The organism is Brevundimonas sp. SL130 (assembly GCF_026625805.1).
GTDB lineage: Bacteria > Pseudomonadota > Alphaproteobacteria > Caulobacterales > Caulobacteraceae > Brevundimonas.
On record NZ_CP113064.1, the window covers coordinates 2,189,014 to 2,246,684 of the forward strand.

The 57,671-nt window shown below is 64.8% G+C and carries 46 protein-coding genes and 3 tRNA genes (2 of these 49 only partly in view); 19 read left to right on the forward strand and 30 right to left on the reverse strand.

All coding sequences use genetic code 11. The features are described from left to right. A protein-coding gene (pobA, locus tag OU998_RS10730; protein WP_267513453.1) for a 4-hydroxybenzoate 3-monooxygenase crosses the window boundary here: on the forward strand, positions 1-587 show its 3' portion. Its footprint begins 598 nt before the window's first position; 587 of the gene's 1,185 nt are visible here — the last part of the coding sequence; its start codon lies beyond the left edge, outside the window; it ends in the stop codon at positions 585-587. Further along, complete coding sequence (locus tag OU998_RS10735) at positions 587-1,063, forward strand: hypothetical protein (protein WP_267513454.1); 477 nt, start codon at positions 587-589, stop codon at positions 1,061-1,063. The genes pobA and OU998_RS10735 overlap by 1 nt, the downstream gene beginning before the upstream one ends. 3 nt (positions 1,064-1,066) lie before the next feature. Here the strand turns inward: OU998_RS10735 and OU998_RS10740 are convergent, their stop codons facing one another. The 9 genes from OU998_RS10740 to OU998_RS10780 form a co-directional block, all read right to left on the reverse strand. Continuing rightward, on the reverse strand, positions 1,067-2,023 hold the full coding sequence (locus OU998_RS10740) for a rhodanese-related sulfurtransferase (protein ID WP_267513456.1): 957 nt from the start codon (positions 2,021-2,023) through the stop codon (positions 1,067-1,069). A 30-nt stretch (positions 2,024-2,053) separates the two neighbouring features. Continuing rightward, positions 2,054-2,130: transfer RNA gene (locus tag OU998_RS10745), tRNA-Arg, on the reverse strand. An 18-nt stretch (positions 2,131-2,148) separates the two neighbouring features. Further along, a complete protein-coding gene (locus OU998_RS10750) occupies positions 2,149-2,454 on the reverse strand; it encodes an ETC complex I subunit (RefSeq protein ID WP_267513458.1) in 306 nt (101 codons plus the stop codon). A 78-nt stretch (positions 2,455-2,532) separates the two neighbouring features. Then, positions 2,533-2,609: transfer RNA gene (locus OU998_RS10755), tRNA-Pro, on the reverse strand. A gap of 45 nt (positions 2,610-2,654) precedes the next feature. After that, the gene (locus OU998_RS10760; RefSeq protein WP_267513460.1) at positions 2,655-3,134 is read right to left on the reverse strand and encodes a DUF192 domain-containing protein; all 480 of its coding nucleotides are present in this window, start codon (positions 3,132-3,134) and stop codon (positions 2,655-2,657) included. A 23-nt stretch (positions 3,135-3,157) separates the two neighbouring features. Then, positions 3,158-3,682, reverse strand: coding sequence for a cold-shock protein (locus tag OU998_RS10765; protein WP_267516774.1), 525 nt, complete (start codon positions 3,680-3,682; stop codon positions 3,158-3,160). A gap of 257 nt (positions 3,683-3,939) precedes the next feature. Further along, positions 3,940-4,014 (reverse strand) — tRNA-Glu (locus OU998_RS10770). A gap of 96 nt (positions 4,015-4,110) precedes the next feature. Further along, positions 4,111-5,922: a single-stranded-DNA-specific exonuclease RecJ gene (recJ, locus tag OU998_RS10775; protein ID WP_267513462.1), complete on the reverse strand. Its 1,812-nt coding sequence runs from the start codon at positions 5,920-5,922 to the stop codon at positions 4,111-4,113. Between the two features lie 40 nt (positions 5,923-5,962). Further along, positions 5,963-6,424 (reverse strand): hypothetical protein, encoded by a 462-nt coding sequence (locus tag OU998_RS10780; RefSeq protein WP_267513463.1) that lies wholly within the window; start codon positions 6,422-6,424, stop codon positions 5,963-5,965. A gap of 428 nt (positions 6,425-6,852) precedes the next feature. Here OU998_RS10780 and phaC point away from each other — a divergent pair, with 428 nt between their 5' ends. Both phaC and OU998_RS10790 read left to right on the forward strand, forming a co-directional pair. Further along, positions 6,853-8,583, forward strand: coding sequence for a class I poly(R)-hydroxyalkanoic acid synthase (gene phaC / locus OU998_RS10785; RefSeq protein ID WP_267513465.1), 1,731 nt, complete (start codon positions 6,853-6,855; stop codon positions 8,581-8,583). Further along, positions 8,580-8,957: a hypothetical protein gene (locus OU998_RS10790; RefSeq protein ID WP_267513466.1), complete on the forward strand. Its 378-nt coding sequence runs from the start codon at positions 8,580-8,582 to the stop codon at positions 8,955-8,957. The genes phaC and OU998_RS10790 overlap by 4 nt, the downstream gene beginning before the upstream one ends. Here the strand turns inward: OU998_RS10790 and msrB are convergent. The 5 genes from msrB to rplM form a co-directional block, all read right to left on the reverse strand. Continuing rightward, entirely contained in the window at positions 8,954-9,457 is a 504-nt protein-coding gene (msrB, locus tag OU998_RS10795) for a peptide-methionine (R)-S-oxide reductase MsrB (protein ID WP_267513468.1), read from the reverse strand. The genes OU998_RS10790 and msrB overlap by 4 nt on opposite strands. A gap of 49 nt (positions 9,458-9,506) precedes the next feature. Beyond that, entirely contained in the window at positions 9,507-10,442 is a 936-nt protein-coding gene (gene argC, locus OU998_RS10800) for an N-acetyl-gamma-glutamyl-phosphate reductase (protein WP_267513470.1), read from the reverse strand. Positions 10,443-10,446: 4 nt separating this feature from the next. Continuing rightward, positions 10,447-10,650, reverse strand: a complete 204-nt coding sequence (locus OU998_RS10805) for a hypothetical protein (RefSeq protein ID WP_267513472.1) — start codon at positions 10,648-10,650, stop codon at positions 10,447-10,449. Between the two features lie 280 nt (positions 10,651-10,930). After that, positions 10,931-11,425: a 30S ribosomal protein S9 gene (gene rpsI / locus OU998_RS10810; protein WP_183195297.1), complete on the reverse strand. Its 495-nt coding sequence runs from the start codon at positions 11,423-11,425 to the stop codon at positions 10,931-10,933. 2 nt (positions 11,426-11,427) lie between these two features. Next, positions 11,428-11,901 (reverse strand): 50S ribosomal protein L13, encoded by a 474-nt coding sequence (rplM, locus tag OU998_RS10815; protein WP_183196355.1) that lies wholly within the window; start codon positions 11,899-11,901, stop codon positions 11,428-11,430. 265 nt (positions 11,902-12,166) lie between these two features. On the opposite strand from rplM, the gene OU998_RS10820 reads away from it, so the two are divergent. After that, positions 12,167-13,567, forward strand: a complete 1,401-nt coding sequence (locus OU998_RS10820) for an alkaline phosphatase PhoX (RefSeq protein WP_267513476.1) — start codon at positions 12,167-12,169, stop codon at positions 13,565-13,567. Here the strand turns inward: OU998_RS10820 and OU998_RS10825 are convergent. Further along, positions 13,536-14,636 carry a COX15/CtaA family protein gene (locus tag OU998_RS10825; RefSeq protein WP_267513478.1) on the reverse strand — a complete coding sequence of 367 codons (1,101 nt, stop codon included), beginning with the start codon at positions 14,634-14,636 and terminating at the stop codon, positions 13,536-13,538. The genes OU998_RS10820 and OU998_RS10825 overlap by 32 nt on opposite strands. A 136-nt stretch (positions 14,637-14,772) precedes the next feature. On the opposite strand from OU998_RS10825, the gene OU998_RS10830 reads away from it, so the two are divergent. Then, a complete protein-coding gene (locus OU998_RS10830; RefSeq protein ID WP_267513480.1) occupies positions 14,773-15,024 on the forward strand; it encodes a transglycosylase in 252 nt (83 codons plus the stop codon). Next, on the forward strand, positions 15,024-15,224 hold the full coding sequence (locus OU998_RS10835; protein WP_267513482.1) for a DUF2842 domain-containing protein: 201 nt from the start codon (positions 15,024-15,026) through the stop codon (positions 15,222-15,224). Before OU998_RS10830 ends, OU998_RS10835 begins: the two co-directional genes overlap by 1 nt. Before the next feature lie 12 nt (positions 15,225-15,236). Here the strand turns inward: OU998_RS10835 and OU998_RS10840 are convergent, their stop codons facing one another. The 7 genes from OU998_RS10840 to cyoA all read right to left on the reverse strand — a co-directional run bounded on the left by OU998_RS10840 (position 15,237) and on the right by cyoA (position 22,149). Next, positions 15,237-15,773 (reverse strand): response regulator transcription factor, encoded by a 537-nt coding sequence (locus OU998_RS10840; protein ID WP_267513483.1) that lies wholly within the window; start codon positions 15,771-15,773, stop codon positions 15,237-15,239. Then, positions 15,763-17,097 carry an ATP-binding protein gene (locus tag OU998_RS10845; protein ID WP_267513484.1) on the reverse strand — a complete coding sequence of 445 codons (1,335 nt, stop codon included), beginning with the start codon at positions 17,095-17,097 and terminating at the stop codon, positions 15,763-15,765. The genes OU998_RS10840 and OU998_RS10845 overlap by 11 nt, the downstream gene beginning before the upstream one ends. Next, positions 17,094-17,771 (reverse strand): SURF1 family protein, encoded by a 678-nt coding sequence (locus OU998_RS10850; protein ID WP_267513485.1) that lies wholly within the window; start codon positions 17,769-17,771, stop codon positions 17,094-17,096. The genes OU998_RS10845 and OU998_RS10850 overlap by 4 nt, the downstream gene beginning before the upstream one ends. A 94-nt stretch (positions 17,772-17,865) precedes the next feature. Then, entirely contained in the window at positions 17,866-18,261 is a 396-nt protein-coding gene (gene cyoD, locus OU998_RS10855; RefSeq protein ID WP_267513486.1) for a cytochrome o ubiquinol oxidase subunit IV, read from the reverse strand. Next, positions 18,258-18,887 (reverse strand): cytochrome o ubiquinol oxidase subunit III, encoded by a 630-nt coding sequence (cyoC, locus tag OU998_RS10860; RefSeq protein WP_267513487.1) that lies wholly within the window; start codon positions 18,885-18,887, stop codon positions 18,258-18,260. Before cyoC ends, cyoD begins: the two co-directional genes overlap by 4 nt. Positions 18,888-18,890: 3 nt before the next feature. Next, complete coding sequence (gene cyoB, locus OU998_RS10865) at positions 18,891-20,894, reverse strand: cytochrome o ubiquinol oxidase subunit I (protein WP_267513488.1); 2,004 nt, start codon at positions 20,892-20,894, stop codon at positions 18,891-18,893. A 13-nt stretch (positions 20,895-20,907) separates the two neighbouring features. Beyond that, positions 20,908-22,149, reverse strand: a complete 1,242-nt coding sequence (cyoA, locus tag OU998_RS10870; RefSeq protein ID WP_267513489.1) for a ubiquinol oxidase subunit II — start codon at positions 22,147-22,149, stop codon at positions 20,908-20,910. 183 nt (positions 22,150-22,332) lie between these two features. Here cyoA and OU998_RS10875 point away from each other — a divergent pair, with 183 nt between their 5' ends. Beyond that, a complete protein-coding gene (locus OU998_RS10875; RefSeq protein ID WP_267513490.1) occupies positions 22,333-23,685 on the forward strand; it encodes an MFS transporter in 1,353 nt (450 codons plus the stop codon). A gap of 146 nt (positions 23,686-23,831) precedes the next feature. Here the strand turns inward: OU998_RS10875 and OU998_RS10880 are convergent, their stop codons facing one another. Further along, positions 23,832-26,378 (reverse strand): glycoside hydrolase family 3 protein, encoded by a 2,547-nt coding sequence (locus tag OU998_RS10880; RefSeq protein ID WP_267513491.1) that lies wholly within the window; start codon positions 26,376-26,378, stop codon positions 23,832-23,834. 281 nt (positions 26,379-26,659) lie between these two features. On the opposite strand from OU998_RS10880, the gene OU998_RS10885 reads away from it, so the two are divergent. The 3 genes from OU998_RS10885 to OU998_RS10895 are packed head-to-tail and all read left to right on the forward strand — an operon-like array spanning position 26,660 to position 31,190. Then, complete coding sequence (locus OU998_RS10885) at positions 26,660-28,933, forward strand: WD40/YVTN/BNR-like repeat-containing protein (protein ID WP_267513492.1); 2,274 nt, start codon at positions 26,660-26,662, stop codon at positions 28,931-28,933. Continuing rightward, complete coding sequence (locus OU998_RS10890) at positions 28,930-30,549, forward strand: alpha-L-fucosidase (RefSeq protein ID WP_267513493.1); 1,620 nt, start codon at positions 28,930-28,932, stop codon at positions 30,547-30,549. Before OU998_RS10885 ends, OU998_RS10890 begins: the two co-directional genes overlap by 4 nt. A 35-nt stretch (positions 30,550-30,584) precedes the next feature. After that, on the forward strand, positions 30,585-31,190 hold the full coding sequence (locus OU998_RS10895; RefSeq protein ID WP_267513495.1) for a hypothetical protein: 606 nt from the start codon (positions 30,585-30,587) through the stop codon (positions 31,188-31,190). A 49-nt stretch (positions 31,191-31,239) separates the two neighbouring features. Here the strand turns inward: OU998_RS10895 and OU998_RS10900 are convergent, their stop codons facing one another. The 4 genes from OU998_RS10900 to OU998_RS10915 form a co-directional block, all read right to left on the reverse strand. Next, positions 31,240-33,201: a sialate O-acetylesterase gene (locus OU998_RS10900; RefSeq protein WP_267513497.1), complete on the reverse strand. Its 1,962-nt coding sequence runs from the start codon at positions 33,199-33,201 to the stop codon at positions 31,240-31,242. Between the two features lie 230 nt (positions 33,202-33,431). Further along, on the reverse strand, positions 33,432-36,362 hold the full coding sequence (locus tag OU998_RS10905; RefSeq protein WP_267513499.1) for a TIM-barrel domain-containing protein: 2,931 nt from the start codon (positions 36,360-36,362) through the stop codon (positions 33,432-33,434). A 29-nt stretch (positions 36,363-36,391) separates the two neighbouring features. Next, a complete protein-coding gene (locus OU998_RS10910) occupies positions 36,392-38,038 on the reverse strand; it encodes a DUF5597 domain-containing protein (protein WP_267513501.1) in 1,647 nt (548 codons plus the stop codon). A 74-nt stretch (positions 38,039-38,112) separates the two neighbouring features. After that, complete coding sequence (locus tag OU998_RS10915; protein WP_267513502.1) at positions 38,113-41,022, reverse strand: TonB-dependent receptor; 2,910 nt, start codon at positions 41,020-41,022, stop codon at positions 38,113-38,115. Between the two features lie 236 nt (positions 41,023-41,258). Here OU998_RS10915 and OU998_RS10920 point away from each other — a divergent pair, with 236 nt between their 5' ends. Genes OU998_RS10920 through OU998_RS10930 form a run of 3 tightly spaced genes read left to right on the forward strand, consistent with a single transcriptional unit; the run spans position 41,259 to position 46,287 of the window. Next, positions 41,259-42,773, forward strand: a complete 1,515-nt coding sequence (locus OU998_RS10920; RefSeq protein WP_267513503.1) for a tryptophan halogenase family protein — start codon at positions 41,259-41,261, stop codon at positions 42,771-42,773. After that, positions 42,770-44,308, forward strand: a complete 1,539-nt coding sequence (locus OU998_RS10925) for a tryptophan halogenase family protein (RefSeq protein WP_267513504.1) — start codon at positions 42,770-42,772, stop codon at positions 44,306-44,308. Before OU998_RS10920 ends, OU998_RS10925 begins: the two co-directional genes overlap by 4 nt. Beyond that, complete coding sequence (locus OU998_RS10930; protein ID WP_267513506.1) at positions 44,305-46,287, forward strand: glycoside hydrolase family 97 protein; 1,983 nt, start codon at positions 44,305-44,307, stop codon at positions 46,285-46,287. Before OU998_RS10925 ends, OU998_RS10930 begins: the two co-directional genes overlap by 4 nt. A 50-nt stretch (positions 46,288-46,337) precedes the next feature. On the opposite strand, the gene OU998_RS10935 is transcribed toward OU998_RS10930, so the two are convergent. The 3 genes from OU998_RS10935 to OU998_RS10945 form a co-directional block, all read right to left on the reverse strand. Then, the gene (locus tag OU998_RS10935) at positions 46,338-48,140 is read right to left on the reverse strand and encodes an IlvD/Edd family dehydratase (protein WP_267513507.1); all 1,803 of its coding nucleotides are present in this window, start codon (positions 48,138-48,140) and stop codon (positions 46,338-46,340) included. Between the two features lies 1 nt (position 48,141). Beyond that, positions 48,142-48,891, reverse strand: coding sequence for an SDR family NAD(P)-dependent oxidoreductase (locus OU998_RS10940; RefSeq protein ID WP_267513508.1), 750 nt, complete (start codon positions 48,889-48,891; stop codon positions 48,142-48,144). A gap of 130 nt (positions 48,892-49,021) precedes the next feature. Beyond that, positions 49,022-49,795 (reverse strand): IclR family transcriptional regulator, encoded by a 774-nt coding sequence (locus tag OU998_RS10945; RefSeq protein ID WP_267513509.1) that lies wholly within the window; start codon positions 49,793-49,795, stop codon positions 49,022-49,024. A gap of 202 nt (positions 49,796-49,997) precedes the next feature. Between OU998_RS10945 and OU998_RS10950 the strand changes: the two genes are divergently transcribed. The 5 genes from OU998_RS10950 to OU998_RS10970 all read left to right on the forward strand — a co-directional run. Next, complete coding sequence (locus tag OU998_RS10950) at positions 49,998-51,572, forward strand: sodium/sugar symporter (protein WP_267513511.1); 1,575 nt, start codon at positions 49,998-50,000, stop codon at positions 51,570-51,572. A 1-nt stretch (position 51,573) separates the two neighbouring features. Continuing rightward, complete coding sequence (locus OU998_RS10955; protein ID WP_267513512.1) at positions 51,574-52,464, forward strand: 2-dehydro-3-deoxygalactonokinase; 891 nt, start codon at positions 51,574-51,576, stop codon at positions 52,462-52,464. Then, entirely contained in the window at positions 52,461-53,099 is a 639-nt protein-coding gene (locus OU998_RS10960; RefSeq protein WP_267513513.1) for a 2-dehydro-3-deoxy-6-phosphogalactonate aldolase, read from the forward strand. The genes OU998_RS10955 and OU998_RS10960 overlap by 4 nt, the downstream gene beginning before the upstream one ends. A 145-nt stretch (positions 53,100-53,244) precedes the next feature. Beyond that, positions 53,245-54,873: a family 43 glycosylhydrolase gene (locus OU998_RS10965; protein ID WP_267513514.1), complete on the forward strand. Its 1,629-nt coding sequence runs from the start codon at positions 53,245-53,247 to the stop codon at positions 54,871-54,873. A gap of 240 nt (positions 54,874-55,113) precedes the next feature. Next, positions 55,114-57,671, forward strand: partial view of a TonB-dependent receptor domain-containing protein gene (locus tag OU998_RS10970; RefSeq protein WP_267513515.1) — the 5' portion only. It continues 847 nt past the right edge of the window; the window shows 2,558 of its 3,405 coding nt (coding positions 1-2,558); its start codon is at positions 55,114-55,116; its stop codon lies beyond the right edge, outside the window.

Consider the following 57,671-nt stretch of genomic DNA (forward strand, 5'->3'; position numbering starts at 1 on the left):
AACTGATCTACGCCAACCATAGGCGCGGCTTCGCCTTGGCCAGCATGCGTTCACCGACCCGCAGCCGCTATTATGTGCAATGCCCGATCGCGGATCGTGTCGAGGATTGGAGCGACGACCGCTTTTACGATGAGCTGGCGATCCGGCTCGGCGACGACTCCCGCAACCTGGTGCGGGGCCCGTCCATCGAGAAATCCATCGCCCCGCTGAGGAGTTTCGTCGCCGAGCCGATGCGCTGGGGACGGCTGTTCCTCGCCGGCGACGCCGCCCACATCGTGCCGCCCACCGGCGCCAAGGGGCTGAACCTGGCTGCTTCCGATGTCGTCATCCTGGCGCGCGGACTGATCGACGCCTGTCTCAGGGACGACACCGTCGCGCTCGACCACTACTCCGACCAGGCGCTCAGGCGTGTGTGGAAGGCGGAGCGCTTCTCGTGGTGGTTCACATCCTTGACCCACCGCTTCCCCGACACCTCGGACCTCGACCGCCGCCTCCAGATCGCGGAGCTCGACTATCTGCGGCAATCAGCCGCCGCTCAAGCCGTCCTGGCCGAGAACTATGTCGGCCTGCCCCTCGAGGCCCGCTGATGATCAACGAGTTCTGCCCCTCCCCCAAGGCTGCGCTGAAAGGCATACGGTTCGACGGGATGACGATCATGTCCGGCGGCTTCGGCGTCCCGGGGCAGACACTCCTCTCCAGCTCCGAAAAGCTAGCATGGGTGTCCACTGAAACGAGGGAGGATCAGACACCGCTTTCGCCGGCGCTGCGATCATGCGAGCCTGTTCGGATGAACAGCTTCTCTAAAGTCGCCCTCGCCCTTACGCTGGTCGCGACGACCGTCGCCTGCACTGACAGCAAACGCGCGCGCAACGACGCGACCTGGGGCGACACGCCGGCGGATATCACCTGCTGGACCTATGGGGTCGAGAACTTCAAGGGGCGGTCCACCGGCAAGGTCGAATATGACGACGGCGGCCGCATCTCTTTCGTGGACGCCGCCAACAACCGCTACACGACCGTCGATGGCGACTGCCGCGTGGTCTATCAGCAGCCGGCCAAATAGGCTTCAGGCCGAATCGTTGCGGCCCAGGTGGGTCTCGCCGCGCCGGCGAGCCAGTTCGATCTGCCTCTGCCGCTCAGCGTAGCGGAGCCGCTGGGCGTCGTCGCGGGTGTCGCGGCAGCGGTCGCAGCAGACGCCCTCGATAAAGTGGGGAGAGGCCCGCCCCTGGGCGTCCAAAGGCATGCGACATCCCCGGCACAGGGTGTGATCGCCCTGAACCAGCCCATGACCGACTGAAACCCGCTCGTCGAAGACGAAACAGTCGCCCTGCCACAGGCTGTCGCCCGGCTCGACTTCTTCCAGATACCGCAGGATCCCCCCCTCGAGGTGATGGACATTCTCCACCCCCTCGGCCTTCAGAAAGGCCGTCGACTTCTCGCAGCGAATGCCGCCGGTGCAGTACATGGCGACGCGTTTGGGCTGTCTCTCGTCCAACAGGGCGCGCCCCTCGGTGCGGAACCAGTGGGGGAAGTCCCGGAAGCTGCGGGTGTTCGGCTGCACCGCGCCTTCAAAGGCGCCGATCTCGCCCTCGTAGTCGTTGCGAGTGTCGATCACCAGGGTGGTCGGATCGGCGATCAGAGCGTTCCAGTCCTGCGGCGCGACATAGACGCCAGCCTGCCTGGCCGGATCCAGATCCGGTTGGCCCATGGTGACGATCTCGCGCTTGATCCGGACCTTCATCCTCAAAAACGGCATCTCGCCGGTCCAGGCGTATTTCACGTCCAGATCGGCGAAGCCGGCCATGGCGCGCACCTCGGCCAAGACGGCTTCAACACCCGCTTCAGGTCCCGCTATGGTGCCGTTCAGCCCTTCAGCTGCAACCAGCAACGTCCCCTTCACCCCACCGCCCTCACAGACAGCCTGCAAACGCGCCTGCGCCACGCCGACGCCTGCGATCAGGGCGAATCGGTAAAGGGCCGCGACGCGGATCTGGCCGACATTCGAGGAAGTGGATTCGGTCATGGCGTAGCCTTCAGCAGCCCCGTCGAATCGTGGCGCGCCCTGCAGGACTCGAACCTGCAACCGTCCGCTTAGAAGGCGGGTGCTCTATCCGGTTGAGCTAAGGGCGCTCGGCAACGAGCCGGGCGTCAGTGCGTCCAGGGCTGTTTGCGATTGGTGGCGAAATTGTCGGCATAGGTCTTGATGATCGTCGGGGCCTCGTTCGGCTCGTGCAGGCGGAACGGGATGCCGTGACGCTCGGCATAGGCGACGGCTTCTTCCTTCGAATCAAAGGCCAGACGGACCTGACCCTTCATGTCCGACGAGCTGGTCCAGCCCATCAGCGGGTCGATCGTTCGGGCCGAGGCCGGCTCGAACTCAAGTCGCCAGTCGCGGCTCTTGCCCTTGCCGGACTGCATCGCGGTCTTGGCGGGGCGGTAGATGCGGGCGAGCATGGCGAAATCCCTAGTGATCGGCAGGTCCAGAGGACCTGCCATAACGCGCGCTGGACACGGAATCCAGCGGCCGTCCATTGGTCGGGGCGAGAGGATTCGAACCTCCGACCCTCTGGTCCCAAACCAGATGCGCTACCAGGCTGCGCTACACCCCGGACCGAACGGAGCGCTCTATTGGCACTTCGCGACGCGATCCGCAATCAAGGCTTGAAATAAGCATGCAAAACCTTGTCGCCGGGCCGGGCTCCGATCTCTTCCGCACGGCCGGCGCGCAGTTCCAGCACGCCGTTGGCGGCCCCGTTCGAGGGAATGGGCGATTCGGAAAAGGGCGTGGCGTGCGATGCGATCGAGACGATTCGCCCCTGCGGGTCGATATAGAGGATGTCGAGCGAACTGGGCGTGTTGCGCATCCAGAAGCTCTGCTCACGCGGCGCCTCGCCCGGCCACTGGAACAACATGCCGCGGTCAGCCTCCAGCGGCGGCCGGAACATAAGGCCGCGCTGACGCTCGGGCTCTTCGTCGGCGATCTCGACCCAGAATGTGTGCTCGCCGGAGGTCGTGACCACGGCGAGCTGCTGCAACGCCTCTCCATTCGGACCTTCCGGTGCCTTGGCCGCGCAGCCGCTAAGCGCCAGCACGGCGAAGCCCGCCACAAGGAAACGTTTCGTCACTTTGATCATGCGCCCATCCTTGGGCGGCCTGATCAGCCGCCCGGTCTGATTTCAGCGACCACCAGGCCTTTCGGACCACTGGCGAACCGCACCTGAACAGCATCGCCCGGCACGAGATCGTCAAGACCGCAACGACGCAGGGTTTCGATATGGACGAAGATATCGCCAGGTTCACGGTCGCGCACGACAAATCCGTAGCCCTTGGTCCGGTTGAACCATTTGACGACGGCGGATTCCAGCGTTCCATCCGCGTCAGGATAAGGCGTATCCGGAGCGACGACGGGCGTCGGACGACGGGCGATCACGCTGGCCTCGCCAGCGCCGAGTTCGTGAATCTCGACCGCCTGCCAGCCCTTGGCGCGCTTCACGCAGGCACAGGTTATCGGCGCGCCTTCATCAGCCGTATCACGGCCGGTATCACGCAGACTGCTAATGTGCAGCAGAACGTCACGCAGTTCGGTCAGCGTCGGATCGTCCGGAACGATGAAGCCATAGCCCTTCGCCGGATCAAACCATTTCACGCGACCGACGACACGAACGGTCTCCGCCGTTTCCATCCCATCGAAATCAGACAAGTTTACACCCCCGTCCGCTCCTCTAACGGACAACAGGTTACGTTTAACACTGTTCCGTGAATCTTTGGAAAGGCCAAAATCCGCAAAGGGGTGTAGAAAGTTGCACCTCTCAGCAGAAACGTTGCAGTTGTGTCGCGCGAACGCCACCACCATCGCCTAGCGGGGCCCTGCAACATAAGAAGAAGAGAGGTATTTGGCGATACAGGCGGCCTTTCGGCTCGGCCTGTCATCATCCCGCGTGGCAGTCCCTAGGGGAGTCGAACCCCTCTTTTCAGGTTGAAAACCTGACGTCCTAACCGATAGACGAAGGGACCGCTGCGCGGGAGAGCCGGCGATATAGCCGCGCCCTTGGACGGGTGCAAGCGCGGATTTCGAGTTTTTTGCGACGCCTCCATTGGTCGCAACGCCGTTCAAACCCGGCGGGGATCGGCGACGTCTTCGATCTCGAACTGCACGCCCCGTCGGCCATTCCAGTCATCCGCCTTCAGACGACCCACGACATTCAAGCCCCCCTGCCCGCTCAACAGGGCTTGTCCGGTCGATAGATCCGCACAGCGCCAGGCGATGGCCCGCACAGATGCGCCGTCTGGTCCGACCAGACGACAGCGGACATGGCCGCCGTTCATCTGCACCGGCTCTCGCGCCTGCACGCCGTTCAGGGCGAACACCGGCTCCGGATTGGCCGGACCAAAGGGCGCCAGTTGCTCGAACGACTCGAACAAGGCGCGGGTCGCTGCGCCCGGGTCGATCAGGGCATCGACGTCCAGGGCGTCCATCGCCACCGCCTCGACCCTTTCGTCGGCCAAGCTCGTGTTCAGGAATTCGGTCAGCTCAGCCAGTCGCGCGCCGTCCATCGTCAGGCCAGCCGCCATGGCGTGGCCTCCGCCGGCCAGCAGAATTCCCGCCTCCCACGCCGCCTGAATGGCGCGCCCCAGGTTCATGCCCGGCTGCGACCGGCCGGAGCCCTTGCCCAGCCCGGTCACCGGGTCGATCCCGACAACGATCACCGGCTTGCGCCAACGTTCGCGCAAACGGCCGGCCACGATGCCGACCACGCCTGGGTGCCAATCCTCGCCCGCCACCACGACCAAGGCCGAATCGTCAGCGTGGGCGCCGGTCGCCTCGACCCGACGGACAGCCGCCTCTGTCACAGCGCGCTCGACCTCGCGACGCGACAGATTCAGAGCGTCCAGTTCGAGGGCCAAGGCCTGAGCCTCGACCGGGTCGTCGGTCGACAGCAGGCGCGCGCCAAGATCGGAACGACCGATCCGTCCGCCGGCGTTGATGCGCGGGCCCAGGATGAAGCCAGCGTGATTGCTCTTGGCCGGCCCCTCCTCGGCGCCGGCTGCGGCTAGAAGGGCGCGCAGGCCGGGGTTCTTCCAGTCGCTCATGACTTTCAACCCTAACCCCGTCAGGGCGCGGTTGAACCCGGTTAGAGCCGTCACGTCACAGATGGCCCCTAGCGCCGCCAGATCCAGCCATTGACGAATGTCGGGTTCGGGTCGCTCGGCGAACAGGTTGCGACGCCGCGCCTCACGGTTCAGCGCCGCGAGCAGTACGAAAACCACGCCCGCAGCCGCCAGATTTCCCTGCCCCGAGTTGCAGCCGGGTCGGTTCGGATTGACGACCGCCAATGCCTTGGGCGGTTCGCTGCGCATCAGATGGTGATCGATCACAACGACCTTCAGATCGATGGCCGCCGCATGGGCCAAGGCCTCATTGGCGGCCGCGCCGCAATCGACCGTGACCACCAGATCGGCGCCGGCCGCCTTCAGACTGTCGAAGGCTCTGGCGCTGGGGCCATAGCCCTCGGTCAATCGGTCGGGGACATAGATGGGCAGATCCGCACCCATGGTTCGGAACCAACGCACCAGCAGGGCGGCGCTGGCGGCGCCGTCCACATCATAGTCCGCGAAGACATGGACCCTGGCGCTGGCCTGGAAGGCGTCGAGGATTGCGCCCGCCGCCGCGTCCATGTCCATGAAGCTGGACGGATCGGGGAACAGAGCGCGCAGGGTCGGCGTCAGAAAATCGGCGCCCTGGTCGGCGCGCACCCCGCGCGACGCCAAGGCGCGCGCCAACGGCTCTTCCAGTCCCAGACCCTGCATATGGGCCCGTATGGTCGCCGGCTCGGCCGGTCGCTGACGCCAGGCGCGGCCAGACAGGGACTGGGTCACCCCCAGGAATGCGCTGTCGATCTTGAAACCGCCGTCGTCCGCCATCGGCGCATCATCCGGGGATTCTCGATCCCCGGCGACCGACTCATTCAACCGGACGCCGATCAACGGGTGGCGGCGCCTTGGCGCGGTCGCGCAGGCCTTGGGCGAAGGCGTCAATCTCGGCCTGGGTCCGGGCGGAATCGGGCGACACCGGAACGGCTTCGACCTGGGCGCGGGTCTCGGCCGCCAGGACTTCCGCGTCCCCCAGCGTCCAGTCGATCCGTGAAACTTCGCCTCCCAGGGCTCCGCCCTGGCTCTCCAGCGCCCCCACCTGGGCGGCGACCTGGGTCGCTTCAGGCAGGTCCGCTGGAGCGGCGGGGAAGTTCTCCCAGCTGGGATAATGGCGATTGGCGTCTACCAGCGCCTGGACACGCGGCGCGATGGGCGACGTCGGATCGGTTCTGGGCGCGAACGAAGGCGCGCAAGCCCCCAGCGACGCCGACAGCGTCGCCAGACCGAGCCACGAAGCCTTCAGCCTCGTTCTTTTTCGAAAGTGCGCGTTCATGTCGGGGTCGGTCTTATGCCATCATCGCTCCGTGCGGAAGGGCGAGGCGTCGAACCGGTCCTCCGCATTTAGGAAGGCGAAGGAAATCCATGGCCCAAGCTCCGAAGAAAAAAGCTCCCAAGACGGAAGCCGGTGGAGAGTCTTCCCCCAAAGGCAAGCCCAAGAAGGCCACGCCTGTCGTCTCAGCCAACCGGCCTGAGCCAACGGCGCCGCTAGATCCTGTTGTGGTCAAAACCCCGCGCAGGCCCGGCCGTCCCACTTCCGCAAAGCCGCGACCGCCGCGTCCAAAGACTCCGCCCCACACGCAGGCGCCCGCAACCGAATCGACCACTGCGCGCACCGAGGATCCGGCTGTGGAGAGAGCCGCAGAACCTGCGGGCGCTCCCCTTCCCGGAGCCGAGCAAGCCCAACTGCTCGAAACCCTGTCCATGAACCTGGCCAAGGCCGCCATGATGGCCCAGGGCGCCCTCGCCGAAGCCGCTCTGGCTCAGGCGGACAGCCCCGCGGCCTTATCGCCAGATCCATTTAACGTCGCCCCCGCCATGACTTCGGTCATGAGCAGTTTGGCCTCCCGCCCGGAGAAACTGTTTAAGGCCCAGGCGGACCTGTTCAGCCGATACATGGACCTTTGGACCGGCACAGTCCGTCAGGCGGCCGGCGAACCCCTGCCTGATGCTCCCGCCGATAAGCGGTTCAAGGACCCGGCATGGTCGGACAATCCGATGTTCGACATGATGCGCCGGTCCTATCTGCTGACCTCGGACTGGATGAACGGTCTGATCGCAGGCGTCGAGGACGTCGATCCGGCGGTCAAGCGCAGGGCCCAATTCTTCACCCGTCTGCTGACCGACGCCTTCTCGCCCTCGAATTTTTTGGCCTCCAACCCCGTGGCGCTGAAGGCTCTGGCGGAGACCAGCGGCGAATCATTGGTGAAGGGAATGCAAAACTTCGCCGCCGATCTGGAGCGCGGCCATGGGTCGCTGCGCATCAGTCAGGCCGACTATGGCAAGTTCGTTGTCGGCGAGAACATCGCCACCGCCCCGGGTCAGGTCGTTTGGCGCGACGAACTGTTCGAACTGATCCAGTACGCGCCGACGACCGAGACCCAGCATGAGATCCCGCTGCTGATCTTCCCGCCCTGGATCAACAAGTTTTACATCCTGGACCTTCAGCCGACCAACTCGCTGATCCGCTGGCTGTCGGCTCAGGGCTTCACGGTCTTCGTCTGCTCATGGGTCAATCCGGACCTGGACAAGGCCGGTTTCGGCTTCGACGATTACTTGGAAAAGGGCGTCTATCGCGCCGTTGAAAAGACCCTGGAACAGTCGGGCACGGCTCAGTTGAACGCCGTCGGCTATTGTATCGGCGGCACCCTGCTCGGCGCCGGCCTGGCTCACATGGCGGCCAAAGGCGATCCTCGCGTCGCCGCCGCCACCTTCTTCGCCGCTCAGCACGACTTCGCCGAGGCGGGCGACCTGCTGCTCTTCACCGACGAGCACTGGATCGCCGAGATCGAACGCCAGATGGACGCGGCCGGCGGGGTCCTTCCCGGCGCCGCCATGGCCGAAACCTTCAACGCCCTGCGCTCCAATGACCTGATCTGGTCGTTTTTCATCAGCAACTATCTGCTGGGCAAGGATCCCCCCGCCTTCGACCTGCTGTTCTGGAACGCTGACCAGACCCGCATGCCCAAGACCCTGCACCTGGCCTATCTGCGCCAGATGTACGGCGCCAACGCCCTGGCGCGCGGCGTCTTCGAGATTGGCGGTCTGACGGCGGATCTGTCGAAGGTGAAAATCCCGCTTTATTTCCAGGCCAGCCGCGAAGATCACATCGCGCCGATGAATTCGGTCTATCGCTCGGCAAAGCTGTTCGGCAGCCAGGACGTGACCTTCACCCTGGCGGGATCCGGTCATATCGCCGGGGTCATCAACGCCCCTGCGGCCCAGAAGTACCAGCACTGGACCAACCCGACCTTGCCAGCCAGCTTGGCCGAATGGCAGGCCGGCGCGGCCGAGCATCGGGGCAGTTGGTGGGAACATTGGGCGGACTGGCTGCACACCCGATCCGGCGACAGGATTCCGGCGCGGGACCCTGCTAAGGGTCCGCTCGCTCCCCTGGCGCCGGCGCCGGGTCTCTATGTGAAAGTGAAGTCTTGAACCGTATCGAACCCAATATTCTGCTGGCCGCCAGCACAGGCGTCGCCCTGGTGCTTTTGGTCATGACGGCGGCCATGTTCGGCGAGCCAGGCAATACGGCCAAATACGTGATCAGCGCCGTGGTCTGTACGGTCCTGTTCGTCGCCCTGAACGGCTGGATGGCGCGGGTGATGAACCGGCCGGAGCCGCGGGCGATGATCAGCGCGGCCACGCCATCGACCGCTGTCTGGGCCGGTCTGTTTCCCCTGCTGGTCATCGCCGCAGCGGTCGCTCCGGTCTTCCTGCCCGGCCACGACTACGGCCTGCTGATTATCATCGCGGCGGTCTGGTTCGGCGTCACGTTAGATTCTGCTCTTCGCGCCAACCGGCGCTAGGCGGGCACGAACTTCAAGGCGACGCCATTGTTGCAATAGCGCAGCCCCGTCGGCCTCGGCCCATCATTGAACACATGCCCCTGGTGCCCCAGGCAGCGGGCGCAGTGGTATTCGGTGCGGGGAATGCCGATGGCGAAGTCGCGCTTGCGGCCGATGTTGTCGGCCATGATTTGATAGAAGCTGGGCCAACCGGTGTGGGAATCGAACTTCCAGCTCGAACGGAACAGCGGCAGGTCGCATCCCTTGCAGACGAAGGCGCCGCGTCGGTGTTCGTCGTTCAGCGGGCTGGTGTACGGACGCTCCGTCCCCTCGCGCCGCATGACGCTCCAGGCGGCGTCGCCCAACCTGCGTCGCCACTCCGCCTCTGACATCCGGCGGTAGGGAGACGCGGCGTACTGGCCCTCCCCTGCCTCGACAGGTTCGGGAGAACAGGCGGACAGTGCGAACACGCCGGCACCCGTCAAAAGGCCCCGGCGGTTCAGGATCAGGGACTGGGTCATGACATCCAGTACGACGGCGGGCGCGAAAAGGTTTCTCGCCCGCCCGACATCAGATCAGACCGGCGGCCTCGTCCAGTCCCAGCATGATGTTCAGGTTCTGCACAGCCGCCCCGGACGCGCCCTTGCCCAGATTGTCCAGCAGCGCGACCAGCCGCACCTGCTCGCCGGATCGGTCGCCGAAGACGTGCAGACGCAGGCGGTTGGTGCCGTTCAGCCCCTCGGGCTCCAGACCGGCCATCGCCTCGGTCTCGTCCAGATCGACCACCTCGACGAATCTCTGGCCGTCATAGGCCTCGACCAGGGCGCCGTGGATACGCTCGACCGAAGGCGTCTCCGGCAGAGCGGCGAGGTGCAGCGGAATCTCGACCAGCATGCCTTGGCGGTAATTCCCCACCGCGGGGGCGAACAGCACCTCGCGGCTCAGCCCCGTGTGTTTCGTCATTTCCGGCACGTGCTTGTGCTTCAGCGACAGGCCATAGGCGCGATAGGCGGTCGCAGCGCCTTCTGCCTCGAACTCAGCGATCATGGCCTTGCCGCCGCCGGAATAGCCCGAGACCGCATTGACCGTGACCGGATGGCTGGCCGGGACCAGGCCCGCCTTCACCAGAGGCCGCATCAGGCCGATGAAGCCCGTCGGATAGCAGCCGGGATTGGACACGAACTGCGACCGGGCGATCAGATCGCGCTGGCCTGCGTCCATCTCGGGAAACCCATAGGCCCAGCCGGGTGCGACCCGATAGGCGGTCGAGGCGTCGATCACCTTGACCGACGGATTCTCGACCATGGCCACCGCCTCGCGCGCCGCGTCGTCCGGCAGGCACAGGATCACTGCGTCGGCGCTGTTCAAGGCCTCGCGTCGCGCCTCAACGTCGCGCCGACGGTCGCCCAGCAGGATCAGTTCCAGATCCGAGCGCGCCTCCAGCCGCTCGCGGATCTCAAGCCCCGTGGTGCCGGCTTCGCCGTCGATGAAGATGGTGTGGGTCAACTACTCAATCCTTCACTCCGGTCGCTGCCGGGGCGTTTTCAGTAATGGCGTTGGACTGTGTGGACAATCGGGCAAGCCATGCTGCACCGTTTCCTAAGGTCACGCCTGCCAAGCATATGATCAGAAGGACGACGGGTACGGCCATCACCCCTGCCCAGCCTTCGCCGTCGATGCTCAGGCCAAGCACTTTGATGGAAACCGAATGCAACGGTCTCTCAGACGGTTTGCGACTTTTGGACACCGGGCACATCTCCGCATTAGCGAACTGATGTAATCCCTAAGGGGTATGGGGCCTTCGCAACGCGCTCCTGTCAACCGACGAGACTCATGGAAAAAGCTGACGTTCTTCCCGCAGAGTCAGACGGTTCACTGAAAAAACAACGCGCCCGAACCGCTTTCCAACTTCACCTTTTCGTGTGCGCAGCCACAAGAAAAAGGGCGCTCCGGGTCTCCCCGAAGCGCCCCAAATCCAAACCGCGTGAACGCGATTAGCGCTTCGAGAACTGGAAGGAACGGCGAGCCTTGGCCCGGCCGTACTTCTTGCGCTCAACGACGCGGCTGTCGCGGGTCAGGAAGCCGTGGGGCTTCAGGACCTTGCGCAGTTCCGGTTCGAAATGCGTCAGGGCGTGCGACAGGCCGTGGCGGATGGCGCCGGCCTGGCCGGACAGACCCGAACCTTCGACGGTGCAGATCACGTCATACTGGGTGGCGCGGTCCGAAACGGTCAGGGGCTGGGCGATCATCATGCGCAGCACGGGGCGAGCGAAATATTGCTCCTGGTCCTTGCCGTTGACGGTGATCTTGCCGGTGCCGGGTTTAACCCAAACGCGAGCGATGGCGTTCTTGCGCTTGCCGGTCGAATAGGCGCGGCCCTGGGCGTCCAGCTTCTGGACATAGACGGGGGCGTCGTTCTCGACCGAAGAGCTCAGGCCCTTCAGGGCGTCGAAACCGGTGGCGGCTTCGGTATTGGTCACGTCGGTCATGCTCAGACGCTCCGGGTGTTCTTGGGCGACGCCGACTTGAAGTCGATCGTTTCCGGTTGCTGGGCTTCATGTTCGTGCGCGCCGCCGGCGAACAGGCGCAGGTGCGTCATCTGCTTGCGGGCCAGAGGGCTTTCCTTCGGCAGCATGCGCTCGACGGCCTTCTCGAGCACGCGCTCGGGGAAGCGACCGCCCAGAACCTTCTCCGGGGTCGTCGACTTGACGCCGCCCGGGTGGCCGGTGTGGCGATAGTAGACCTTGTCGGTCGACTTCTTGCCGGTGAACACCACCTTGTCGACGTTGGTGACGACGACATAGTCGCCGCAATCAACGTGCGGGGTGTAGTCGCCGCGGTGCTTGCCGCGCAGACGGTTGGCGATGAAGGTCGCGAGACGGCCCACCACGACGCCTTCGGCGTCGATGTGGATCCATTTCTTCTCGACCTCGGCCGGCTTCAACGAAGCCGTGGTGCTCTTCAGCATTGAGGGGGTTCCTGGAGACGAAAATCGGGTCCGGCCCCCGAAGGAACCGAATGAAGGCGCGCTGATACAGGAGACCAAAGGTCGCGTCAACGCACTCAAATTGGCCGATTTCGACATAACATGCTGTTAATAGATGATATTTTTTATGCGGTATTAAAATACCCGTCACGAATGACCGATTGGACGTTATGAAATAACAGCATTTGTCATCAAACCATGATCTTACCGGGCCATCCGATAGAAAAATCCTCCGGAGCCTCCCATGATCCTTCACCGTCGCGGCCTGATCGCCTCCAGCGCCGCCCTCGCCTTCTCCGGCCTCGCCCAAAGCGTGCGGGCCGCCGAGGAGGAGACCTATCTCAACGACGTCGCAGGATATGGGCCGCTGAAGCGTGATCCGAACGGCGTGCTGGATCTGCCGGAAGGCTTCTCCTACCGCATCGTGTCCCAGGGCGGCGAGACCATGGCGGACGGCCTGCTGGTGCCTGGACAGTTCGACGGCATGGGCTGTTTCGCCCTGGACCAGAACCGGGTCGCTCTGGTCCGCAACCACGAACTCAAGGGCTCATCCGCCGGCCACCGCAACTGGGGCCCCGGCGGCTATAACCAGGAGCGGATAGGCCGGTTGGATGCGGGACGCGCCTATGACACCTACAAGGACGGGCGCCCACTGCCCGGCGGCACGACCACAGTCGTGTACGACCTCTCGACCGGACGGACCGAACGCCAGCACCTCAGCCTGGCCGGCACCAGCACCAACTGCTGCGGCGGCCAGACGCCCTGGGGCTCGTGGCTGACCTGCGAGGAGACCGAAGAGACCCCGGCCGACGCGGATGTGACCAAGGATCACGGCTATGTCTTCGAGGTGCCGGCCCGCGCCGAAGGCCTGGTCGACCCGGTTCCGTTGAAGGCCATGGGGCGGTTCGATCACGAAGCCGTCTGCGTCGATCCTCGCACAGGCATCCTCTATCTGACCGAGGACCAGGGCGACGGCCTGTTCTATCGCTTCATCCCCCACACTCGCGGCGAGCTGATCAAGGGCGGCCGGCTACAGGCCATGGTCCTGCGCGGGCAAAAGGGGGCCGACACCTCGAACCATGACGACCGGATCTGGTCCGTCGGCGATTGGCGCGAGGTGGACTGGATCGACATGGAGGAGGTCGAAAGCCCGAACGGCGACCTTCGCCGTCGAGGCCATGCCCAGGGCGCGGCCCTGGTCGCGCGCGCCGAGGGCATCTGGTGGGGCGACGGCGAACTGTATCTGACCGCCACCTCGGGCGGACCGATCCAGCGCGGCCAGATCCTGCGCTACGTGCCCTCGCCCGACGAAGGTCGCGCGAGCGAGACGCGCCGTCCCGGCCGGGTCCAGCTGTTCGTCGAGAGCACGAACGAAAAGACGCTGAACATGGGCGACAACATCACCATCGCACCTTGGGGCCATCTGATCGTCTGCGAAGACAACTATTCGACGACGGTCCGCAATCACCTGAAGGGCGTCACACCGGAGGGCAAGCTCTACACCCTGGGTCGCAACGTGTTTCAGGGCAACTCGGAGTTCGCCGGCGCTGTCTTCGCGCCGGACGGCCGCACCCTGTTCGTCAACATCCAGTACCCCGGCCTGACCGTGGCGATCACCGGCCCATGGTCCTCGGTCCGGACATGAATATTCGGGGCTGAGCCCGGAACACCAGCCACAGGTTCGCAGTCGCCACAGCCAGGACGACGGCGGCACCGCCCTGGTGCAGCACGCCCAGCCATACCGGCACGGCGTGAACAAGGGTGACGATCCCCAACGCGGCCTGAATCCAGATGACGGCCGCCAGGACGAAAGCCCCCAGCCCCATCCCCTCGGCCACGCGCCAGCGCCAAGCCTGGAAGGCGTAGATGCTGACTGCGATCAGCAATCCATATGCCATAAGCCGGTGATTGAACTGGGTCAGGGCCTGATCGTGCAGGAAGGCCGATGCGCCCAGGCTCCAGTCCGCCGGAGGCAGAACGGCGCCGTTCATCAGCGGCCAGTCGGTATAGACCAGTCCCGCATGCCCGCCTGCGACCAGAGCGCCGAGCAGGCTTTGGAGGAACACCAGCCCCAGCAGGAAACCTGCCCCGCGCGCCCAGCCGGCCGGCGGGCGTCCGCGGTCTTCTCCGTTCCAGGCCTCAAGGCCGGTCCAGATCAGGGCGGCGAAAATTACGAAGGCCAAGCCTAGATGGGTGGCCAAACGTTCCGGCGCGACACTGACCCGCTCCGACAGGCCGCTGGAGACCATCCACCAGCCGATCAGCCCCTGCAGACCGCCCAAAGCAAGCAGCACGAGGCATCGCCAGATCAGTCGGTCCGGCATGGCGAGCTGGGGAAAGACAGACCGCAGGGGCGCGATCCGACAGAGCAGGAAGAAGGCCAGCGGCAGGGCGAACACCATGCCGACCCCACGCCCGATCAGCCGGTGCAGCCATTCCCACCAGAAAATGCCCTGAAACTCACCCAGGCTCATGCCGGCGTTGACCTGGGCGTACTGCGGGATCTGCTTGTACTTGTCGAAGGCCTCGGCCCATTGGGCGTCGTTCAGCGGCGGAATCGCCCCCATGATCGGCTGCCACTCGGTGATGGACAGGCCCGATCCGGTCAGTCTGGTGATGCCGCCGACCACCACCATCAGGAAGACGACAGCGGCGGTGGCGAACAGCCACACGGCGACGGCGCGATTGCGATCTGGATTTCCGAAACGGTTCATTCGACGCCCGACACTGACCCGGATATGGTGTCGCCTTCGACCGTGACCAAAACGCGACCGAGGCGGTATGCCTCGCTACGCTCACAAGATCGAGTCGGATTGAGAGACGGCGTAAGAGCCGACAAGGAGATCAAGGTTGCAATACGCCGATATCGTCGCCGCCGTTCTAGGCGGTCTCCTGCTGGCCTGGATCGCCGACCTGCTGACCGGGCGGCGCGGCCTGGGCGGGACCATTTTGGTGTCCGGCGTCGGCCTGGCCTGCGGCTGGTTCCTGGCGGTGCGGGTCTTCGCCGTCAGCACCATGGACAGTTGGCTGTGGATGCCGTGGGCGCTTGTCGGCTCAGGCGTGTGCCTCGGCGCCTTCTTCCTGTTCCGGAACAAGCGCTGATGCCGCCCCGGGCGCGTCGATTCGTCGCCGCGATCGGCGTCTTGGCCTTTTTGATCTTTTGGATCTGGGGACTGATCGCCCTGCGCGGGCTGCTGCCGGCTTCGCCGTGGATCGACTTTCTCTTCTTCGGCATCGGCGGCACGGCCTGGGGTCTGCCGCTTATCCCCCTGCTGAAATGGGCCGAACGCCCACCGCGCTAAAGCGCATCGCCATCAGGTGACGCGACGCTTCTCCAGCTTTCGCGCCAGAGTGCGGCGATGCATGCCCAGCCGACGCGCCGCTTCCGAAATATTGAAATCGGTCTCCACCAGGGTCTCGTGGATCCGTTCCCACTCCAGGGTCTTAATCGAGGTCGGACGTGTGGTCAGAGGCGTCGCCGCGTCGCCCGAGGCCTTGCCGAAGGCGGCTTCGATGTCGTCGGTGCTTGAGGGTTTAGCCAGGTAGTGGCGGGCGCCCAGCTTGATCGCCTCGACCGCCGTGGCGATGCTGGCGAAACCGGTCAGGACGACGATGTTCATGTCAGGATCAAAGGCGTGCAAGGTCGAGACGCACCCCAGGCCCGACGCCCCGCCCAGTTTGAGGTCAACAACCGCAAACCCTGGCCGATGGATTTTGAGAACCTCGGCCATCTGTTCGGGACCATCGGCGCTGACGACCACATAGCCCCGACGCTCGAACGATTTTCGCAGGGTGCGGGAGAAGGAGTCGTCATCCTCTACGATCAACAGAACGGGGGCTTCATCGGTCATCCGTGGTCTCCTCGGGCGCCAGCACGTCTATCGGCAACGTCAGAGTGACTTCGCCGCCTCCGCCGGCAGGATTGCAAGCCTCGACCGACCCGCCCAGGGACCGCATCACATTGGCCAGCAGAAACAGGCCCAAGCCGGCGCCGGGGCGGTCCTTGGTCGAATTATAGGGCTTGCCCAGCCGGTTCAGGACGCTGGCGGGAAACCCCGGGCCATTGTCCCGCACCGCCACCTGCAGCCTTCCCTCGCTCACGGTGGGCGCGACGACGATCCGCCGCGCGCCGGCTTCAACCGCATTGTCGAACAGAACGCCGAAGACCTGGCGCAACGCTGGATCTGCAATGATTTCGGGATCGGGTCCGGTCCAGGGCGTAACATCCACCCGGACTCGGATGTCTCGCGTGGTCCATCCTTCGACCACTTCGTCGAGGAAGCGCACCAGGGTGGTATGAGACGGCGCCTGCCCCCTCGCCTCGCCGGCCGACATCAGAATGCCGGTGACGATCGCCTTGCAGCGCTCGACCTCGGCCTGCATCACGTCCATGTCCTGACTCAGATCGGCGTCGGCCTTGAGAACCGGCATCCGTCGCCAGTCGCTCAGAATCACCGACAGCGAGGCCAGCGGCGTGCCCAGTTCATGGGCGGCGCCCGACGCCAGCAAGCCCATGCGGACAATATGGTCCTGTTCGGTCGCCTGTTGACGGACGTCCGCCACATAGGCGTCGCGCGCGCGCAGGTTCTCGTTGATCCGGGTCATGAACAGCACGAGCAGCACGGCCATCAGCAGGAAGCAGATCAGCCCGCCCATCATATAAAGACTCAGCAATCCGCCTTCCTGGTACGGCGGCAGGTCAAGCGGCAGGTGAAACACGCCCAGGCAGACGAAACAGACGCTGGTGATGCCAATCAGGGACCAGGCGTAAGAAGGCCGAAGCAGCACCGCCCCCAGAACGACCTGGAGCAGATACAGACCGACAAACGGATTGGTCGCGCCTCCCGTGAGGAACAACTGCGTGGTCAAGGCCCCCACGTCGGCAAGCAGGGCCAGCATCAGCTCATGGTCCGAAATGGAATCGCGACGCTGGGTCAGCGGCAGGCTGACCAGATTGACCAGGGCCAGGCTAACGGGCGCGATCAACAGCCACAGCACCGGCAGCCGAATGCCCAGGGCGAAGTGAACGATCAGGATCGTGGCGACTTGGCCGAAGACCGCCAGCCATCGCAACTGAACCAGCAGTCGAAGATTGCGACGGTTCGCGGCCTCCTGAGACACTTCCGTCTCGCGCCAGGCCCCGAAACCCAGCAGGCGTTGAAGCGCGGAGGTCATAAGGACCGGCGCCGGCGCCGGACCTCGCGCACGACGATCCCGTATCCGAGCAGGGTCAGAAGCGCCATGCCGAACCACGTAAGGGCATAGACCAGATGACTGTTCGGGAAGCTTACGACCGTCAGCCCCCCTTTGGGCCAACCGTCGGGATTGGGCTTGGCGTCGGCGTCGATGAAATAGGGCGCGACGTTCGGCAGATTTTGCGCCGCCGCGATCGCCGGAACGTCACGGGAGTACCAGCGACCATTCTGCGCGTCATTGGCGCGCAAGAACCCGCCCCCCGGTTCCGTCATTCGCATCAGACCGGTGACGGTTTGCGGACCCGTCAACTGCCCAGCAGACCGCGCGGCCGGCGAACGGCGTTGGGAGGTGACAAATCCCCGATTGATCAGCACCGTGAAGCCCTGGTCCGCGATCAACGGCGTCATGACCCAGAAGCCCGATCCGTAATCCGTGACCGCTTGGACCAGGCTTTCGCGGTCATTCTGGAAAACGCCGTGCACCGTCACCCGACGGTACTGATCTCGCTCGCGCGAGACCTCCGTCCATGACGCCGGTCCGGCCGCCTGAACCGGCAGGGCGTGAACGCGGGCCTCGACCTGAGCGATCAGTTCGGTTTTCCAGGCCAACCTCTGCACCTGCCACACGCCCAGGGCGACGAAGCCGGCGAACAAAAACGCCGCGCCGACCCCAGCCCAGAACAGGACCGAAGACGGACGCGGCGCATTATGACTGTCGCCTTCGATGACGGCCTCCCGAGCCCGGCGCCTAGGAACCCATCCGGTTCATGTCATGGCTCATGGGCATCATGTTGGTGTTCAGGTGGTACATGACCCACAGCGAACCCGACAGGGCGATGACCACGACGATGATCGTGAAGATCAGCGCCAGCATGGTCCAGCCGCCCTCGGACTTGGTGTTCATGTGCAGGAAATAGATCATGTGAACCACGATCTGCACCACGGCGAAGGCCATGACGATCAGGGCGGTCGCCTGGGTCGGCAGAACACCGGTCATGACCAGCCAGAACGGAATGGCCGTCAGGATCACCGACAGCACGAAGCCGATCATATAGCTCTTGAAGGAGCCGTGATTGTGCGCCTCGTGGCCCAGGTGGTCGGCGTCGTGGGACTCCGGCGAGTGGTCGTTCTTGTCGGCGCTCATCGAACCATGCCCAGCAGATAGACGAAGGTGAAGACGCCGATCCAGATGACGTCAAGGAAGTGCCAGAACATCGACAGGCACATCAGGCGGCGCTTGTTGGCGGGGATCAGACCCTTCCAGCTGACCTGAACCATCAGCGTCACCAGCCAGATGATGCCGAAGGTCACGTGCAGGCCGTGGGTCCCCACCAACGTGAAGAAGGCCGACAGGAAGGCGCTGCGTTGCGGCGTCGCGCCTTCATGGATCAGGTGGGCGAACTCGTAGAGTTCGATCCCCAGGAAGGCCAGGCCGAACAGGCCAGTGATCGCCAGCCAGATCAGGGTCTGGGTCTTTTTGTTCTGGTCCATCGCCAGCATGGCGAAGCCATAGGTGATCGACGAGAACAGCAGCATGGCGGTGTTGATCGCCACCAGCTCCAGGTCGAACAGCTCTTTCGGACCCGGCCCGGCGGCGTAGTTGCCGCCCAGGACGCCGAACACGGCGAACAGCATCGCAAAGATGAGACAGTCGCTCATCAGATAGAGCCAGAAGCCCAGCATCGTGCTGGAGCCTTCCTCGTGGTGCGGCTCCTCTTCCAGATGGAAGACGTTCGGGTCGATCTCAGTCGCAGTCGCGGTCGCGCTCATGGATCAGGCCTCCGTTCCGGCCAGGGCGCGCGTACGCGCCTCTTCGGTCTCGCGAACCTCATCCGCAGGGATGTAGTAGTCGCGCTTGTAGTTGAAGGTGTGGGCGATCGAGACCGCCAGCACGCCGATGAAGCTAAGCGCCGCCAACCACCAGATGTACCAGACCAAAGCCAGGCCCATCACCAGGCACAGACCGGACAGGATGACGCCCGTGCCTGTGTTCGACGGCATGTGGATCGCACGGTAGCCGGACAACGGACGCTGATAGCCCTTCTTCTTCATGTCCCACCAGGCGTCGGAGTCATGGATGACCGGCGTGGAGGCGAAGTTGTAGGCGGGCGGAGGCGAGGACGTCGCCCATTCCAGGGTCCGGGCGCCCCACGGATCGCCCGTGGTGTCGCGCAGCTTGTCGCGGTTGATGATCGAGACGGCGAACTGGATGAACATGGCCGCGATGCCGAGGGCGATGACGCCCGCGCCGATGGCGGCGATGACGAACCAGATTTGCAGCGACGGATCATCGAACACCCGCATGCGGCGCGTCACGCCCATCAGGCCCAGCACGTACAGAGGCGCAAACGCCAGCCAGAAGCCGGGCACCCAGCACCAGAAGCTGACCAGCCCCCAGAACTTGTCCAGCTTGAAGCCGAAGGCCTTGGGCCACCAGAAGTTGATGGCTGCAAACAGGCCGAACAGCACGCCGCCGATGATCACATTGTGGAAGTGAGCGATCAGGAACAGCGAGTTGTGCAGCACGAAGTCCGCAGGCGGAACCGCCAGCAGCACGCCGGTCATGCCGCCGATGACGAAGGTCAGCATGAAGGCGACCAGCCACATCATCGGCAGTTCGAACCGGATACGGCCACGGTACATCGTGAACAGCCAGTTGAAGATCTTGGCGCCCGTCGGGATCGAGATGATCATCGTCGTGATGCCGAAGAAGGAGTTCACCGAAGCGCCCGACCCCATGGTGAAGAAGTGGTGCAGCCAGACCAGGTAAGACAGGATCGTGATGACGACCGTGGCGTAGACCATGGAGGTGTAGCCGAACAGCTTCTTGCCCGAGAAGGTGGAGGCGATCTCGGAGAAGACGCCGAACAGCGGCAGGATCAGGATGTAGACCTCAGGGTGGCCCCAGATCCAGATCAGGTTCACGTACATCATCGGGTTGCCGCCGAAGTCGTTCGTGAAGAAGTTTGTGCCGACGTACCGGTCCAGCGTCAGCAGGGCCAGAACGGCGGTCAGGACCGGGAAGGACGCGACGATCAGCACGTTGGTGCACAGCGAGGTCCAGGTGAAGATCGGCATCTTCATCATGCCCATGCCCGGCGCGCGCATCTTCACGATGGTCGCGATCAGGTTGATCCCGGACAGGGTCGTGCCGACACCCGCGATCTGAAGCCCCCAGATATAATAGTCGACGCCGACGCCCGGGCTGTAGCCGATGCCCGACAGCGGCGGATAGGCCAGCCAGCCGGTGCGCGCGAACTCGCCCACGAACAGCGAGGCCATGATGATGATGGCGCCGGCCGTGGTCATCCAGAAACTGAAGTTGTTCAGGAAGGGGAAGGACACGTCGCGCGCGCCGATCTGCAGCGGCACGGCATAGTTCATGATGCCCGTCACCATGGGCATGGCCACGAAGAAGATCATGATCACGCCGTGGGCGGTGAAGACCTGATCATAGTGGTGGGCGTTCAGGTATCCCTCGGACCCGCCGAAGGCCATGGCCTGCTGCAGGCGCATCATGATCGCATCGGCGAACCCGCGCACAAACATGATCAGACCCAGGATCATGTACATGATCCCGATCTTCTTGTGGTCCACGGTGGTGAACCACTCTTTCCAGAGATAGCCCCACAGCTTGAAATAGGTCAGGGCGCCGAACAGGGCCAAGCCGCCGAGAAGAACGACGCTCATGGTCACGACCAGAATAGGCTCGTGAAGCGGCAGGGCTTCGAGCGTCAATCGCCCGAAGATGAGTGGAATGAGGGTGTCAGCGTTCATCGACTGTGTTCGCTCAAGCGTTGGGGGAGGAACGGACGTCGGTCGAAACCGGCCCCGTCGATTGCTTGTTTATGGAAAGAGACGCCATCGGCAGACCCTGGGTCAGGCCCAGGCCCGACAGGGGCGCCATGCTGACCGGGGCGCTGGTCGCGTCCAGTTCGGCGCGGCGGATGCGCTCGGCGGCTGCGGCCTCAGCCTGAAGCGGCGTGCAGATGGTCATGACATAGCTCTCGTTCGAGCCGAAGATGGCGGCGTTCTTCCCGCGACCGGCGTACTTGTCATAGACCAGCGGCATGGTGTTGCGAATCGAGGCCATGGTCAGACCGCCCTTGCGGTCGATCTCCATCATCTCGCCCATGCACATCTTGCCCGGCTCGACGCACATGTTGAGGATGGCGTCCCACAGACCGCCGTCGACGGTGGAGAAGCGCATAACGGGAACCTTCTCACTGGGCTTTTCCAGCTCGAGGTAGCGCTCGCGATCCAGCGGCTGGCCGTTTCTGCGAACGCCGGCGATCCAGGCGTCGAAACCCGCCTGATCCAGGCCGTGGAACTTGAACCGCATGTTCGAGAAGCCGTCGCCGGAATAGTTGGCCGACAGGCCCTGGTACTCGCCCGGACGGTTGATGACCGCGTGCAGTTTCGTCTCCATGCCCGGCATGGCGTAGATTTGGCCGGCCAGGGCGGGGATATAGAAGGAGTTCATCACCGACGACGAGGTGATGTGGAAGCGGATCGGGCGATCCACGGGCGCGGCCAGCTCATTGACCGTGGCGACGCCGTACTGCGGATAGATGAACATCCATTTCCAGTCGAGCGCGACCACATTGACCTGGAGCGGCTCCACACCCTCAGCGACGGGCTGGCCGGGCTTGATCCGGTCGATCGGACGATAGGGGTCCAGCAGATGGGTTCCGGCCCAGGTCAGGGCGCCCAGGCAGATGATGATCAGCAGCGGCGCCGCCCAGATCACCACTTCCAGGTGGGTCGAGTGATCCCAGTCCGGGGTGTATTCCGCCTCGGTGTTCGACGCCCGGTATTTCCAGGCGAAGAAGACGATCAAGGCCATGACCGGCACGATGATCAGCAGCATCAGCAGGGTGGAGACCATCAGCAGGTCGCCCTGCTGCTGGGCGACGTCGCCGGCAGGCTTCAAGACAACCAGGTTGCAGGCCGACAGCAGCGCCACCACGGGCACGAGCAGAAGAAGGCGCAGACGGCGCAAGGCGGCTCCAATCGGGAAACGTCGGATCATGGGGAGGATTCGCGACGGTTGACGTTCGAACTGCGCCGGATACTCAGCTTCGGTCGGGAGCGACATTGGACAATCTGTCCTATCCTCATAAGGCGACTTTCATCGCAAAGGGCGCGCAGTCATAATGCGGCATTACCGCCGTACACCTAAATACCTTCAGTTTAAACGGAGCGATCCCAGCCCATGTCCGTCTCGACGACCCCTTCGTCAGAGTCGCTGGAACGCGACGCCGCCGCCCTGCACGATGATCATGGCAAGGTGGACCCCGGCGAAATCGCCATCGGCGTGATCATTGGCCGCACCTCTGAGTTCTTCGACTTCTTCGTCTACGCCATCGCCTCCGTGGTCGTGTTCCCTCAGTTGATCTTCCCGTTCGCGGGACCGATCGGCGGCACCCTGCTTTCGTTCGCGGTCTTCGCTCTCGCCTTCCTGGCGCGCCCGCTGGGCACGGCCCTGTTCATCGCCATCGATCAGAAGTTCGGGCGCGGCGCCAAGCTGACCATCGCCCTGTTCCTGCTGGGCACCTCGACCGTCGCGGTCGCCTTCCTGCCAGGCTATGAGAGCATCGGCATCGCGGCCGCCGTTCTGCTGGCCATCTTCCGCATCGGCCAGGGCGTGGCCCTGGGCGGCGCCTGGGATGGCCTGGCGTCGTTGCTCGCCCTGAACGCGCCGGAGAATCGTCGCGGCTGGTACGCGATGATCCCGCAACTGGGCGCGCCCATCGGCCTGATCGTCGCCTCCGCCCTGTTCGCCTTCTTCCTGAACACCCTGTCGGCGACGGACTTCCTCGACTGGGGCTGGCGCTATCCGTTCTTCGTCGCCTTCGCCATCAACGTCGTGGCCCTGTTTGCCCGTCTGCGCATCGTGGTGACCCCCAGCTTCCAGCAGATGTTCGAAACCCGCGAACTGCAACCCACGCCGGTTCTTACCGCCATCAAGGCGGAAAGCCCCCGGATCGCCATCGGCGCCTTCGCGCCCCTGGCCAGCTTCGCCATGTTCCACATGGTCACCGTCTTCCCGCTGTCCTGGGTCTTCCTCTTCACCCAGGAGACGCCGGTGCGGTTCCTGCTGATCGAGATGGTCGGCGCAGTCTTCGGCCTGCTGGCCATTCTCGCCTCCGGCGTTCTGGCCGACCGTTATGGCCGTCGTTCGCTGCTGGCCGCCACGGCTGCCGGCATCGCCGCCTTCTCCGGCTTCGCACCCCAGCTGCTGAACGGCGGCGCGATGGGCGAACTGATCTTCATGATCTCGGGCTTCATCCTGCTGGGCCTGTCGTTCGGTCAGGCGTCCGGTCCGGTGGCCTCCAGCTTCTCGCTGGCCAATCGCTACACCGCTTCGGCCCTGACGTCCGACCTGGCCTGGCTGTTCGGGGCCGGCTTCGCTCCCCTGGTCGCCCTATGGATCTCCAGCCAGTTCGGCCTGATCGCCGCCGGCGCCTATCTGCTGTCGGGCTCTATCCTGACCCTTGCAGCCCTGTGGCTGAACCGGGAGCTGGCGCGCAGTTCCTCGGACAAGGCGCACGTCGCCAAGAGCTGATACGGGCTCACGCCTGACGATCCGCCCCGGTCTCGCCGCCAGCGAGGCCGGGGTTTTTCTTTGCCTCACGCAAACAAAAGACGGGCCGTGCAATCCGCACGACCCGTCCCAATGTCCGAACTTCAGGGGCGCTCAGGCCCGGCCGTTCATCCGGCGGGGCAGATGGCGTCGCCCTCGTTCGAGCCCAGGCGGATATCCTCCACCGTCACGCCGAAGCCGCCGGCGGCGCTCAGCCCCCAGGGTTGGTCGACAGCCGCCAGATCAGCGCCCGCATCGCGCAGGCAGGACAGCCGGACCTTCAAGGTGCGCCATTCGCCCACGGGCGCAGCGTTGAACAGAGCCGTGACATCCACCCTGCCCTCGCCCAAGGTCAGCAGCACCGGGCCCGAAGGCTTGGCGTCAACACGGTAACGGAAGACCAAAGCCATCTCGCCATTGGCCTGACGGACCAGGTCCACTGGCTTGGCAACGATAAGGGCATGGCCGCCGCCCGCCCCGAAGGTCAGGGCGCGGGCCGATTCCTGGGCGGCGCCATCGGTAGAGCGAACACTAACACCGCCCCGCGGGCTGGCGCCGCTGCTCTCGGTTCCCAGCCGGAACTCGCCGCCCGCGTCGCGCAACATCAAGGACCAGGGGGCGACGAAACGACCGTCGACGAAATAGCGATCGACGCTGCCGATCTCGCCCGCGACGCCGCTGTCCTCGGAAAGGGCGCCGACGCGGCCGCCCTGCGCATAGGTCAGGCCATAGCCATAGGCGAACTGCGGGTCATAGCCCGGCTGGCCGACATTCAGCGGCTCGCCCTTGGCGGTCTTGGGCCAGCTGAACGACAGTTTGCCGTTGAAGTCTGTGCGGGGTTTGCCCGCGGCGTCGCCGACCAGAACATCAGCCACGCCGCCGCCTTCCGTGCCCGGCAGCCAGGCGGCGACAAAGGCGTCAGAGGCGTTGATCTCGGGGTTGGTCCACATCGGACGCCCGGCCAAAAACACCGAGACGGTCGGTATTCCAGCCGCCTTGAGCCGCTTCAGCGTCTCCAGAGGTTCGGTCGGCAGGAAGTCCAGGGTGTCGACGTCGCCTTGGAACTCCGCATAGGGCGTCTCGCCGAACACGACGATGGCGACGTCCGGCTTCTGGGCGAAGGCCCCGTCGGGACTGAATGTCGCCTGACCGCCCCCGGCGACGACCGCCTCCTGAATGCCGCTCCAGATCGACTGACCGTTGCGGAAGTCGGCGTTGGTGTTACCCGTCCCCTGCCAAGTCAGGGTCCAACCGCCCGACGCCTGACCGATATCATCGGCATGGCCGGCCACAAGAACCCGCGCGCCGGACCGGATCGGCAGAACCCCATCGTTCTTCAGCAGCACCAGCGACTTGCGCACCGCTTCGCGAGCGAGGGCGCGGTGGGCGGGCGAACCCAACTCGTTGAGATGGCCTTCCACCGGACGCGTGTCGGTGAACAGGCCCGTCTTGACCTTGACCCGCAGGATCCGGCGCACGGCCTCGTCCAGACGCGCCATCGGGATTTCGCCCGACCGCGCCTGGGCCAGGGTGTTCTGGTACAAGGGCTTCCAGCTGTCGGGCGCCATGAACATATCGATCCCGGCGTTGAAGGCCAGGGCGCAGCTCTCGTTCGAACAGCCGGGCAGCTGGCCCTGGGCGTTCCAGTCGGACACGACGAAACCGTCGAAGCCCAGCGGCCCGCGCAGGACATCGGTCAGGATCGTCTCGTTGCCGGAGTGTTTGACGCCGTTCCAGCTGGAGAAGCTGGCCATGATCGAGAGCACGCCCGCGTCGATGGCCTGGGGATAGCCGGACAGGTGGGTGCGGATCATCTCCTGTTCGGACCCGGCGAAATCGCCCTGGTCGTGACCGCCGGTCGTCCCGCCGTCGGCCAGGAAATGCTTGGCCGACCCGGCGATATGGCCCGGCGCCAGCGGATGATCGGCCGACAGCGCGCCCTGAAGACCCAGGGTCATCGGCCCGGCGTAGCTCTGGGCGATCTCGGGGTTTTCGCCATAGCCTTCATAGGCGCGCCCCCAACGATCGTCCTGCGGGACGGCCAGGGTCGGCCCAAAGGTCCAGTCCGCGCCGGTCACGGCGACTTCCAGCGCCGTCGCCGCGCCGATGCGCCGGATCAGGTCGGGATCGCGCATGGCGCCCAGGCCGCTGTTGTGCGGGAAGATGGTCGCGCCGACGACGTTGTTGTGCCCGTGGACGGCGTCGATGCCGTAGATCATCGGGATCTTGGCGCCCGGCCGCTGGGCCACCGCCGCACGGAAGGCCTGGGCCAGTTCGACCCATTTCTGGGCCGAGGCGCGCTCGTCTCCGCCTGGCGAAGAATTTCCGCCGGCCAGGATCGATCCCAGCGGATAGGTCAGCAGGTCTTCCGGTTTGATGGAGGCGATGTCGGCCTGGATCGTCTGACCGACCTTCTCCTCCAGCGTCATCTTCGCCATCAGTTCGGTGACGAAGGCCTCGGTGGCGGCGTCCGTCATGGCGGCGGGGGATGCGGCATGTGGCCACAGGTCGGGATGGGCGCGGCTAGCGTCGGTGACGATGGTGTCCGACGGCTTCACATAGTTGATCGGCGTCGATTGCGAGGTCGTCGTGGCGCACGCGCCCGCCGCCAGAGCAAAACTCAAGGCCATGATCGACACGGCGTTGCGGCGGGGATTCAGGAAGCGCGGGGTCATATCGGGTCCGTCCATTCGGCGGGCGAGAAACTGGGCGCGAAAAGCCCGGTGCGGTCCTTAGACCGCACCGGAAGTTCGCTCAGGGTGCAAAAGATCAGGCGTCTCGGACGCACGAGGCGGGGCGAAATCCAATGGAACTCAAGCCTCACTCCCGCACGTCGTTGACCGACGTTGATTTTCACCAGCGCAACTTGATGCACCCATGACAATGCTGTCAACTGGAATAAGTTAGCGCTAACACAAACGGACCGCCAGATGTCCGGGCTCAAGGGAGAAACGGCATGAAGAACGGGGTGACGCGACGGACGGCCGGCGTCTTGACCTTGGGCCTGGCGTCAGGACTGGGCGTTTTTGGCAGTGGAGCCCATGCGGATTCGTCGGGCGCGACCTACCGATGGCGCAATGTGAAGGTCGGCGCCGGGGGCTTCATACCGGGCATAGTGTTCAGCGGGGTCGAACGGGGTCTGGCCTACGCTCGCTCCGACATGGGCGGCGCCTATCGATTCGACGCCGCCGCTGGCCAATGGCGGCCGTTGCAGGACTCCACCCCCCTCTCCTCCGATTTCGGCGTCGAAAGCATTGCCGCCGACCCCATGGATCCAGACGTGGTCCATATGGCGGTGGGCGTGCACCGGGGCGATCCGGGGGCCATGCTGCGCTCTACCGACCGGGGGGAAACCTGGTCGCGAGTGGCGGTTCCTTTCCGTATGGGCGGCAATGAGGACGGGCGGGGATTGGGCGAGCGGTTGGCCATCGATCCAAACGACAATCAGATCCTCTACTTCGGTTCTCGACACGACGGTCTGCAGACATCGACCGACGGCGGCTCGAGCTGGAGCAAGAACGCGGGATTTCCCCTGAAGGGTCTGGGCCTGCCGACGGGCCGGGACACGCATGGCGGCCTCAGCTTCGTGATTTTCGATCCCCGTAGCGGAGCCCGGGGGCGGCGGTCGCAGACCCTGTTCGTCGGCGTGGCGGATCCTCACGAGCTCGCCCTCTATCGTTCCGATGACGCGGGTCGCAGTTGGCGACCGGTCGAGGGCGGCCCCCGCGCCGAGTTGTCGGCGGCCAAGGCCGAGCTGGACGATCGCGGCGTCCTCTACCTGACCTGCACCCTGGGCATAGGCCCCAACGGCGTCACGGACGGCGCGGTGTGGCGGCTGGACACCAACACCGGCGTCTGGACCGACATCACCCCGCCCCGCCCGCTGGGCGGCTTCATGGGGATCGCGGTCGATCGCAAACGGCCCGGCGTCCTGATGGTCTCCACCCTGAACCGCTGGCAGCCCGGCGATACGATCTGGCGCAGCACCAACGACGGCCGCAGCTGGAAGAGTCTGCGCGAGGCCGCCCGTCACGACGTCAGCGCCACACCCTATCTGAACTGGGGCAACGACAAGCCGGACTTCGGCTGGTGGATCGCAGCCCTGGCGCTGGATCCGTTCGACAGCGACCGACTGGTCTACGCCACCGGCGCGACCGTCTACGAGACGCGCAATCTCTCGGCGGCCGACGCCAACCGCCCGACCAACTGGACGCCCTGGGTCGAGGGCATCGAGCAGACCGCCGTGATCACCCTGGTCAGTCCGCCCGTCGGCCCGCAGCTGCTCACCGGTTTCGGCGACATCTCCGGCTTCGCCCACGAAGATCTGAACCGGTCGCCGGAACTTCAGTTCACCACCCCCGTCTTCGCCAACACCAACCAGATCGACTACGCCGGCGCGGCGCCCGCAATCGTGGTGCGCAGCGGCACGCCGCATGAAGGCGTCGGGTCCGCGGGCCACGATGGCTCGACACTGGCCTGGTCGGCCGATGCGGGGCGCAGCTGGAAGCCCCTGGGCCGGCCCCGTCCCGCCTCAGGCGCGACTGCGGCGTCGCCGGATAACCCGCGTATGGACCTGTATCGCGACGCGCCCATCACCGTCTCGGCGGACGGATCGACCTTCGTTCTGGCGACGCCGCAGGCGGCCTGGTCAGACGACAGGGGCGCGGCCTGGCGGCCCTGTCTGGGCCTGCCGTCGCGGCTTCGCCCCGTGGCGGACCGCAAGGACGCGGCCCTGTTCTATGCCCTCGATTTCCAGACCGGCGGCTGGTTCGTCAGTGTGGACCAGGCGCGCAGTTTTGCACCGGTCACGTCTCGGGGCCTGCCCGACGTATCGAGCGACCGGCCGACCTGGCGCGAACAGGCGTTTCCACTGAAGGCCACGCCCGATCATGACGGAGACCTTTGGTTCGTGTCGCGATCCGGCCTGTTCAACAGCCGTGACGGCGGGCAGAGGTTTGCGAGGATCGACGGCGAACTGGCGGTCGAGATGCTGGACTTCGGCAAACCACCCGCAAGCTCGACCTATCCCGCCCTGTTCGCGATCGGAACGAAGGACGCGATCCGAGGAGTCTTCCGGTCCGACGACCGGGGCCGGTCCTGGATCCGCGTCAATGACGACCACCATGAATATGGTCGCCGCTATCGCGCCATCGCCGGCGATCCTAGAGTATTTGGCCGCGTCTATGTGGCCACCGACGGACGCGGCGTCGTCTATGGAGAACCGGCATGAACCTGTCACGACGCGGACTTCTGGGCGCGGGCGCTTCAGCCTCAATGTTAGGGGCCTGCGCGACGACCCCGGGCTCGGGCGCAGCGGGCCCTTTCAAGCCCACCTGGGACAGCCTGATCGAAGGCTACAAGACACCCGACTGGTTCCGTGACGCCAAGTTCGGCATCTGGTCCCACTGGGGTCCCCAGTGCGTGCCGGAATTCGGGGACTGGTACGGTCGGCTGATGTATATTCAGGGCCATCCCTTCTACGAGCACCACGTCGCCACCTACGGCCATCCCAGCCGGGTCGGCTTCATGGAGTTCATCAACCAGTGGAAGGCCGACCAGTGGGACCCCGAGGGGCTGCTGGACCTCTATCAGGCGGCCGGCGCCCGCTACATCATGTCGATGGCCAATCACCACGACAACCTGGACCTGTTCGACAGCGCCCATCACGACTGGAACGTGATGCGGGTCGGCCCCAAGCGCGACATCGTCGGGACCTGGGAAAAGGCGGTCAGGGCGCGGGGTCTGCGCTTCGCCGTATCGAACCACGCCGCCCACGCCTGGCACTGGTGGCAGACGGCCTATGGCTATGACGCCGAGGGGCCGATGAAAGGTGTCCGCTACGACGCGGCGCGCCTGACCAAGGCCGACGGCGCCGGCAAATGGTGGGACGGGCTGGACCCGCAGGAACTCTATACCGGCCCGACCTTTGCTCCGCCCGACGGCATCGGCTCCATTGCCGAGATGAACGCCTGGCACGACGCCCGCGACGGCCAGTGGATCGAGACGCCGCCGGCGAACAACCCCGCCTTCGTCCGGTCCTGGGTGGCGCGCCAGCGCGACCTGATTACGAAATACCGGCCGGACATGGTCTATTTCGACAACTACCAACTGCCGCTGGGTCGATACGGGCTTGAGGCCACGGCCGAATACTACAACGCCTCGCTAGAATGGCGGGGCGAACTGCCGGTCGTGAACGGCAAGCGGCTGGACGAGCGTCAACGCAAGGGCATCGTCGAGACGGTGGAGCGCGGCTTCTCGGACAGTCTGAAGCCCGAACCGTGGCAGACCGACACCTGTATCGGCGACTGGCACTACAACCGCGCCCGCTACACCAGCCACTATTATGTGCCCGCGCACAGCGTGATCCAGCGCCTGGTGGATGTGGTGTCGAAGAACGGCAATCTGATGCTGAACATCCCCCAGCGCGGGGACGGATCGATCGACAGCGACGAGCGCCAGATCCTGACCGACATCGCCGCCTGGATGAAGATCAATGGCGAGGCCATCTTCGACACCCGCCCCTGGCGCATCTACGGCGAGGGGCCGACCACGGTGGTCGCGGGCATGCACGGCGAGGGCGCGGCGCGGCCGTGGACCGGCCAGGACATCCGCTTCACCACCAAGGGCCAGACCCTGTACGCCTTCGCCCTGGACTGGCCGCAAGACGGCCGGATGCAGATCCACGCCCTCACGCCCCAGACGGGACGCGTCGAGGCTGTCGAGCTGTTGGGCGGCCCCGCCCTGCCCTTCCGTCAGAGCGACGAGGGCCTGATTATCGACTTGCCGCAAACACGGCCGGTGACGGTGGCGCCAGCGGTTCGACTGAGGGGCACCGGGTTGGTCTAACTTTTTTTGGCGAAAACAACAGGAGGAAACACGCCATGAAAATCCTTTCCATCGCTGTGGGCCTGGCCCTGCTGGCGGGCGGCTCCGCCGTGGCCCAGACAGAGCCTTCGCCGCCCCCGACGCAACGAGGCATGATCGACCATCTGATCAACTCGCCCTTCGTGCGGAACTGGAACACCTGGGGGTTGGCCGCGCAGCCGACGCCTCATGCCGCCGAAGGCGTAACCGGCCGCGAGGCCCTGACCATCGATGTCCAGCGGGCCGGCGATCCATGGTCGGTCGGCGCGGTCATGACCAACAGCGGCGCGATCAAGACCGGCGATGTTGTGCTGTTGGGCGTCTGGGTGCGCGCCGTACGGCTTCCCGAGGGCCAGTCGGAGACGCGGGTCCCTATTGTCCTGCTGGAGGGTCAGGGCGAGCCCAAGATTACCTTGGCGCAGGCGACGAACCTGGTCGTCAGGGACGAATGGCGCATGCTTTACGCCTCTGGCGTGGCGACGGCGGACATCGCGCCCGGTCAGTCCAGCATCATTATTCAAATGGGACAGGCGCGGCACAGGCTCGAGCTGGGCCCTGCGCTCGTGTTCAACTTCGGCCCCGACTACGACCGGTCGCAGCTGCCCCAAAACCCGACCGACTGAGCCTTCGTCCACTGGACCGGAGCGGTTCCGCCGCTCCGGTCCAAATGTCTCAGCGGATCATCGCCTCGAACGGGACAGCCGGAAGGCCGGCGGGACCGTAGAGATTGCAGACGGGGCTGTCGGCCCAGCACAGGCGCACCTTGACGTCGGTCGGCTGGGCCGAGGCCAACACGACCTGATCACCGGCTACGGTCGCATCGACGAAGCGGCAGACGTCGCCGGCGCCGCACAGCTCGAAACCGATCGGACGGTTGAAGCCATAAGCGGTCAGGGCCGTGCCCGACGCATAACGGACGTGAACACCGTCCGCGGCCCGTTCGACCGAAACGGGTTGCGGCGAGACCGGCTGAACCGCGCCGTCCAGACGCCGCGCCTCAAGCGCCAGGCGACGGCCGACCTCCAGCTTGTTGGTCGGGTGAATGTCGTAGCGGTCGCCGATGTCGATGGCGGCGGCCAAGCCCGCCAGGCGGTCGGCATTGACGACCGTGCGCTGGCTTTCGCGCAGGGCCGCCCAATAGGAGTTGGTCGGTTGACCGGTCGCGGGTCCGAAATTGGCCAGTTGAACGACCAGCATCCGCATGTCCGGATTCTCAAACCGACGGCGCCAGTCGGCGAACAGAGCCGGCAGCAGGCGACGGTAGCCGACATAGTCGCCCACATTCGACTCGCCCTGGTACCAGGCCATACCCTTCAGGCCATAGGCGCCGAGGGGGGCGATCATGCCGTTATAGAGGGTCGTGGTGCCACTGCCGCCGATCCAGGGCGTGCGCGGCGGATTGGGCAGGTTCCCCAGGGGTGCCGCGACGCGGTGACGCCAGCCTGAAGACAGGGACACCGTGCTTCCATCCGCGAAGACCAGGCGCTTGTTCGCCGCCGGTCCCCAGGCGCCGCCGCCGCCGTTGGTGTCCAGCACGCCGACGGCGATCAGGTTGCGACCCGACTTCAACGTCCCGGCGGGAATGGCGTAGGTGCGCGGCGTGTCCCAGCCCTGCTGACCGCCGATATATTTGCCGTTGACCCAGGTCACGTCCGCATCATCGACCGGCCCCAGCTCGATCGTCGCGCCTTGACGGGCCTGGGCGGCGGTCAGTTCGACCGATTTGCGCAGCCAGACGACGCCGTCGAAGGTGGCGAGGCCCGGAACGGTCGATTCCCAGAATCCTTCGGCAGGGATCGATGACCAGTCGGCGTCAGCCGTGCGCGGCAGGTTCCAGCCCTGTTTCGTGCCGGGATCATTGGCCGACCACCAGGCCTGAGTGATTTGCCGCCAGATGGCGTCGCCCTGGGACGGATCGCGGGCATAGGCGTCGAGGGCTTCCAGCGCCTGGTCATGTCCGCCCAACTTGGTCAAAGCGTCGCGGCTCAGCCAGTCCTCGATGATCGACCCGCCCCAGGAGGCGGCGATCAGACCGACGGGGACATTCTCGGACCGGCGAAGATCGCGCCCCATGAAATAGCAGGCCGCCGAGAAATCGCGGACGCTGGCGGGATCGGTCGTGCGCCACTGACCGACCGCATGCGGCGCCGACGACGGCGCAGGCAGGCTGGAGCGGCCGACCAGGAAGAGACGCAGATTGGGGTCGTTGGCGGCGGCGATCTCGGTGTCTGCATTGGTCGCCTGGCGGACGGCGAACTCCATGTTCGACTGGCCCGAGCACAGCCAGACATCGCCGACCATGACGTCCGAGACCGTCTGGGTCGCGCCCGAGGTTTGGGCGGTCAGGACATAGGGCCCTCCGGCGGTCAAGCTCGGCAGGGTCGCGCGCCAGACGCCGTCAGCGCCGGCGGTCGCCTGGACCTGAGCCTGGCTGACGCCGACCGAGACGACTGCGCCTGGCGCGGCCTGCCCCCAGACCGCGATCGGACGCCCCCGTTGCAGGACGGCGTGGTCCTGGAACATCGGGTCCAGCAAGGGCGCCGCGGGCGCCTGGACCTGGGCTTGGCCCTGGGCCTGAACGGCGCCGGCGGCCAGGACGGTGGCAGCGACGGCGGACAGCAAAAACGAGCGCATCAGCGCCTCCCAATCACCCCGCCAGAGCGGGTGTTCCGAAATTGCACTGCACACCGAAAACCAGTGCAATATGCAAAAGAGTGCAATTTGACCGGCCCGGCGAAGACGAAGTCGAGACTATAACCCCGTCAGGAACCGTGGTTGGTCAGACCGCTAAAAATCTTAAAATCGGCAAGTAAAACAACGGAACGGGCATCGACATTATGCGCGATGTCGATGCCCCCCGTCGTCTAGCGACGCACCTCAACCGCCTGGCCGGAGTACTGGATGGTCTTGGACGGCGCGGCGTCGAAGTCGCCCGCGTCGGCGGCCGGTCCGCTGACGAAGCGCACACTGATCGTGCGGTTCGACGGCATGCCGGGATAGGCGCCGTTCCGTGCGCCGATGGTCAGGACGCCGCGCGCCTGATCCCAGCTCATCGGAATGGTCGAGAACTCGCCGCGCTCGTAGCCGTAGTCCTTGCCCGAGTCCTCATAAAAGGAGAAGGCGCCGTCGGCTCCGGTGTAGACCACCAGGGTCAGCGGGCCGTCCAGCTTTTCGGACGTATAGGTGATGGCCGGCCCCGTCGGCAGGATCGAGCCCGCACGGACGAAGACCGGGATCTTGCCCAGGGGCGCCGCGACCGAAGCCGTCCGGCCGCCAGAGAAGGTCTGACCCGTCTTCAAATCGTACCAGTCGGCGCCGGCAGGGAAATAGACCGACCGGCTGCGCGCCTTGTACTCGGTGACGGGGGCCACCATCAGGGCATGACCGAACATATACTGGTCGGCGATGTCACGCGCCTTGAGGTCGGACGGGAAGTCCATGACCAAGCCACGCATGATGGTGCCGTCGCGCCGATAGGTGTCGCCCGCCAGGCTGTAGATATAGGGCATCAACCGGTAGCGGGTGCGCATCTGGTCGGCATAGGCGGCGTAATAATCGCCGCCGGGATTGGCCAGATTATAGACTTCGCGCTGCGGGAACTCGCCGTGCGAGCGGAAGATCGGCGACCAGGCGCCGAACTCGAACCAGCGCAGCTGCAGCTCGTCCCACTCGGCCTTATCCTCGGGCTTCATGCCGGCCGGATTCGAATAGCGGGCCTCGACCGAGAAACCGCCGATGTCGTGGGTCCAGTTCGGCAGACCCGACAGGCCGGCGTTGACGCCCGCCGAGATCTGGTCGCGCAGATTGTCCCAGCGCGCCACCACGTCGCCGGACCACAGGATCGAGCCGGTGCGTTGCAGACCGCCCCAGGCCGAACGGGTCAGGATGGTGGTGCGTTGACCGCCCTGCTCCGCACGGAAGTTCCGATAGACGTTCTCGGCGTTCACCAGCGGATAGGAGTTGAACACATAGGCGCCCGGCCCGACCGCCGTCGGCCCCATGCGCAGGGTCCGCTCGGGGATGTCGAGGTTGGAGTGCATGTCCGGCTCGACCGAATCCAGCCACCAGCCGTCGAAGCCCATGTCCTTGAAGCTGTCGGACATCTGCTTCCAGTACAGGTCGCGGGCGGCCGGCAGATAGGGATCGTAGAAGCTGTTGGCGTAGCCCGGTCCGACCCAGTCGCGCGCGCCGACATCGACGTTGCGCGTGTACATCCCGCCGATAGCGTCCAGCTGCTTGTAGTGTTCGGTTGTCGGATAGAATTTCGGCCAGACCGAAATGATGATGTCGGCGTTCATGTCGTGAACGTCCTTCACCATCTGGGTCGGGTTCGGATAACGGGCCGGATCGAACTGGTGCGAACCCCAGGCGTTCTCGGGCCAGTAGAACCAGTCCTGAACCACCATGTCGATCGGCAGGCCCAGTTCGCGATAGCGACGCACGGCGCCGACCACTTCTGCCTGGGTGTTATAGCGCTGGCGGCTCTGCCAGAAGCCATAGGCCGAGCGCGGCAGCATCACCGACTTGCCGGTCAGGCCGCGATAGTTGGAGATGACGCCGTCGATGTCGTCACCGCCGACATAGAAATAGTCGATGGCCTTGCCGACTTCCGACGCCAGGCTCAGCGCGCCCTGGTCGGCCGCGGGCAGCGGGTCCATGTGGCGCAGCGAGATATAGCCGTCTTCCGGGGTCCATTCGATCTTGATCGGCACCCGGGTGTTCGCCGCCATTTCGACCTGGAAATCATGGTCGAAGGGGTTCCAGTTCTGGCGCCAGTTCTGCTCGACCACCTTGCCGTCGATCGTCACTTTCACATAGCCAGACGAATAGAGGCGGAACTTGTGCAGGCCGGCGGCTGCGGTCTCGATCGACCCTTCCCAAACGACGCTGACGCCGGCCTGGCCGGGCTTGCCCATATCGCCGGTCTGGACCGGGGCGCCGGGCTGGGCCTTCAGGCCCTCGGGCCAACGCTGCTGGTCGCGAATGAACTCGTAGTTCACCTCGCCCTCGGGGCGGCTGACCTTGAGCACGCCGTCCTGATAATAGCGGGCGGTCAGACCGCCGAAGGCGCCGCCGGCGTCACGGACGATCAGCCGATCCGACAACATGCCGTAGGGGCGCGGGTCGCCGAAACGGGTGATGGCGTTGGTGTCCCACAACAGACCGTAGTTGCGGCTGGAGACGACGAAGGGAATGCCCACGTCCATATTGTGCTGGGCCAGCAGGACGTCCTGACCCTTGTAGTTCATCACGCCCTGCTGGTGCTGGCCCAGGCCATAGAAGGCTTCGTCGGCAGGGCTTTCCCACACCTGGCGCGTGGCCAGGAAGCGGTGATCGCCCTTCTGGTCCTCGACCGTGACGGGGGTCAGTTCGCGGCTGCCCGGGCGCTCCTTCAGCACTTCCTGACCGGTCTCGTCGAGGAAGCGGACGGCGCCGGTGGTGCGCGACACCTCGGCCGTGGCCTCGGCCGTCTTCAGCACGACCAGGTCGCCGTGGGTCTCGACCTCGAACGGGGTGGTGGTCGAGGGCTGGGCCGTGACCATCAGGCTGGCGGGCAGATCCAGATCGGCGTCTTCGGTAGCGGTGACGCGGATGGTCTCGGGACCATAGACCTCAAGACGCACGCGACGCGCGGCGCCCTCGGTCGGGGCGACGACGACGCCGGCGGGGATACGTTCGAAGGCGGCCTGCTGGATGGCGCCGGCCGAGGCGCTGTCCATCAAGGTCGAACAGGCCCCCAAGGGGGCGATCATCAGGGTGGCCAACATCAGTCGGCGGGCGAGGGTCGAGGTCATGGGGGCTCTCGCTTCTATCAGAGGGACGTTCAGTAGGTCGCAGTGACGACGCGCAGCAACTGCGGGCGGTCGGTGAAGTTCAGTCCGTAGTCGGTCTGGTCGCCGTTCCAGATACGTTCGAAGACCCATTTGCCGGCGGCGTCAAAATGGCCCTCTTCGTAGCGCACGACCATGCGGCGCTTGCCGTCTGTCGCGGGCTTGGGGGCGAAGTCGATGCGGGCGCGGTAGCCGGTGAGGATGAACTCGCCCGGCGCGATCTCGGCGATCAGAGCGCCGCCATTGGGCTTTTCAGTCCCCGGCACATCGGCCAGCGGACCCAGCCAGGTCCAGTCCGGCTGACCGAACTGCCAGCGGCGATAGCCGACCGTGGCGGTCCAGTCGCCCAGATCCAGGGTCTGTGAAGATCGGTCGTCGGGTTCGGCCACGCCCCAAACCTTGCCGGCGAAGGCGGCGCGCGCCCAGACCCGCTGCCACGGCGCGATCAGCCGATAGGCGTCGCGGAACGGCGTCAGGGCCTTCTCGTCGATGGCCGGGGCGCCGAGCGGATAGTTGGCGTAGCCGGTATAGTCGATGCCGAACGGCGAAAAACCTATGCCGCCCCGGCCCAGGACCGAGAACAGATAGCGGGCATAGGGGACGTCATTGCCCGTCTCGGCGACGAACAGGGCGTTGTCGGGCCGCTCATAGCGGTCCAGATGCCCCTCGTAGGTGTATGAATCTCGATTGTAGATGTCCGGGCTCAGCATCTCGATCGACGGGGCTGCGGCCTTCCAGACGTCAATGACCGGCCAGACGGGACCGCCCGAGGCATAGTTGGTCGGGGCGGTGCGCTCATGCGGGTCAGGCAGGGCCGCATTGACGTACATGGGCAGGGGATATTCCCGCTTGCCCGCCTCAGCCACCGTATTGACGTAGGCGGCGATGGACCAGGCGTGGAAGAATTCCTCCGCCTCGTCGCCGAAGACGGCGGACCAGGTTCCGGGCGCCTTGCCCGTCCGGTCCAGCAGGGCCTGGGGCACGGCGGCGTCGAAGGCGGCCTGGGCGGCAGGGGAGTAGTCGCGCACCGAGCCGTAGGTGCCGGTCTCGTTCTCCGGCTGGACCATGATGACGGTGCGTTGACGTTCGTCGATCTGACGGATGTGGCGCATCAGGGCGGCGAAGGCGCGCGCGTCGGCGGCCAAGGTCTCGGCGCCATAGGGCGACATGGCGTAGGATTCCGTTCCGTCCTTCTGGATCAGATGCGGAAAACGGGTCGGGTTCAGCTTGACCCAGGCCGGCGCATATTTGGGCGAGGTGTTCTTCCAGGTGGCGAACCACAGGATGACCAGACGCACGTCGTTGCGACGCGCCTCCTGCACCAGATGATCGACGAAGGAGAAGTCGAACCGCCCCTCCTCCGGCTCCAGCTGTTCCCAGGCGATGGGAACCTGAACCGTATTGGCCCCGACATAGCGGATGGCCGGCCAGGCCTCGACCAGAGGCGCCGGGTAGTTGGTCGAATTATTGACCTGGGCGCCGAGGATGGTGAAGGGCGCGCCGTCGACCATGAGCGCGTGGCGGCCGTCCTGTTGGACGAGCCGAGGGATCGGCGACTGCGCCTGCAAGGGCGCCGCCGCCGCGACTGCAACGGCCGAGAACGCCAAGGCTGTAAAGAACCTGCGTGCGAAAGAACCCATCGCCGCCTCCCAACGTCGATAACAAAACTGTCGGGGCGCCGGCGATCGCCGACGCCCCGTCGTGTCAGCCTGGGTTAGAAGGCCGCGCGCAGAACCACCGCGATCCGGCGGTCGGTGTCCACCCAGTTGTACGTCGCCTTACGTTCGGCGTTGCCGACTTTCAGAACAGTCCGCTCGTTCAGGATATTGGTCGACTGGATGCCGATCTTCACGTCTTCCGTCAGGTTGTAGAAGATCGACCCGTCGAGCTGGCCGTAGTCGCTGGCCCAGACGGGTGCATTCACGTTCGCCGCTGACGTCGTCATCAGATACTCCTCGCGCCAGTTGTAGGCGAGGCGCGCCGAGATACCGTACTTCTCGTACAGGACAGCGGCGTTGTAGCTGGTCTTCGACAGACCTTCGAGCGGCAGCTCGGCGGCGGAAGCCGAGTTCTGGTCGCTGCTCAGGATGTCCTGGCTGGTGTTACGCCCACCGCTGCTGTCGACATAGGTGAAGTTGGCCTGGATACCCAGGCCGCTCAGCGGGCCCGGCAGGAAGTCATAGAACTGCGAATAGGCCAGTTCGAAACCGTCGATCTTGCCCTCGTCGCCATTGGTGTAGCGCGTGATCAGGAAGTCGTAGGTGACCCCGCCATTGGTGTAGGTCTCCGTCGAGGAACCCGAGAAGATGTAGTCCTTCAAGTCCTTGTGGAAGGCGGCGAAGGTCAGGCTGCCGGTCGGAGCGAAATACCATTCCAGGCTGAAGTCGTAGTTGGTCGCCTTCAGAGGCTCCAGGTTCGGATTGCCGCCGGTGCCCGTGAAGGGCGTCGTCTCGTTCAGCGTATAGCCGTCCGACTGGAAGTTGATCGACAGGTTGGTGAACGGCTGCAGCTGGTACATTTCCGGCCTAACGATGGCGCGGGATACGGCGACACGGGCCTGAAGGCTGTCGGTCAGGAATGCGCGCAGGTTCAGGCTCGGGAGCACATTGGTGTACTCCTTGCTGACATCCGCGCCGGCATCCAAGGCGCCGCCGGACACGAACTGGACCGCTTGGTTGAAATCTGTGCAGTCAGCGCCCGTCGGGCAGGACCCACTGATGGAAGGCAGGGTGATGATCTGGTTGGTTTCGGTCTTCGTCTTGACGACCCGCAAACCAAGGTTGCCATCGAAGCCCCGCCCGAAGAAGGCCGTGTCATTCCCAAAACGGGTATAGACATAAGCCGCTTCAGTCTTCTCCTCCAGATTGGTCACGCCGCCACTGCCGCTGCCCAGAGTATAGCTGTCGTAGTCGTCGCTGAGCGGCGTCCAACCCCAGCCGGCGGTTTCCGTGCCCTTTAGAATGTCATAGGCATGGGCGGTGCCCTGGTTCAACAGAGCGGCGGTCGGGAACCAGGCGACGCCTGGCACCGACGTATCGCCACGGAAGAAGTTCTCAAACGTGTACAGGAACGAAGACTCCTGAAGGCGCGAGTCGCCCAAAGACCCGGAGTCATCCAGATAGACGGCATTGGTGTTATTCAACCAATACTGATTAGACAACAGGTTCCAGTTATAACCGGTCTGACGGTTGGTGTAGTTCTTGTCCGTCATACGAACGCCGAACTCGACAGACTGGAAGAAATCGTTGTTTTCGAAATCGTAGCGGCCGTCCAAACGCCCAGCGACCTCGTCGGCCTCGTTGTCCTCAATGTGGTCCATAGCGGCGGCCCACCAATAGCTCGACTTGTCCTCCGTCGACCCGCCCGTTGTGGTGATGGTCGGCAGATCGCCATCGATAACGATTCGCATATCCGGCCGGTCTTCCAGCTGGGTATAGGCGGTCATCGAATAGATTTCGGCCGTCGATTTCACATACTGCAGATCGCCACTGAACGACCACGCACTGTTCGGCGTATATTTGAAGTTCAACGAGACATCGCCGGTCTTCTTGGTGTCGTCGCCGACGCGGGTGTTAGTGCTGTAGTAGGCGTCGGGGATATCACCCGACACGAAAACACCTTGATCGTTGTACGAATAACTCGAATTCGGCGTCAGGATACTATCGGTCCCCATCGCATATTCGACGTTATAGCTTTCCGACTGCGAACCCAGCGCCTGCATGGTGAACAGCCATCTGTCGTTGGGGCGCCATTGGGCCGCCAGAGCCACAGCCGTGCGCTTCTGCTCCCAGTCGATTGTCCGCCAACCCATATATTTGGGGATATAGACGGTCTGGCCAGCCTGGCCCGTACCGTCGGTGCTGTCTTCCGTCAGCACGACCGGGTCGTAGCGGTCGGTCGAGATACTGTCAGTCCGGTTGCCGACGTTCGAAATGCTGACATTCGCCAGCAGACCGAACTCGCCGATCTTGGTGTCCCAGCGGTCGGAGCCGATGATGCTGCCCGACCAGTAACCTTTTTCAGACAAGTCGCCGTAGTTGTAGTCGGCGTTGATCGCCAACAGCGGCTCACTGTTATCAAACGGAACGCGCGTGCGCAGGTTGATCGTGCCGGCGATGCCGCCTTCGATCATGTTGGCTGCGACGTTCTTGTAGACGTCAACGCCGGCCATCAGGTCGGCGGACACGTCTTCGAAGCTGAGCCCGCGACCGCTGGACGCGGAGAAGATGTCGCGGCCGTTGGTTTCGGACCGGACGCCGGACAGTCCGCGCACGAAGACGCCGCCGCCTTCGGCCGCCAGACGGGCGGGGTCGCGGGCGGAGTTGGTGCGTTGCAGGGTGACGCCAGGAATACGTTGCAGCGCCTCGGACACCGAACGGTCCGGAAGGGCGCCGATGTCCACGGCCGTCACCGAGTCGACGATGACTTCCGAATTCTTCTTGATCGCCTGAGCCGACCGCAGCTGGGCGCGAATGCCGGTGACGACCACTTCGTCAACCGTAGCGGCGTCGTCAGACTGTGCAGCTTCCTGCGCCATGGAAATCGTGGGCGCCATGGCGGCGACAGCGACAAGCGAAGCGCCGCACAGAAGCGCGACACGGCGAACGTGATTTTGACGAGACATATGCCTCAAACCTTCCTGCTGGTCGCGCCCGTCGCTTATCAGCGTCGTGGGGCGACATCCCTCCCGAAGTTGTGGTCCGCCGCCGTTAGACGACTTGGCCACCTTTCAAGGATGCACAGGTTTTCATGCGTTGAAAAGCATTTTCTGATAGCGCTAACATTAATGCTGTCATCCGTGCTTTGCGATACGGAGGGGACAATCAGGATCGGCGTAAAGCCGGCGTGGAGGATGAGCTTATGGACCAGGCTTCGGGAGAGGTGCGTCGCGTCGCCGTCGTCGGCGGCGGCACGGCCGGCTGGATGGCCGCCGCCGCCCTGGCGCGCGCCTTCACCCGCCCGTCGGGTCTGGCCGTCGAAATCACCCTGGTCGAATCGGAATCCATAGGAACCGTCGGTGTCGGGGAAGCGACCATTCCGCCGATACGTCAATTCATTCGCATGCTCGGCCTGGCCGAGGATGACTTCATCCGATCCACGGCCGCGACGGCCAAACTGGGCATTTGTTTCAAGGACTGGGGCGCCCCCGGCTCGGACTATTTCCACGGATTCGGCGACTATGGCCCGACCGTCGCCGGTCAGGCCTGGCGGCAATACCTGTTTCGCCTGAAGGCCGCCGGCCGGATAGAAGGCATCGAACCCTGGTCGCTGCCGGCCGTGATGGCGCGCGCCGGGCGGTTCGCCCCGCCCGTGGACGATCCCCGCTCGGCCCTGTCCCACTATTCGTACGCCTTCCAGTTTGACGCCGGCCTGTTCGCCCGCCGTCTGCGGACCCTGGCGGAAGGTCTTGGTGTCATGCGTTGCGAGGGGCGGATCGTCGATGTCGTTCAGCATCCGGACACAGGACATGTCGCGGCCGTACGGCTTGAGGACGATCGCCAGGTCGAGGCCGACCTGTTCATCGACTGTTCGGGGTTCCGGGGCCTGCTGATCGAACAGTCAATGAAGGCGGGGTACGAGGACTGGAGCCACTGGCTCCCCTGCGACCGCGCCATCGCCCTGCCCTGCGCCGCTGCTCGACCGGCTGAACCGTTCACCACGGCCCGCGCCCGTTCCGCCGGTTGGCAGTGGCGGATTCCGCTGCAGCACCGGGTGGGCAACGGCTATGTCTATTCCAGCGCCCACATCGACGATCAGGCGGCTTTGGATGATCTGCTCGGCCAAGTGGAATCGCCGCCGTTGGCCGAGCCCAATCGGTTGAGGTTCGTCACCGGTCGACGGCGTGAGGTCTGGAAGGGCAATGTCGTGGCCTTGGGCCTGGCCTCAGGCTTTTTGGAGCCGCTGGAGTCGACCAGTATAAGCCTCATACAGAATGCGATCGGGCGGCTGCTGCAACTGTTTCCTGATCGAGGCTTCGACCCGGCTCTCATCCGCGAATACAATCGCGCCTCGGCGCTGGAGGTCGAGCGAATCCGCGACTTCATCGTCCTGCACTATCATCTGGCGCAACGCGCTGACGGCGACTTGTGGCGACAGTGCCGCGAGACGACGCCGCCCGACAGCCTGATGCACAAGATCGAGCTGTTCCGCGCGCAGGGTGACGTCCCCCTGCTGGAAGACGAGTCTTTCCGCGAGGACAGCTGGACCGCCGTCTTCACCGGCCTCGGAGTCTGGCCGCGGCGCGCGACGCCCCTTGTGGGGGTGGACGAGCTGGATGATGTGGAACGTCAGGCCGCGCGCTTCGCCGAATTGATCCGCCAGGCCGTCGCCAGCCTTCCTGCCCATTCCGAACATTTCACCGGTTACGCCCGATGACGCCGGCGCCCGTTCAACGCATCCTGATCGTCGGCGGCGGCACGGCCGGATGGATGGCCGCCGCCGCCCTGTCCCATCTATTGGGCGGTGCAGTCCGGATCGACCTGGTCGAGTCGGAGGCAGTGGGGACGGTCGGCGTCGGCGAGGCGACCATCCCGCCGATCAAGCTCTTCAACCAGCTTATCGGCGTCGATGAGAACACCTTCATTCGCGAGACCCAGGCCACGTTCAAACTGGGCATCGCCTTTCAGGACTGGTTTCGTCAGGGGCATGGCTATTTTCATCCCTTCAGCCCCTATGGCACGCCCGTCGGGGTGGCGGCCTTTCATCAGTATTGGCTGAGAGCGAACGACGGCCGCGGCGCGGTCGGCGCCCTCGGGGACTATTCGCCGGGCGAGGTGGCGGCCCGACTGGGACGGTTCGCCCGCCCTGCGGACGCCACGCACTCGCCCTTTGCGCGGATGCCCTACGCCTTCCATTTCGACGCGGGCCTCTATGCCCGGTTCTTGCGCCGTCAGTCGGAGGCGCGCGGGGTTGTGCGTCATGAGGGACAGATCTCGGATGTCCAACTGCGAGAGGGCGACGGCTTCATCCGCGCCGTCAGGCTGGAAGACGGGCGGGAATTGGCGGCCGACTTCTTCATCGACTGTTCCGGGTTTCGCGGCCTGCTGATCGAAGGCGCCCTGAAGACCGGATACGAAGACTGGTCCCATTGGCTGCCCGCCGACCGCGCCGTGGCCATGCCCTGCGGCCGCGTAGGGCCGCCCGCGCCCTACACCCAGTCCACGGCCCTGGCGGCGGGTTGGCGTTGGCGCATCCCGCTGCAGCACAGAACAGGCAACGGCTATGTCTATTCCAGCGCCTTCCTGTCCGATGACGAAGCCGAGGCGACGCTGAGGACGGCCCTGGACGGTCCTGCGGCGGGCGAGCCCAACTTCCTGCGCTTTACCACCGGCCGCAGGCGCAAGACCTGGAACAAGAACTGCCTGTCGCTGGGATTGGCTTCCGGTTTTGTCGAGCCGCTGGAATCGACCAGCATCCACCTGATCCAGTCAGGTTTATCCAAGCTGTTGCTCAGCTTCCCGGACACGGGTTTCGCCCCGGCGGATATCGAAAACTACAACCGGATGATGCAGGCCGAATTCGAACGGGTGCGCGACTTCATCATCCTGCACTACCACGCCACCGAGCGGGACGACGCCCCCCTGTGGCGCCAGGTGCGGACCATGGCCGTACCGGACAGCCTGACCCGGAAAATCGAGCTGTTCCGCAGCCGCGGACGGGTCTTCCACTACGAGGACGAACTGTTCCAGGAGGCCAGCTGGATTGCAGTCCTGATGGGCCAAGGGGTGTTCCCCGCCCGCTGCGACCCGCTGACCGAAATCGTTCCACAGGACCAGGTTCGCCACCGGCTGAACGAGATCCGCTTGGCCATCCGGCGCGCCGTGGAGCAGATGCCGACACACGAAAACTATATTTCCAGCCGCTGCGCGGCAGGACCTCTCGCCAATGCTGACGCCGGGAACCGCGTATGACGTCTTTAGTCCTGAGAATGCTGGCCGGCGCGACGCTGGCTGTCTGGGTCAATACCGCTCCATCTGCAGCGCTGGCCGGTCCGGTTGATCTCGCCTCGCCCAATGGGCGATTGAGCATCCGGCTGGACATGCTTGAGGGCAAACCCTCCCTCTCCGTCTTGCGTGACAGCCAAGTCATTGTCGCACCGTCCTTAATCGGCCTGACCTTGGAGAACCGCGTTTCGGTCGGCGCGAGCGAGACTTTTTCAGCATCCCCGGTTCGACAAGGCATGGACGAATATGCCTTGCTGGGGCGGAAATCGCAGGTCCGCTCCCACTGGCGTGAGGTTACGCTCACCGCCGAACCCGCCAACGACAAACCTGCAATGACCCTGGTGCTTCGCGCCTATGACGATGGCGTCGCCTTCCGTTATCGCCTGCCGGCTGGAAATGACGCACCGATGGGCGTTGTGTCAGAGAACACCCAGTTCGCCTTCCCTTCAGACTACAGGTGCTGGGGCCTAAATCTGGGGCGGTTCAACTCCAGCCACGAGGGTGAGTTCGACCCGATTGCGGCCTCGCATATTCGCGACCACAACGCCTATGACGCCCCTCTCGTCTGCGAAACGACGCCAGGCGGGCCGACGATCGCGATCGCCGAAGCGGACCTGAAAGACTATCCGGGCCTGTATCTGGGCGGGCGCGGCGACGGAGGCCTGGGCGTGCAGACCAAGCTGGCCCCGCGTCTCGACGCCCCGACCAGCGTCCCGGCCGTCGTGGCGACAGCCCGCGTCGGGCAGGATCTGGAAACGCCGTGGCGGGTGATCATGGTCGGCGACCATGCCGGCGACCTGATCGAATCCACCCTGATCACAGATCTCAGCGCGCCCGCCACATTTGATGCGTCATGGGTCAAACCCGGAAAGTCGGCGTGGGACTGGTGGAACGGCGGCCATATCGACGCCGTCAAAGACAGCGGCATGAACACCGCCACCTTCAAGGCCTTCATCGACTTCGCCGCCGCAAACGGACTTGAGTACGTCACCATCGACGAGGGCTGGTATCGGGGCGCCGGCGGCGGCGGGGTCGTGCGGCCCGGCGTGGACGTCACCGAAACCATCCCACAGATCGACATACCGGAACTGGTCGCCTACGGCCGCGCGAAGGGCGTGGGTCTGTTCCTCTGGCTGAACTGGAAGGCGTTGGACGCCCAGTTCGACGCCGCCCTGGACCAGTACCAGGCCTGGGGGATCGCCGGGATCAAGGTCGACTTCATGGACCGCGACGACCAGCAGATGGTCGACTGGTACCACCGGCTGCTGGACCAGGCGGCGCAGCATCGGCTGATGGTCAATCTCCACGGCGCCTTCCACCCGACCGGCCTGACCCGCACCTATCCCAACTTCATCACGCAAGAAGGGGTTCTGGGGGCCGAAAACAACAAGTGGTCCAGCCGGATCACCGCCGATCATAACGTGACCCTGGCCTATACGCGCATGCTGCTGGGGCCGATGGATTATACGCCCGGCGGATTCGACAACCAGACGCCCGAGACCTTCCGATGGCGGTTTCTGCGGCCGACGGTGATGACCACGCGGGCGCACGGGCTGGCGATGTTCGTCGTCTACGAAAGCCCGCTTCAGACGGTCGCGGACAGCCCGGACGCCTATGCTGGCCAGCCGGAGACGGCCTTCATCGGCCAGGTTCCGACGACCTGGGACGAAACCCGGTTCATCTCGGGCGAGATCGGTCAGTCGATCATCCTGGCCCGGCGCAAGGGCCGCGACTGGTATGTGGGCGCCATGACGAATGCGAACGCGCGGACAGTCACCCTGCCGCTGGACTTCCTCGGGCGTGGGCGGTTCGACGCGACCGTCTATGCCGATACCGATGCGCCGAACCGGACTGCAATCTCAACACAGCCGGTGGAGGCCGGCACGACGCTGACTCTGGCGCTGCAACCCAGCGGCGGGGCGGCGATCAGGATCACCCCGCGTTGACTCAAAAAGGGGCGGCCGGCGCCGCCCCTTTCCTTGTCGGCTATGACGCCTCAGTGGTTGTCGCGCGGCAGGCCGAACTTGTCGACGATGCGATGGTACTTGATCGCGGGCTCCAGCACGGCGCCCGTTTCCAGCTGGCCGACCACGTCGCGTTGCATCTCCTGCCACGGCGTCTGTGAGGCCGGGTATTTGTAGCCGCCCGCCGCCTCGAACGCCTTGCGGCGCTCGGCCAGTTCTTCGTCTGAGATCAGGATGTCGGCGCGGCCGGTGTTCAAGTCGATCCGCACCCGGTCGCCGGTCTTCAGCAGGGCGATGTTCCCGCCGGCCGCCGCCTCGGGCGAGGCGTTCAGGATCGACGGCGAGCCCGAGGTGCCGGACTGACGCCCGTCGCCGATACAGGCCAGGGCGCTGACGCCCTTCTTGATCAGGTAGGACGGCGGTCGCATGTTCACGACCTCGGCCGCGCCCGGATAACCGATGGGGCCGGCGCCGCGCATGAACAGCAGGGTCTGTTCGGTGATGCCCAGGCTCTCGTCGTCGATCCTGTGGTGATAATCCTCAGGCCCGTCGAACACGACGGCCGGGCCTTCGAAGGCGTTCAGGTCGTCGGGGTTGGACAGATAGCGTTCGCGGAACTCGGGGCTGATCACGCTCAGCTTCATGATAGCCGAGTTGAACAGGTTGCCGGTGAAGACGACGAATCCGGCGTCCGTCTTCATCGGGGCGTCGAAGCGCTTGATCACGTCCGGCAAAACGATCTCGGCGCCACGGCAGTTGTCGCCGATCGACTTGCCAGTGACAGTCAGGGCGTTCTCGTTGATCAGCCCCTGTTTCATCAGTTCGGACACCACCGCCGGCACGCCGCCGGCATGGAAATAGTCCTCGCCCAGGTATTCGCCCGCCGGCTGAAGGTTCACCAGCAACGGCACGTGCAGTCCCTCGGTCTGCCAGTCCTGCAACGGCACATCGACATGAGAATGGCGGGCCAGGGCGGTCAGGTGGATCGGGGCGTTGGTGGACCCACCGATGGCCGAGTTGACGACGATGGCGTTGTGGAAGGCTTCCTTGGTCAGGATGTCCGAGGGCTTGAGGTCTTCGTGCACCATCTCGACGATGCGCAGACCGGTCTCGTAGGCGACCTGGGCGCGCTCACGGTACGGGGCCGGAATGGCGGCCGAGCCGGGCAGCGACATGCCCAGGGCCTCGGCCAGCGAGTTCATGGTCGTGGCGGTGCCCATGGTGTTGCAATAGCCGACCGACGGCGCCGAAGACGCCACCAGTTCGATGAAGCCGTCATAGTCGATCTCGCCGGCGGCCATCATCTGGCGCGCCTTCCAAATGATCGTGCCCGATCCCGTGCGCTCGCCCTTGTGCCAGCCGTTCAGCATCGGACCGACCGACAGGGCGATGGCGGGAATATCCACCGTCGCCGCCGCCATCAGGCAGGCGGGCGTGGTCTTGTCGCAGCCGATGGTCAGGACGACGCCGTCCAGAGGATAGCCGTAAAGGCTCTCAACCAGACCCAGATAGGCCAGGTTGCGATCCAGACCGGCGGTCGGGCGCTTGCCGGTTTCCTGGATCGGATGGACCGGGAACTCCATGGCGATGCCGCCGGCCTCTCGGATGCCTTCCCGCACGCGCTCGGCCAGCACCAGATGGTGCCGGTTGCACGGCGACAGGTCCGACCCCGTTTGGGCGATGCCGATGATCGGCTTGTTCGACTGCAGCTCTTTGCGCGTCAGGCCGTAGTTCAGATAGCGCTCCAGATAGAGGGCCGTCATGTCCGGGTTTTCCGGATTGTCGAACCAGGCCCGGCTGCGGAGCGTCTTCTTGGATTTCGAGGTGTCGGTCATTTCAGGTCCAGCCGCCATCGACGACATAATGTTGATTGGTGATCGCCCCGGCCTCGTCCGAGCACATGAAGACGACCATCTTGGCGATGTCGTCCGGCACGAGCCGGCGCTTGAGGCACTGGTTGGCGTAGATTTCTTTCTCGGTCTCCGGCGTGACCCAGAGCTCCAGCTGGCGTTCGGTCATGATCCAGCCGGGCGCGACCGCGTTCACCCGAACGCCGAACGGACCGAAGTCACGGGCCAGCGAACGGGTCAGGCCAATCACCGCAGACTTGCACGCCGTATAGGCCGGCATGCCGCCCTGCCCGATGATCCAGGACGTGGAGCCCAGATTGACGATGGCGCCCTTGCCGCTCGCCTGCATGTCGGGCAGCACCGCTTGGGCGGCGAAGAACTGGTGCTTCAGGTTCACAGCCATCCGGCCGTCCCAGTAGTCTTCGGTCACGTCCAGGGTCGCATGACGTTCGTCGTGGGCGGCGTTGTTGACCAGAATATCGATCGGGCCGAACGCGGCGCGAACCTCGGCCACGGCCGCCTTCAGCGCCGGAATGTCGGTCAGATCGCAAGCGACGAACAGGGTGTCGGCGCCCAGCTCGGCCTGCAACCTGGGGCCCCGCTGGGCGTCAATGTCCAGGAAGCCCACGCGGGCGCCCTGGGCGTGAAAGGCGCGAACAATACCCTCGCCTATGCCGCCGGCTCCGCCGGTGACGATGACGGTCCTGCCCTTAAGGTCTGTGTAGATGGCGGCCATGATTCGAAGCGCGCCTCCTAGACGCCCGCCGTTTATCGACGACTATCAGTCTTTTACAAATGAAACTTGTTACCGTCGGCGAAAATGACGACTGGCATTCTTCCTGTCAACGGCGGAAGCTTCCATAAGGTCACGCCTGTGAAACGGCGCCCATCTGTTCGGAAATATCACCGGCCGTTTGAACCAGAAGCGTCGCCGCCTCGGCCTTGGTGCAGACCATGGACGCCTGTTCGATGAAGGGGGTGATCAGGGTGGCGATGACGCCGTCCGAACCCATGATCGGGGCGACCAGATCGGTGACGCCGACGACGAAATCACTGGCGCGCTCGACATGCGCGCCTCGGGTCATGGCCATGGCTCGCCCGGCGAACTCGGCCACATCCGCGTCTCCGAACAGCGAAACGAGGCTGTCATGCAAATGCTTGCGCGCCCGCGGGTTGGATCGGGAATAGAACATCAGACCCGAGGTCGCGTGCAGGATGCTGCGGCGATAGCCGATGCGAACGGAATAGCCGAGGTCGCCGGGGCTTTCGATGCGGGCGATCACCACGATCTGATCGCCGGACGGGACCACGAGATGACAGGATTGCCGGGTGGCCGACGCCAGGTCTCGCATGGCGGGCATCGCCACATCGACCAGCGACTTGATCGGGGCCTGAGTCATGCCGAGGGTGAAGAGCCGGTTGGTCAACCGATAACCGTCCGGCGACTGTTCGATATAGCCGCGAAACTCCAGCACCTGGATCATGCGGAACAGTTCGCTGACCGAACGTCCCAGCATCGCCGACATCTGCGACGGCGTCATGGGCTCGCCCTGAGCCGACAAAAGCTCCAGCACATCCAGCCCCTTCTCCAGCGCAGGGGCTCGATACTTGCGGTCGTCGGTCGGGTCTTGATCGGTCATGAGAATCCTGCGGGAAGATCCAGAGGCTGCCGGTGCGTCCTCACCGGGTGAAGCCGCCGAACGCGACGACCTTAACATTGTCGCGGGTGAAATCTCCAAGCATATATAAAAATATCGTTGCGACAGATCAACGCCTCCCCTAGGCTTTGCCGGAAGCCCGGACCAAGGGCCGCCCGAACCAAGGGCTGTAGGGGAAATGCACATGACGCTCGCGGGCATCGATCTGGCGATTCTGGCTATCTACGCCGTCTTCATCTTCGGCCTGGCCCAGTGGGTCTCTCGCGGCAAGGCCGGCGAGCAGAAGACCTCCACCGACTATTTCATGGCCTCCAAGAGCCTGCCCTGGTGGGCCATCGGCGCCTCGCTGATCGCGGCCAACATCTCGGCCGAACAGATCATAGGCATGAGCGGATCCGGCTATGTAATCGGCCTGGGCATCGCCTCCTATGAATGGATGGCGGCCCTGACCCTGCTGATCGTCGGCAAGTTCTTCCTGCCGATCTTCCTGCGCAACGACATCGTCACCATGCCGCAGTTCCTGCAACAGCGGTACGGACCGACGATCCGCAACGTGATGGCCGTCTTCTGGCTGCTGCTCTACGTCTTCGTGAATGTGACCTCGATCCTGTGGCTGGGCGCCATCGCCGTCCACACCGTCACCGGCTTCAACCAGGACTACGCCATCGTCGCCATCGGCGTCTTCGCCCTGGCCTATCAGCTGTGGGGCGGTCTGAAGGCCGTGGCCCTGACCGACATCGTCCAGGTGGCCCTGCTGGTCTGTGGCGGGCTGATCATCGGCTTTATCGCCCTGTCGACCATCGGCGGCGCAGGCGGCGCCCTCGCCGGCTTCCACACTCTGCTGACCGAGTTCCCGGACAAGTTCGACATGATCCTGTCGAAGGACAGCCCCCACTATCAGGAACTGCCGGGCATCGCCGTTCTGCTGGGCGGCCTGTGGGTCATGAACATCAGCTACTGGGGCTTCAACCAGTATATCATCCAGCGCGCCTTGGCCGCCAAGTCGCTGCCGGAAGCGCAAAAGGGCATCGCCTTCGCCGCCTATCTGAAGCTGCTGATGCCGGTGATCGTGGTCCTGCCGGGCATGGCCGCCCTGATCCTGGCCCCGAACCTGTCGGCGCCGGACCAGGCCTATCCGACGATGATGAACCTGCTGCCGGTCGGGCTTAAGGGTCTGGTCTTCGCCGCCCTGATCGCCGCCATCATCGCCTCGCTGGCGTCCAAGGTGAACTCGATCTCGACCATCTTCACCCTGGACCTCTATGCCAAGATCAAGAAGGACACGCCCGAGCATCAGTTGGTCACGGTCGGCCGCATCGCCGCCGTCGTCGCCGTGATCATCGGCATCCTGACGGCTCGCCCCCTGTTGGGCGGTTTCGATCAGGCCTTCCAGTTCATTCAGGAGTTCACGGGCTTCTTCACGCCGGGCATCGTTGTCATCTTCATGCTGGGCCTGTTCTGGAAGCGCGCATCTGAAGCCGGCGCCCTGACCGCCGCCATCGGCTCGGTCGTACTGTCAGCGATCTTCTGGTGGTTGCAGGAAACGGGTCAGTTCATCTTCCCCTTCATGAACCGGGTCGGCGTCGTCTTCGTCGTCTCGCTGATCGCAGCGGTGATCGTCTCCCTGCTGGTCCCCGCCAAGCCGGACGCCATGAAGATCAAGCTGGACAACATCAGCTACAAGACCTCGCTGGGCTTCAACCTGGCCGCCGTCGGCGTGGTCGCCTTCCTGATCCTCGTCTATTCGATCTGGTGGTAAGTTGAAGCCGACGGCTCACCTGCTCGGCGTCGACTGGGGCACCAGCAACCTTCGGGTCATGCGGATCGCCGACGGCGGCCGGGTTCTGGACAGTCGTTCGGACCCGCGCGGCGCGGGCGGCCTGACGCCCGACCAGTTTCACGACGTCCTTCGGGACGTGGCCGGCGACTGGTTGAACGAAGGCCTGCCTGTCCTGGTCAGCGGCATGGCCGGAGCCCGGGGACGTTGGCGCGAAATGGCCTATCTGCCCTGCCCCGCCGGCGTCGCGGACCTGGCCGGCGCTATCGCTTCACCGGATGACGCGCCCGGGGTCCGGCTCGTGCCCGGCGTCGCGGCGTTCGAAGACGACCGACTGCAAGACGTGATGCGCGGCGAGGAGACCCAGGTTCTGGGCCTGGACCTTCAAGACGACGCCGTGGTGGTCGGCCCCGGCACCCACAGCAAATGGATCCGTACGGCCCAGGGCCGGATCACCGGTTTTCGAACCTTCATGACCGGCGAACTGTTCGCCGCCATCCGCAAGGGCACGATCCTGGGCGGCGGCATGGGGGAACCCGGCGTCGATGATGACGCCTTCGCCGCCGGGGTGGCGCGCGCGCTGAAAGACCCTGCCGTCACCGCCGCCCTATTCTCGGTGCGGGTCGAGGGGCTGGCCGGACGGCTTTCGCCTGCCTCGGCCGCAGACTATCTGTCAGGCTTGCTGATCGGAGCCGAGGTCGCCGCCCAGCTCGATACGCGCGAACGGCCGATCCTTCTGATCGGCGCAGAGCCCCTGTGCGCCCGCTACGCCTCCGCCCTGGCGCAGGCCGATTTCCACGACGTCCGGATCTCGGACGGCGCCGCCGCCACGGCCCTGGGCCTGTGGCGTATTCACGAGGCTGTATCCCGATGATCTCCCCCACCGTCGAAAGCCTGGACGCCCTGCCGCTGATCGCCATCCTGCGTGGCCTCAAGCCTGACGAGGCGGTCGCCGTGGGCGAGGCTATCGTCACCGCCGGCTTCCGCTGCCTGGAAGTCCCGCTGAACTCACCCGAGCCACTGGAGAGCATCCGCCGTCTGCGCGCCGCCCTGGACGGCCGCGCCCTGGTCGGCGCCGGCACGGTTCTGACCGTCGCCGCCGCCCGCGAGGTCGCCCAGGCCGGCGGGCAACTGATCATCTCGCCCAACACCAATACCGACGTGATCCGCGAGACCAAGGCGCTGGGCCTGCTGTCCCTGCCCGGCTTCTTTACGCCGTCCGAGGCCTTCGCCGCCCTGGACGCCGGCGCCGACGCCCTGAAGCTGTTCCCGGCCGAAGTCGCTGGAACGCGCGGTCTGAAGGCGGTTCGCGCCGTGCTGCCCGCCGCCACCCGCGTCTATCCGGTGGGCGGCGTCGATCCCGACAGCATGGGCCAATGGCTGGCCGCAGGCGCATCCGGCTTCGGCATCGGTTCGGCCGTATTCAAGCCCGGCCAGTCCGCCGAAGAGGTCGGCCGCAACGCCGCCGCCTTCGTGACGGCCTGGACCAAGGCCGCATCGGCGCGCTGAGCCGACCTCTTCCGTCCTTCTCACCTCGTCCGGCGCTGCTGATCGCACTGGATGGGGTGACTCGGCTTTTCAAATTGACACCGGTGACATCCCTCGGCTCCTATGACGCTCGCTTCGGCCAATAAGAGCAGACGAGGAAACGACCATGAGATTCATCGACCGCCGGGCCGCGCTGGCCGGCCTGCTGGGCGGCGTCGCGGCCTCGGCCCTGCCCGTCCGCGCCGCCTTCGCCCAGACCCATGAGGAAGCCGCGCCTTTAGGTCGGGAATGGGCGCACATGAAATGGCGTCGCGGCGTCGAGGGCCAGCGAATGGCCGACCTGGGCGACGGCACATTTCTCAATCCCATCGTCGCCGGCGACCACCCGGACCCGTCGATCCTGAAGGACGGCGACGACTACTATATGACCTTTTCGTCGTTCGAATCGGTGCCGGGCATCCACATCTGGCATTCCCGCGACCTGGTGAACTGGCAGCCGGTGACCGCGGCCCTGACCACCAATATCGGGTCCGTCTGGGCGCCCGAGTTGATCAAGCACCAGGGCCGATTCTACTGCTACATCCCGGCCCGTTTTCCGGAGTACCGCTCAAACTACGTCATCTGGGCCGACCGGATCGAAGGGCCGTGGAGCGAGCCGATCGATCTTAAGCTCCCGGCCCACATCGACCCGGGCCACATCGTCGGTGAAGACGGCGAACGCTATCTGTTCCTGAACGGGGGCGACCGGGTGAAACTGACGGACGACGGCTTGGCCCTCGACGGACCGGTGGATAAGGGCGTCTACAAGGCTTGGCGCTATCCCGACGACTGGATCGTCGAGGGCTTCGCTCAGGAAGGGCCGAAGCTGCTGAAGCGCGGCGACTATTTCTACATGATCACCGCCATAGGCGGCACCGCCGGCCCGCCCACCGGCCATATGGTCATTGCCGCACGGTCGAGGTCGATCAACGGCCCGTGGGAAAACTGCCCCCACAACCCCATCGTCCGCACCGCTTCCGGCGCGGAAAAATGGTGGTCGCGAGGCCACGCCACACTGGTCGAGGGACCGACCGACGGCGACTGGTGGATGGTCTATCACGGCTATGAGAACGCCTATTGGAGCCTGGGCCGTCAGACCCTGTTGGATCCCATCGAATGGACCGACGACGGTTGGTTCCGCGCCAAGGGCGGTGATCTGTCGCAGCCGATCCCCAAGCCGCGCGGCGGCCAGGCCGTGCCCCACGGCATGGCCTTGTCGGATGATTTCTCAACGGACAAGTTCGGGCTCCAATGGAGCTTCTATGACCCTCAACCGAACGAGAAGGACCGCCTTCGTCGCGAAAACGGCGTGCTGCATATACGGGCCAAGGGCAAGGCGCCGGTCGACTGTTCGCCGCTGACCTTCGTCCAGGGCGAACAAGCCTATCAGATCGAATGCGAGATCGAGATCGACGCCGGCGCCGTGGCGGGCCTGATCCTGTTCTACGACCGGGCCCTCTACGCCGGCCTCGGTTTCGACGCCCAGCGTTTCGTCACCCACCAGTATGGGATCGAACGCGGCCGCCCCGCCAACCCGCATGGGTGGCGGATGTTCATTCGCCTGACCAACGCCTACCAGAACCTCTATTTCGACACCTCGCCCGACGGCGAAACCTGGACCCGCTTCGACCGAGGGATGGAAGTTTCTGGCTATAATCAAAATGTTCGAGGCGGATTCATGATGCTCCGCCCCGGGCTCTACGCCGCCGGCGAGGGCGAGGCGCGTTTCCGGAATTTCAGGTTCCGAGCCCTGTGACAATCAACCCGGAGACGCGCCACTGGCGCTTAGAGATTGGGCGCCCTAAACAACACGGAAATCCCAAAGTCGAATTCGGGACTGGCGCTCGCCTTATTTTAGCCATATGACACCGGTGACATTGCAAAACGGTCGCTTGATCGTATTGCAATAAAGCAGGCTGCCCTCGGTGAGCGAGGGACAGGGGATATCGGCATCCGGCCCGTCAGAGGCTGGAGCGGATGGAAACGGAGGGAACGGATGCAATACCAAACCATAGGCAATCTGCGCGCTGCGGCCTCGCCGGCGGCGATCTTGATGGGGGCGATGCTGTTCGCCGCCCCCGCTTTCGCCCAGGAGGCGGAGCAGGCCGCGACGGTCGACGAGGTCGTCGTCACCGGCATTCGCGCCTCGCTGGCCAGCGCGCTCAGCGAGAAGCGCCGCTCGAACACCATCGTCGACGTGATCAACGCCGAAGACATCGCGGACTTCCCCGACGCCAACCTGGCGGAATCCCTGCAGCGGATTCCCGGCGTGTCGATCGACCGTGAAAACGGCGAAGGCAATTCGATCTCAGTGCGGGGTCTGGGGGGCGACTTCACGCGGGTTCGGCTGAACGGCCTCGAAACCCTGTCCACCTCGGGCGCCAGCAACGCCGACGGCGCCCTGCGCCGGGATCGCGGCTTCCAGTTCAACACCTTCGCGTCGGAACTGTTCAACTCGCTGAAGGTGCAGAAATCGGCTGACGCCCAAACCGACGAGGGCTCTCTGGGCGCGACGGTCGATCTGATCTCGGGCCGTCCCTTCGACTTCTCCGAGCGTCGTCTCGCCCTGACGCTTCAGGACGCTTATTACGAGAACGGCGGCGAGCACAGCCCCCGCGTCGCCCTGCTGGCGTCCGACCGCTGGACCAGCAAGATCGGCGAGTTCGGCCTGTTGGGCTCGGTGGCCTACAACGAACGTAAACAGGTGATCGACAGCTATTCGCGTCAGGTCGGCTCGTTCGACTACGCCTATCGCGGCGCGACCTTCAACAACGTCGGAACGAACGCAGCAGGCGATCACCAAGGCTTCGCCCTGCCCATCGGCACCAATCCAGCCACCGCCCTGCCCCGCGTCACCAATCCGGAAGCGATCAGCTATCTGATCGGTTCGGACCCCGAGGCCTACGCCCTGATCAACGGCGGCGGCACCAAGGGATCCCTGGTCCGCATCCCCGCCTTGGCGACGCTGAACCACCGCGAGGTCGATCAGGATCGTCTGGGCGTCACCCTGTCGGGCCAATGGCGGCCGACGGATCGCACGACGATCAACTTCGACAATCTCTATTCGAAGATGAATCAGACCTCGACCAATTACCAGATCGGTCCGGTCGGTCTGAACCGCAACAACACCAACGGCAACCGCACGACGACGGCTTTCAGCTACAACACCCTGCCGACGACCAGCTCGAGCAACAACAGCTACAACAACCGTCGCGGCGCCTACGCCAACTGCACCGCCCAGGCGGCCACCGAGTTCCGCGACTCCATCGATTGCGGCCAGTCGCTGTACGGCTCCACCCCGATCTTCACGACCGCGCCGGGCGCCACCAACCAGACCCTAGCGGCGGGTGTCGGCAGCTTCAATCCAAACAACCTTGACGTGTACGACTATTATAACCAGCCGACGTCGGTTGGTTATGTGTCCCACCCCCGGTACATGGCGATGCGGGGCGCCTTTATCGGGCGGCCGTCGGTAAGGCTGATCGATGCGGGGCTGAGCGAGACGGGGGACAACGCCAACTATCTGGTGCTGGGCAATGTCGATATGCGTTCGGCGGTGGATCAGGGCGCATCCACCACGGAATTCCGTCAGAACTCGATCAATATCGAGCATGATTTCAGCGACAGGTTCCACATGTCGCTGCTGGTCGGCGACTCCGAGTCGACCAACGACAACATCGGCCTGCTGGCGGACTTCATCCGGCTGGATTCCGGTCAGGGCGTCGCTGGAAACGACTATTTCGTCTATGACGACCGGGCGGGCGGCGACATGCCGTTCATCGACTTCGGCTTCGACGTCGCCAATCCGAACAGCTGGGACTTCGTCAAGGGCTACTCGGCCCTGCGCGCCTTCCGCACCGTCACCGAAAACGGCTACCAGACGGCCAAGGCCGACTTCCGCTGGGACTATAACGACCAGGTCACCTTCCGCTTCGGCATCGGCAAGCGGAAGTTCGACTTCTACTACACCCGCTACGAACGCCTGATCTCCGACACCATGAACCCCAGCCTGCTGGAGGGGGTGAACACCGGACTGGCCCAGGCGACCACGGTCGGCCAGATGGGCCAGGTCGTCAGCTGGGGCGACGGGCTGGACGTGCCGGACGGCATGCCCACCTCCTTCTTCGCCCCGAACCTGCAAGCCTTCCAGAACCGCTTCGGCTTCGACTGCGATTGTATCAACGAGTGGGGCGACTGGCGCCTGTCGGATCTGCGCAACGGCGGCGTCAACACCTTCTGGGTCGATGAGGACAGCCTGTCCTACTACGGCCAGATGGACTTCGACCTGGCTCTGCCCATCGGCGATTTGCGCGGCAACGCGGGCCTGCGTCGCGCGGAAACCAGCGTCGATGCGCGCGGTCGTTCGCCCAGCGGTCGGGCGATCAGCAACGAAAACGAATACAACGACACCCTGCCCTCGCTGAACCTGGCGTGGGAGGTCAACGACAAGCTGATCGTCCGCTTCGCCGCCGCCAAGGTCATGTCGCGGCCGCAGATGATGGCGCTGCAACCCGGCGTCACAGCCTTCACCGTCCCGGTCGGCGTCGCGGGCGC

What these genes read in the sequence shown, in the direction of transcription:
- OU998_RS10760 (WP_267513460.1), bottom strand. Translation starts at nt 3,134, where the DNA reads ATGATCAAAGTGACGAAACGTTTCCTTGTGGCGGGCTTCGCCGTGCTG.
- cyoA (WP_267513489.1), bottom strand. Translation starts at nt 22,149, where the DNA reads ATGATCCGACGTTTCCCGATTGGAGCCGCCTTGCGCCGTCTGCGCCTT.
- OU998_RS10750 (WP_267513458.1), bottom strand. Translation starts at nt 2,454, where the DNA reads ATGCTCGCCCGCATCTACCGCCCCGCCAAGACCGCGATGCAGTCCGGC.
- msrB (WP_267513468.1), bottom strand. Translation starts at nt 9,457, where the DNA reads ATGACCCAGTCCCTGATCCTGAACCGCCGGGGCCTTTTGACGGGTGCC.
- OU998_RS10960 (WP_267513513.1), top strand. Translation starts at nt 52,461, where the DNA reads ATGATCTCCCCCACCGTCGAAAGCCTGGACGCCCTGCCGCTGATCGCC.
- OU998_RS10950 (WP_267513511.1), top strand. Translation starts at nt 49,998, where the DNA reads ATGACGCTCGCGGGCATCGATCTGGCGATTCTGGCTATCTACGCCGTC.
- OU998_RS10935 (WP_267513507.1), bottom strand. Translation starts at nt 48,140, where the DNA reads ATGACCGACACCTCGAAATCCAAGAAGACGCTCCGCAGCCGGGCCTGG.
- OU998_RS10890 (WP_267513493.1), top strand. Translation starts at nt 28,930, where the DNA reads ATGAACCTGTCACGACGCGGACTTCTGGGCGCGGGCGCTTCAGCCTCA.
- rpsI (WP_183195297.1), bottom strand. Translation starts at nt 11,425, where the DNA reads ATGACCGACGTGACCAATACCGAAGCCGCCACCGGTTTCGACGCCCTG.
- OU998_RS10735 (WP_267513454.1), top strand. Translation starts at nt 587, where the DNA reads ATGATCAACGAGTTCTGCCCCTCCCCCAAGGCTGCGCTGAAAGGCATA.
- OU998_RS10895 (WP_267513495.1), top strand. Translation starts at nt 30,585, where the DNA reads ATGAAAATCCTTTCCATCGCTGTGGGCCTGGCCCTGCTGGCGGGCGGC.
- OU998_RS10765 (WP_267516774.1), bottom strand. Translation starts at nt 3,682, where the DNA reads ATGGAAACGGCGGAGACCGTTCGTGTCGTCGGTCGCGTGAAATGGTTT.
- OU998_RS10925 (WP_267513504.1), top strand. Translation starts at nt 42,770, where the DNA reads ATGACGCCGGCGCCCGTTCAACGCATCCTGATCGTCGGCGGCGGCACG.
- OU998_RS10920 (WP_267513503.1), top strand. Translation starts at nt 41,259, where the DNA reads ATGGACCAGGCTTCGGGAGAGGTGCGTCGCGTCGCCGTCGTCGGCGGC.
- OU998_RS10915 (WP_267513502.1), bottom strand. Translation starts at nt 41,022, where the DNA reads ATGTCTCGTCAAAATCACGTTCGCCGTGTCGCGCTTCTGTGCGGCGCT.
- OU998_RS10845 (WP_267513484.1), bottom strand. Translation starts at nt 17,097, where the DNA reads ATGACCTCCGCGCTTCAACGCCTGCTGGGTTTCGGGGCCTGGCGCGAG.
- OU998_RS10905 (WP_267513499.1), bottom strand. Translation starts at nt 36,362, where the DNA reads ATGACCTCGACCCTCGCCCGCCGACTGATGTTGGCCACCCTGATGATC.
- OU998_RS10940 (WP_267513508.1), bottom strand. Translation starts at nt 48,891, where the DNA reads ATGGCCGCCATCTACACAGACCTTAAGGGCAGGACCGTCATCGTCACC.
- cyoB (WP_267513488.1), bottom strand. Translation starts at nt 20,894, where the DNA reads ATGAACGCTGACACCCTCATTCCACTCATCTTCGGGCGATTGACGCTC.
- cyoD (WP_267513486.1), bottom strand. Translation starts at nt 18,261, where the DNA reads ATGAGCGCCGACAAGAACGACCACTCGCCGGAGTCCCACGACGCCGAC.
- OU998_RS10880 (WP_267513491.1), bottom strand. Translation starts at nt 26,378, where the DNA reads ATGACCCCGCGCTTCCTGAATCCCCGCCGCAACGCCGTGTCGATCATG.
- cyoC (WP_267513487.1), bottom strand. Translation starts at nt 18,887, where the DNA reads ATGAGCGCGACCGCGACTGCGACTGAGATCGACCCGAACGTCTTCCAT.
- OU998_RS10945 (WP_267513509.1), bottom strand. Translation starts at nt 49,795, where the DNA reads ATGACCGATCAAGACCCGACCGACGACCGCAAGTATCGAGCCCCTGCG.
- OU998_RS10930 (WP_267513506.1), top strand. Translation starts at nt 44,305, where the DNA reads ATGACGTCTTTAGTCCTGAGAATGCTGGCCGGCGCGACGCTGGCTGTC.
- OU998_RS10740 (WP_267513456.1), bottom strand. Translation starts at nt 2,023, where the DNA reads ATGACCGAATCCACTTCCTCGAATGTCGGCCAGATCCGCGTCGCGGCC.
- OU998_RS10840 (WP_267513483.1), bottom strand. Translation starts at nt 15,773, where the DNA reads ATGACCGATGAAGCCCCCGTTCTGTTGATCGTAGAGGATGACGACTCC.
- phaC (WP_267513465.1), top strand. Translation starts at nt 6,853, where the DNA reads ATGAACCTGGCCAAGGCCGCCATGATGGCCCAGGGCGCCCTCGCCGAA.
- OU998_RS10965 (WP_267513514.1), top strand. Translation starts at nt 53,245, where the DNA reads ATGAGATTCATCGACCGCCGGGCCGCGCTGGCCGGCCTGCTGGGCGGC.
- OU998_RS10780 (WP_267513463.1), bottom strand. Translation starts at nt 6,424, where the DNA reads ATGAACGCGCACTTTCGAAAAAGAACGAGGCTGAAGGCTTCGTGGCTC.
- OU998_RS10900 (WP_267513497.1), bottom strand. Translation starts at nt 33,201, where the DNA reads ATGCGCTCGTTTTTGCTGTCCGCCGTCGCTGCCACCGTCCTGGCCGCC.
- recJ (WP_267513462.1), bottom strand. Translation starts at nt 5,922, where the DNA reads ATGGCGGACGACGGCGGTTTCAAGATCGACAGCGCATTCCTGGGGGTG.
- OU998_RS10825 (WP_267513478.1), bottom strand. Translation starts at nt 14,636, where the DNA reads ATGAACCGTTTCGGAAATCCAGATCGCAATCGCGCCGTCGCCGTGTGG.
- OU998_RS10875 (WP_267513490.1), top strand. Translation starts at nt 22,333, where the DNA reads ATGTCCGTCTCGACGACCCCTTCGTCAGAGTCGCTGGAACGCGACGCC.
- OU998_RS10820 (WP_267513476.1), top strand. Translation starts at nt 12,167, where the DNA reads ATGATCCTTCACCGTCGCGGCCTGATCGCCTCCAGCGCCGCCCTCGCC.
- OU998_RS10910 (WP_267513501.1), bottom strand. Translation starts at nt 38,038, where the DNA reads ATGGGTTCTTTCGCACGCAGGTTCTTTACAGCCTTGGCGTTCTCGGCC.
- OU998_RS10835 (WP_267513482.1), top strand. Translation starts at nt 15,024, where the DNA reads ATGCCGCCCCGGGCGCGTCGATTCGTCGCCGCGATCGGCGTCTTGGCC.
- OU998_RS10885 (WP_267513492.1), top strand. Translation starts at nt 26,660, where the DNA reads ATGAAGAACGGGGTGACGCGACGGACGGCCGGCGTCTTGACCTTGGGC.